Origin of the sequence: Nostoc sp. FACHB-133, assembly GCF_014698055.1 — a bacterium.
Taxonomy (GTDB): domain Bacteria; phylum Cyanobacteriota; class Cyanobacteriia; order Cyanobacteriales; family Nostocaceae; genus Nostoc.
Genome location: NZ_JACJSH010000030.1, coordinates 1 through 57,671, shown reverse-complemented (window position 1 = coordinate 57,671; position 57,671 = coordinate 1). Strand labels below are relative to the sequence as shown.

The following is a 57,671-nucleotide window of genomic DNA, read 5'->3' as shown; positions in this document are numbered from 1 at the left end:
GCTTTGTCTTGTGTGGCAATGTATCCTTGACGATATACACTACCTTCAACTAATCCTCTCCAGCTATCTCCTTTCACTAAAAATTTCCGCTCTATTTCTTTCGCCATTTTAGTTACCTGATTATTTGCTTTTGTCTAGAAACAAGCTGAGTTATTTAAAAAAAATCCATGCGATCGCTCATTTGCACGATGACTATCTTCTAATTCAGCGTCTCCCACTAGTAGTTCGCTTTCGTGACTTGGCGGGGTAAAGGGTAAAGGGGAAGGTGGGGTCCCCTCTGGGGATAAGGGGCGGGGGGAAAGGTTTCAAATCCCTTACCCCTTACCCCTTCCCCTTTCCCCAGCCATCACGCAGCATTTTTGGGTTGGCAGACTACTAGTCAACTGCTGTCAGGATTCAGGTCTGTCAAATTTTTCAACCGCATACTCTGACTGTAATACACCCTTATCTGACTTTAAAATATGTTGGTCAAGCCCTACTAGAGGTGGAGAATAAGTACTCTGCAAGGGTTCAAAGTACGTCAAAATTTAGATAAACGCGATCGCACTTACCGACAATGCAGATTACCCAAAGTCTCCATACAGCAATTCTTGTGACTGACTTAGAACGCTCTGAACAATTTTATGGCAAAGTGTTGGGATTATCCAAAATAGATCGTTCCCTAAAATACGCTGGTGCATGGTATCAAGTCGGTAACTATCAGATTCACCTAATAGTTGCACCTACTGTCCCTACCGAAAACCCCAACGAAAAATGGGGACGCAACCCTCACGTCGCTTTCTCGGTTGCTAACTTGGACGCTGCAAAACAAGAGTTGCTCGATCATAATTATCCCATTCAACCCAGCGCTTCCGGTCGCCCTGCCCTATTCACTCAAGATCCTGATGGAAATATTATTGAGTTAAGTCAGGAGTGAGGGGGAAATCAATTAAAAATTAAAAATTAAAAATTCAAGAACTTCTGCCTTGTCTACGACACGTTGCACGATTTGCCTTCTTTTTCCCAATGACTAATGAAAATAATTGCTTATTCTTACACCAATCCGCTATTAGAATCTTCTCCCGATCAAGCTGATTGGGGATGGGAGGTGGATTGGGTTTATGAAGATTTGGGTAAGCCAGAGTCTTCTGGACAGACTACGCGAGAGTCCTACGGACACGCTACGCGATCGCAATTACAACAATTATTTACCGATTGCGAAACTGAACCAGCAGATTATCTCTTGATTCGGCGACTGGAAGAATTAGGAGATACTGTAGAGGAAATTAGCGATCGCTTACATAAACTCGAAGCGATGGGAGTAGCGATAATTGCTACAGAACAGCCCTATACTTCCGAAAATTACCCTCTGGGTGCTGACTTGCTGAATTTGCTAAATGCAATCCAACGCCAGCAACGTAGTCGTCGCATCCGTCAAGGACACGCCCGTAATCGTCTTGAGGTTGCGCCGCCACCTGGTAAAGTTCCATATGGCTATCGCAGAGGTAAGGGAAAATATACTGTTGATCGCAGTACTTCACCAGTAGTCAAAGATTTTTTTGAACACTTTTTACTCTACGGTTCCCTGCGGGGTTCGGTTCGTTACTTGGCGAAAAAATATGGCAAAAAAATCTCTGTCACAACTGGGCGACGCTGGTTGACTAATCCAGTTTATCGCGGCAATACAGCTTACCAAAATGGTGAAATTATCTCTAATACACATATTCCGATAATTTCTAAAGAAGAAGCAGCCCAAGTTGACCGACTTTTACGCCGTAATAGCCGTTTACCATCCCGAACTGCTAGTGCTAGGCGTTCTTTAGCTGGATTGGTTGTCTGTGCTGAGTGTCAGTCACATTTGACAGTTACTCGTGTCACCCAACGCAACCAAGATAAGGAGTATCTTTATTTACGTTCTACTAGCTGTCCTCAACGCCCCAAGTGTAAGGCTATTCCTTACCAAGAAGTGTTGGAACATACAATTGAAACCGTTTGCCGTGACTTACCCTTAGCTGTCGCGGGGATGAATTTTCCCCAATTGGATGCAGTCAAGAATAATTTAGGGCAAGCGATCGCTCGTCAGCAAGAAATACTTGCTCAGTTACCCGGTTTAATCGAAACTGGAATTTTAGATGTTGAAACAGCAAAGCTAAGGGCTTACAAACTCCGCACAGAAATTTCTGCACTTGAAGCAAAGTTGGCGACTCTTCCCCCAGTTAATTTGCGTTCTGTTGCTCAAGCTGTTTCAATACCCCAATTTTGGTTAGATTTGTCGGAAACAGAGCGACGATTTTACTTTCGAGAATTTATCAGACAAATTAAGATTACTATTCAGAATAAAGAGTTGCAATTACAAGTTATTTTTATTTTTTAATGCCAGTGTTAAAAATAAATAATATAGCCGTAGCAATACCTAAATTATTCACTATTTAACCACGAAGTAATTCTAAAACTTACCAAATTGTGATTAAGAAAACCTTTCTAATATTTAATTCTATTGCTCATTAGTGTGTCTCATTATCTCGTTCTCTGTCTTCGGATGGGAATGCCTAAAATGAGGCTCTGTCTGTTAATTCTCGGCAGAGGCAATGATGAGCATTTCAAGCCTCTGGCTAGAAACGAGGCTATTAGCCTTAGAATAAATTCCAAGGTAAAATGCTAAAGAACCGGAAGATTTAAAAAATGTTGGTAATTACTTAAGTATTCACCCAAAAGTATATGCACTAGGGGTAATACTTTGCGGTAAGCTACTTCTGTACGTTCGCGCAGCGTGTCGCAGTAGCTTGCCCTTACCGAATTATCAGGGTTTTGGCTATTGTTTGCGTAAGTCCTATTATTATTCAAATAAATTAAAACTAATTTATTTAAGTATTCAGCACCTTCTTAAACCACTACAACAAATGTTCCATATATTTCTGAAATTAGCTAGAGAAAAACTAAGCAGATAAAAATTAAACTAAGCATCATGCTCAAAACAAAATAAATACAAGTTAATTTACGGACTAAGTAACAGGTGATAAATAATTTTTTGACTGTATTATTTTTATCATTTTCCGATTTATATGTTATTTCAATAGTTAAGATAAATTTTTCAAAAAATAGCGCTAATTAGATAAAGTTGAGTTAATCTTGGAAACTAGCAATTGTTAAGAATATACGTTGCTACTGGGTGGCAACATTGGAGATTCGCTTTGGTCTCTATGTAATCAAACCAGCAAGTAAAATGATTAACATAGAATATGCAAGAAGGAAGCTTTATTTGGAGTCATCTAGAAAAACAGCATCGCACGGTTGGCAGATGGATTGATTGGGTATGGCTAATAGTATTGCTGTTGGCAGCAGTATTACTGTTTAGCATCAATCTGGGAGGATTGCCCCTGCGAGATTGGGATGAAGGGACTGTGGCACAGGTTGCTCGTGAAATTTGGCACGCTCCAGAAGGTTCAATGCGTTGGCTTTTCCCAACGCTAGGAGGCGAACCATATCATAACAAGCCGCCTCTGATACATTTGCTAATTGCCTGGGCTTATTCTCTAGGAGGCGAAAATGAGTTCACAACTCGTCTACCTGGAGCAATTTTAACAGCGACATCTGTACCTTTACTGTATTGCATTGCTCGAGAGATATTTCGCCAACGTTGGGCTGCTATTTATAGCGCCTTAATTTATCTAACAATGCTACCTGTGGTTCGTCATGGGCGGCTGGCAATGTTGGATGGGGCGATGGTAAGTTTTTTGATGGTGATGATGTTGTGCGTGTTGCGATCGCGCCGAGATTTACGTTATTGCCTTGGCGTTGGTGTCAGTTTTGGGTTAATTTGCCTAACTCAAGGACTGCTAGGTGTATTGCTAGGTGCGATCGCGATCGTATTTCTGTTTTGGGATACGCCACGGCTGCTCACCTGCTACTATCTGTGGATAGCAATCTTCATTGGCATTGTGCCTGTAGCTGGTTGGTATAGTGCCCAACTAATTCATTATGGTTACACTTTCGCCCAAGTTGGGCTTGTAAACCCATCACTCGGTCGAATTGGCTCATTTGGAGAAGGTAATCCTGAACCACCTTGGTACTATGTGATTGAACTTCTCAAATACACATGGCCGTGGTTATTATTCTTACCGCAAACTGTCCGCTTAACCTGGGAAAATCGCAACCTTAGCTGGGCAAAACTAGTAATGGCGTGGAGCGGTGTTTATCTATTGGTAATTTCTTTCATGATTACCAAAGTCCCCTGGTATTTATTCCCGATTTACCCCAGTTTAGCTTTAGCTTTTGGTATCCAATTATCAGAGACAGAAAATTCGCCTTTACTTTCATCCTATCCCCGCGCTTGGGTTGCTGGTTTGGCGATACTTGCTGTAGTTGCTTCTGCTGGTAGCATTTATTTCAGTTGGGGTACAACATCACAAACAGATTTACAACTGATTTTTGCCGCAGTCGCTTTAACCATGACCTTAGCAGCTATTTTGGCAGAACGAGGCGACGGGCAATTTCTGAAGATTTTGTTTTGGGGAAGTTACCTTTCGCTGCTACTGTTAATGAAATCTAACTACTGGGTTTGGGAATTATCTGAAGCCTATCCAGTTAAACCAGTCGCCGCCATGATTGTGCGGGCAAATCCGGCTACGAGGAAGATTTACACATCTTTTGCCTACCATCGTCCCTCGCTGGATTATTATAGCGATCGCACCATTATTCCCGCTTCTGTTGGCGAACTGGAATATTATTGGCACTACAACGGGCAACCCTACTTTCTACTTCATGCATCTGCTTTGAACAATCTCCAACTAGATTCGATGAAGTTAATTGACCAAGCTGAAGGCTGGAAGTTAGTTACGAAAGATATTAATCGTCTTTAAGTTGAGCATTGGACATTGGGTATTGGTTATTAAATTCTTGCTCACACTGTCACTAATATGATCTAAGGAATCATCGCTACCTTAATTACTTGTCGCGCCTTCATCTCACAAAACACCTGTTCTAAATCTTTTAATGGCCTCTGTTGACTAATAAGTAACTCAAAGTGTATTTTGCGACTAGCGATCAGTGCCAACGCTTCCCGCACATACTCTGGTGTATTATGAAACACGCCTTTGATTGTCAGTTCGCTGTAGTGTAGCTGTTCTGTATTAAAGGTAATGCTGGTATCTCGTGGACATCCACCGAATAAGTTAACTGTTGCACCAGGACGGGCGCAGGCGATCGCAGTTTCCCAAACACTTGGTACACCTGTGGCTTCAATTACTACATCTGCGCCCCGTCCTTGGGTGAGTTCTTTCACCACATTGGGAATATCCGGGATTTGATGATAATTAAAAGTCTGGGTTGCACCCAATTTCTGACCAATTTCTAGCCGATGGTGATTACCTCCCCATAGCAACACCTCAGCTTTCCCACTCAACGCCGCCACAAACATCAGCCCAATCGCCCCATCTCCTAAGACGACTACTTGATCTTTGGACTTGATATTAGAACGGGCTACACCATGCAAAACACAAGCTAACGGTTCCGTCATCGCTGCTAATTCCCACGGCAACTCATCGGGAATCTGCAACAAATTATGCTCTACTATAGGTGCAGGAATTTTCAAGTATTCCGCAAAAGTCCCGTTATTCCATGTCAGATTCGGGCATAAAGAATACTCTTGGCGTTGACAAAAAAAGCACTTCATGCAGGGGGCAGAATTATTAGCAACGATGCGATCGCCTACTTGCCAATTTGTAACGCCTGCACCCAAGGCAACAATTCGCCCAGCAGCTTCGTGACCAAATAGCGTCGGCGGTTTTAACATCTTGGCATGACCACCACGCCGCCAAACCTTCAAATCTGTACCACAAGTTGTTGCTACCCCCACTTTAATCACAACTTCGCCAGCCGCCGGTGTGGGGTCAGCAACTTGCTCTAACCGTAAATCTTCTTGCCCATAAAGTAACGCTGCTAACAAAGCTTTAAACCTATCAATTAGCTCCATCCGATTTTACCAGTTGAAGCTAATTTATAGGTCTAAACAAATCAGTATTGATTTCTAGTCAAGTTTTATCTATTTAAAAATTGCAAGAACTAGGTATTTACCACTGGCTGAGGAACAACTCCGGTGTTCCGGGTATCCACATTAGGTAAGCGAATAACAGTTAATAACGGTACTTCTTGTCGGCACGACAGGCAAAACCAATATAGTTCACCATGACGGGCATGACGCAGGAGGGAACCACCGCAACATGGGCAAGTGTTGGCTCTCGTACTCATACCAATGTCCTCCTTAAAAAAATTTGTTGTTTAAACTCAGCAAGAAAAAGCAGTTGATTAAAAATGTATTTTCGTAGCATGAATGCGACCATTCGATTCTATGCGGTCTTTAATAATTTGTCTGTAAATAGCTTCATATCCGTTAACCATTTGGTTAACACTAAAGTTGCTTTCTACATGTTTTCGACAGGTTTGACGATTGAGTTCCAAAGCTAGGGGAATCATTGCCGTCATTTCTGCATAGCTTTTACAGATAAAACCTGTTTTACCGTGGGCAATTACTTCAGGTACTGAGCCGAAATTCATAGCAATTACTGGTGTACCAGTTGCCATTGATTCAGTCATCACTAATCCAAAAGGTTCTTGCCAGTTAATGGGGAAAAGAGTTATAGCAGCATTGCCCAGAAGTTCAGTTTTTTCGGCGTGGTTAATTTCGCCGAGATATTCAATTTGCTGACCATCAATATGGGGGGCAATCTCTTGTTCAAAAAACTTAGAGTCGCCGACATCAACCTTTCCTGCCATCTTCAAGCGCCAACCACTGTGCTTTGCAATAGCGATCGCATGGTGTGGCCCTTTTTCTGGCGAAAAACGGCCTAAAAATGCCAAATATGGAGGTTCTGACGGTTGAGCTACGAAAGGATAATCTGCTAGCTCAATTCCGTTATAAACAGTGCCAACATAATTTAGATCGACTTGACGCTGCGAGTTACTAATGCTTATATATGGTTGCTTCTGGTAGTAGCTAAATGCGTGCCGGGTGTCGTTGGTAAAATTATTGTGCAGGGTATGCACCGTAGAAGTTGCTGTTATGAAACTCGCTAAAGGTAATGCCGAAATCCCTACATGAGAATGGATAAGATCGAATTCCTTAGCACCTTGGTAAACTTGGCTCAGTTCTAGCATTTCGTACACTGCATACTCTTTAACATTCGGGTCTAAGCGCAATGCACGCGGATAAACTGCTTCTAAATGAGCCAAAGTTTGAGAATCGCCAGAGGCAAATAATGTTACCTCATGACCGCGACGAACAAGTTCATCAGTCAAGCGACTCACTACCAGTTCTATTCCTCCATAACTAGGAGGTGGAACCCTTTCCCATAAGGGGGCAACTTGAGCGATTTTCATAAGTTTTTTTGGTTCAGTCGATGAAATTGTCCTCAATATAATGAGTTGCATCATTATTGTATGAGAACAAAGCATTTGTACTTACTATTTTGACATTTAAATTAACCTAACAGGCTACCAAAAGTGCAATACCGATTAACCGTCCCGCAAATTTTCTGTCTACAAATATAAAGGACTATTCGGCAAAAGTCAGCCCTGAGTTACATTTCTAACGTATAACTAATCAATTAGTTGTTGCATCTGTCTTGGGGATCATAATGAAGTAGAATATTTTGTAGCAGAACTTACAAAATTGAATATTTGGTAGCTGACAATACTAAAATATTCAATGGGATCAAATGATTAAAGGTTTGTTTAAACGTAATTGGGAAATGCAAAAAGAATTATAAATATTAAGTAATTGTACAATAATTACACAATTTGTAATTATTAAGTTTCAAAAAATTCTGATAACTAATGAAAATCGCTACTTGGAACGTCAACTCAATTCGCACTCGTCTCGAACAGGTTACTGATTGGTTAACTAACAATCCCGTTGATGTTCTCTGCTTACAAGAAACCAAAGTTGCGGATGCCGAGTTTCCGCGATCGCCTTTTGAGCAGTTGGGCTATAACCTTTATATATCAGGACAAAAATCTTATAACGGCGTAGCCCTGATTAGCCGCCAGCCACTTTTAAACGTAAGTAGCGGGTTTAGGGCGATTTTGCCAGATTTACACCACGAATGGGATGAGCAAAAACGGGTAATAACAGGTGTAATTGATGGTGTTCGGATTGTTAACTTATACGTTCCCAACGGTGCAGCAGTAGGAACTGAAAAATATGAATACAAACTGCGCTGGTTAACAGCGCTACACGAGTATTTGCGATTGCTTTCGCTGTCAGAACCTGCAATTTGTGTGTGCGGTGACTTCAACATCGCCCTAGAAGACAAGGATATTCACGAACAAGTGAGTACAGAAAATCACATTATGGCAACAGAAACCGAGCGTCAAGCCTTGCGCGAGATTCTGCAACTAGGGTTTGCCGATGCTTTTCGCAAATTCACCACAGAAGGCGGAAATTATAGCTGGTGGGATTATCGCGCCGCCGCCTTTCGTCGCAACTTAGGTTGGCGGATTGACCATCACTATCTCACGCCCATCCTCTATGAACGTGCTACAAGTTGTATTATTGATGTCGAACCCAGAAAATTAACCCAACCCAGCGACCATACGCCGGTAATTGTGGAATTTTGAATTGGGAATTGGGAATTGGGAATTGGGAATTGGGAATTGGGAATTGGGAATTGGGAATTGGGAATTGGGAATTGGGAATTGGGAATTGGGAGTGCTGAGTTAAGAGTTAAGAGTTTTGTTTATCTCCTTGTCCCCTTGTCTCCCTCATCTCCCCTGCTCCCTGCTCCCCTGCTCCCTGCACCATTTCCTATCAATTTAAGGGTTTATATATATCCTCAGAACTGGGATTGAGGTAAGGACGCTGCAAATCTATTAGGTGTCGCGCAAAGTGTTGGTCAATAACCTTCATCCTTTCCTCCATTGCATTCTTACCCTTTTGCCAAGCTTCCAACAAAGCATTAGCGACAATTTGGCAACGGTTCATCCCAAAACTTTCTTGTGCGGCAAATTTTTGGGTTGGTTCTTCAGCTAAACCTAAACCTGGGGCTAAAAATTTGGTAAACAAGGGGATTTCGGGCTGGAAATAGGATTGATTTTCTGGATAAATAGCCTGAAGGATTGTGCGGATTGCTGGATAGTCGGGGAGTTCAAAGTAGAGTAGCCCCGAATCATAGCGTCCGTATGCAGAAGGGTTGTGAAGAACCTGAAAGCTAAAGGGAATGGAAGCTGCATTCAATTGCAGTGTCAAGCTTTCCATAAGAGCGATCGCACCAGATGGCGTAAAGTTAAAGTAAATTCGCCCTGCTCCCAAATCAGCATCCGGGTTGCTTTGCCGTTCCTGTCCAACATTACTAACTGCCAAGTAAGAGCCATTTTGCAATCGATTTTTGGGCATCCAGATTGCTACCATGTCACCCACTTTGGTAGATTTTTTGCTGGATTTGAGATGGCAGTCTGGCTCAACATAAAGTGTTAAACCGCCTTTAGTCACAGCCATAGTCCCATCAGGTTCTTTTCGCAACACCTGCCATTGAGGGTCAAAGTAACCTATGCCGTGATTACTGGCGTGTAGATGCTCGTAAAAGTTCCAATCGATTTCTAAGATGGAATTATCTGCTAAATTATGCTTTGATGGGCAATTACTACTATCAGTATTGACTGCTAAAGTACTTTGTAGAGAGCCATTGTAATAGATCCCATAAAGAAAGTTCCGCAGCAGTAGAGTTAGATATTTCTGTTGTAAATCTACAGAATTTTGCTGAAATCTATCGGCTACTTTAGTCGGCAGAGCAAAGGGTTGATAATTGGGATGATAAATACAAAAATTTGGTTCAATCTGAATATTCTTAGCAATATCGAATAGAGAATTTAGCGGTTGATTGATAGAGTAATTTAGCATTAATCCATTTAGAATTCAAACTTTAAAACAGAATTCAGGAGTCAGGAATCAGGAGTCAGAAGTCAGAATTGTTCTGCTCCCTGCTATTAACAACCACGAAGCCGAGTTTTTTCGTAATAAAGACGAAGTAGCTGTGGCTCTTTTACAGGCTGAGGAAGTTTATGAACTGTCCCTACAGGATTAAGGATTTCTGACTCTGATATTCCGAAAATAGTTAGTACACCTTGCTGTGGCATAGTGAGTAAACTTTTAGCCACTTGCAGCATACAAATATCAGCATTATTAAAGGATTTGCGGCAGGTAATCATATCCTGAATTTGATGAATTAGTGCCAGTCCTGCAAACTGGATAACACGCACAATAAAGTCACTGCGGTATTCCAAAATCATTGGGAAAGCATTTAGATAACCCCTAATGAGGGCAATAATTGAAGGTTGCAAACTCTCCAACGGTGTCAAAGCCAGATGTAGAGATTCTTGTAACTCAATGGTGGGATCTACAACGAGGCTATTGAGCCAAATTCGTAAATAGCTGGCTAGTAAAGTCCCTAAATCAAAAGCTGGATCTCCCCAAGAACAAGCTTCCCAATTAATTAGTCTGACTAGGCAATTGTCTAGTTTTTCCCACCTGGAATGAACCAAGATGTTGTTCAATTTCAGGTCGTTGTGAGTCAAGCAGCAGGGATTCCAGTCATACGCCAAATCTGCGATCGCAGATTCCAAACTCTCCGATTGCTGGTAGAGTAGATAAAATTTCAGCGCATCCGTGGGAACCGTCCCAAAAATCTCCGGCCCAATTGACTCTAGCCCTTGCGCCGGATTGTAAAAGCCATAGCGAAACTCTCCTTGGGGAGCAGTTGCCATAAAATCCCGATATTCTCGGCGGTTGTAAGTTGCGCGATGGAGTCCCGCTAAAGTAGTGCCAATCGCAGTGGCAATTTCTTGTGGAAAAATATCATTGTTGTGGTACAATGTCGCAAGTTCCCGATATTCACTTGAGTAGTTGCGGACAAGGATGGAATTTTCTTCGTCAAAATGAACTACCAACGGTGCGATCGGGGAAATATTGCCGAGAACTGGAAACTGTTGGAGCAACTGATGAAATAGCCACTCCTGAAACAATTCATGAGGAGCGCCGTCATTGCTTTTAAGGTTACGCTCTTGTTTAATGAGCAGTTTACGATTATCTGCTAGAGTCACGAGTAAATCGAAACTGTTCTTACTACTTCCTGGCAACTCAGATTTATCTGATGCGTCATCTTCTGAGCTACACAGCCCCGCTTCTTGCAGATACTGGATAACGTTATGAGAAGACAGTGATAATACCATGTATTATTTCCTACTTCATTAAATTACTTAAACTTATCTATGTCGGTATTTGCTTGTACTTAGCAGTTGTCGGTAGATAGTGAATAACAATAAAGATTTGTACAATCTACTAATATCCCATTTTTCCGATAAAAACCTGCCAAAATGGTACAAAATCCTTTATAGTTGCTTTCAAATTCACTCATATATACGGTGACATCTTTACACTTTATCAGCATATTTACTTAGATACATATAGAGCAATTTTTGTGGTAGAGCCTTTTGATGTAGCAGCATCTCCAGCAAAAAACTGATTGGCGGCAGATGTTATTTGACGCTCAGTAGTCATCCTGAAAGCAGCAAAGAATTTCGGTAATCCTTCGCAGCAGGAAGCATGACATTCAAGACTATTATTTTTATTAATCATCCCAAAGCCAAAAAAACCGGAATTTTTAGGCAATTAGTAATTATTTTTTTCTTTAATTTTCAGAATTGATGCCTATAAGCCTTGTTATTACGTCATTTGTCTTACTTACGTATTGTAAATGGCTATAGGCGATCGCAGACAACGGTTACATGAGTGCATCTTATGGAAATGTACTTTTGTCAAGGATGTTGAGCGAATCAGAAACCTCTACAAGTAACTCGTGAGTTAGGCAAAAGACCACTTGCCGCTTATGACCGAGGCTACGGCAACGCCAAATTCGTCCAAGCCACGGAAAAGATTCATTGCTATTAAATGCAAATTAGTCCAAGCTATCAAAACAAAACTCTAACAATGCACAACGACTATTGCGAGATAGTGTTAAATTGCCACCCCATAATTTTGAAAGAGTTTGGATAGATGATAGGTATAAAATAGAAGCCTGATACCGTATTTTTTGGGTTTGTACTCTTGTGACAGTTGTGGTTGGCAAAAGAGCTTAATTTTTTCACTATATCTATCGGTTAACCCCTAATTAAGCTGTTGTGAATTGTTCGATTTCCTAGCAGGTGTAACCATTTGCTCTTTGAGCAGATAATTATATGCGTGCGCTTTCATCACCGGAAATGCAATGATACTGTTGCATAAATACTAGCAAATAGCGAAGAATTCTACAAAAAGCAAAGACAAACTTTTGAAGAACTCTAGGTAGAATACATAAGCCTCACCTTTTTCCTCAAAATCATGGGCAATATTTTTGGTCATTTATTTCGCATTAGTACTTTTGGCGAGTCTCACGGCGGCGGTGTGGGAGTTGTGATTGATGGTTGTCCTCCCCAACTAGAAATTTCGGCAGAAGAAATTCAGGTAGAACTAGATAGAAGGCGACCGGGACAAAGTAAAATTACGACTCCTCGCAAAGAAGCTGATACCTGCGAGATTCTATCAGGAGTCTTTGAAGGCAAAACACTGGGAACGCCTATAACAATTTTGGTACGTAATCAAGATACTCGTCCCCAAGATTACGACGAGATGGCACAGAAGTATCGGCCTTCTCATGCTGATGCAACCTATGATGCAAAATATGGCATTCGCAATTGGCAAGGTGGGGGTAGGTCGTCAGCGCGCGAGACAATCGGGAGAGTAGCAGCCGGTGCGATCGCTAAAAAAATTCTTCGTCAAGTTGCCAATGTCGAAATTATTGCTTACGTTAAGCGTATCCAAGACTTGGAAGGTGTAGTTGATCCAAATACTGTCACCTTAGAGCAAGTAGAAAGCAATATCGTTCGCTGTCCCGATGCTGAATGTGGCGATCGCATGATTGAATTAATTGAGCAAATAGGTAGACAAGGCGATTCTATCGGCGGTGTCGTAGAATGTGTGGCGCGAAATGTGCCGAAAGGTTTGGGCGAACCAGTATTTGATAAATTAGAAGCTGATATCGCTAAGGGTGTCATGTCTCTCCCTGCTAGCAAAGGCTTTGAAATTGGTTCCGGTTTTGCGGGAACGCTACTAACGGGAATTGAGCATAACGACGAATTTTATATCGATCAAAATGGTGAAATCCGTACAGTGACAAACCGTTCTGGCGGTATTCAAGGCGGGATTTCTAACGGCGAAAATATCATTTTGCGAGTTGCATTTAAGCCGACAGCAACAATTAGAAAAGAGCAGAAGACTGTAACTCGTGAGGGCGAAGAAACGCTACTAGCAGCAAAAGGACGACACGATCCTTGTGTATTACCGCGTGCAGTGCCAATGGTTGAGGCAATGGTGGCGTTGGTACTATGTGACCATTTGTTACGGCATTATGGTCAGTGCAAAGTCTTGTAGTCTATATATCGACTTAGGAGAGACGCGATTAATAGCTGAATTAGGAGAGACGCGATTCATCGCGTCTGTACAAGAGTTGGGAATAATTAATCGCCAATTCCCAATTCCCAATTCCCAATTCCCAATTCCCTAATTCCAATCCTGTTCGTCTTTTTTACCACGACTTTTGTAAATACCGCCCAAATCATGAATTTTGCGAGTTTTCTCAAAAAGCTCAATTTCGGTTAAACCCCACTGCTGTAAGACTTTATCTAGGTCTTTTTGGATGTCTCTTGCGCCTGGAAAGCCTTGATAACGCATTCGCAACCTAGCTAATTCTGCTAAGTTATAGTCTGTCGCCTCTTGAGCGAGTAAGATATCAATAAGGGGGCGATCGCGATTATAAAGAGGGTGTTGTTGGTCTTTACCAACCGTTGGTTCAGTCATCGTCAGTCCTGAGTGTTGTTAGCGGATAGTTAGGGTTTAGCCCGTTCTGAGTCCTGAGTTCTAAGTTTAGCCGAGAGCAGAGGAGCAGAAAAGGCAAAAAAAATCATCTTCTCCACGGGAAAACTAATTGTAAAATTGAGAACTCCTTACTTACTCCTAATCTCTAATTCCCAACTCTTAAATTCTCTTAGACGGCTAGTACACCTGATGTCTTACGGCTCTCACCACTGCCACTTAACTTTAAATAAAGTTACATTAGTTCTTAAGAAAATACAAAAAACTTTAGATGAGGGTGAATTTTATCTCACCCAAAGTCCAAGCAGCGAGGGAGCAAGAACCCATTATGTTTGAACACTTCACTTCCGAAGCCATTAGAGTAATTATGCTAGCTCAGGAAGAAGCACGTCGCCTGGGACACAATTTCGTAGGAACTGAACAAATTCTCCTGGGTCTGATGGGAGAAGGAACTGGGGTTGCTGCTAAAGTGCTGGCCGAATTAGGCGTTACCCTCAAAGACGCACGTCGTGAGGTAGAAAAAATTATTGGTAGGGGTTCTGGCTTTGTACCACCAGAAATTCCTTTCACTCCCAAGGTGAAAAGCCTCTTCGAGCAATCTTTTAAAGAAGCTCATAGTCTGGGACAGAATTATATCAACACAGAACACTTACTCTTAGGATTAACTGAGGCTGGTGAAGGTGTCGCCGCCAAAGTCCTGCAAAATCTGGGAGTTGACTTCAAGAGTGTCCGTAGTGCCATAGTTCGCCGTTTGGGTGAAAACGCACCTGCTTTCGCTGGTAGTGGTAGTCAAAAGCGCACCCAACCGCTAACGATGGAAGAATATGGCAGAAATTTGACCAAATTAGCGCAAGAAGGCAGACTCGACCCTGTAGTTGGTCGTGAGAAGGAAATTGAGCGGGCAATTCAAATTCTCGGTCGTCGCACTAAGAATAATCCCGTGTTGATTGGAGAACCAGGAGTTGGTAAAACTGCGATCGCAGAAGGTCTAGCTCAACGAATTATCAACCAAGATGTTCCCGAAACCTTACAGGATAAGCAAGTTATCAGCCTCGATATGGGGTCATTGGTAGCTGGAACTCGCTTCCGTGGCGATTTTGAAGAACGCATCAAAAAAGTTGTGGAAGAAGTTCGCACTGTCGGCAACATCATTCTGGTAATTGACGAAATTCACACCTTAGTTGGCGCTGGTGGTACAGAAGGTGGTTTGGATGCAGCCAATATCCTCAAACCTGCCTTAGCACGCGGTGAACTCCAGTGCATCGGCGCAACAACCCTTGATGAGTATCGCAAGCACATCGAGCGCGATGCCGCCCTAGAGCGTCGTTTCCAACCAATTATGGTTGGTGAACCCTCGGTAGAAGAAACCGTACAAATTCTTTACGGCTTGCGCGGCGCTTATGAACAGCACCACAAAGTCACAATTTTGGATTCGGCACTTGTCGCCGCCGCAGAATTATCAGACCGCTATATTAGCGATCGCTTCTTGCCAGATAAGGCAATAGACTTAATTGACGAAGCTGGTTCTCGCGTTCGTCTGCGGAACTCCCAAAGTTCTCCTAATAAAGAACTCAAGCGTGAACTCGCTGGCGTTACCAAAGAAAAAGAAGCAGCAGTCAGAGTCCAAGATTTTGACAAAGCTGTAACTCTACGCGACCAAGAGTTAAAACTCGCAGAACAACTGCAAGCAACATTTACACCAAACGAGCAACCTGTCAACTGCACCGTCGTTGACGAAGAAGACATTGCTCAAATCGTTGCCTCTTGGACTGGCGTACCAGTCAACAAACTGACTGAATCTGAGTCAGAGTTGCTTCTGCACCTAGAAGACACTCTGCATCAACGCCTCATCGGTCAAGAACAAGCAGTCTCGGCTGTATCTCGCGGTATCCGTCGCGCCCGTGTTGGCTTGAAAAATCCCAATCGTCCCATCGCTAGCTTTATCTTCTCTGGGCCTACCGGAGTCGGTAAAACAGAATTGGCCAAGGCATTAGCTTCCTACTTCTTCGGTGCGGAAGACTCAATGATTCGGCTAGATATGTCCGAATACATGGAAAGTCATACTGTCGCCAAGCTAATTGGTTCGCCTCCTGGTTACGTCGGATACGACGAAGGCGGACAACTTACAGAAGCCGTGCGGCGGAAACCTTACACAGTGTTGCTATTCGACGAAATCGAAAAAGCACACCCCGATGTATTCAATATGCTGCTGCAAATCTTGGATGACGGTCATCTTACCGATGCCAAAGGTCGGAAAGTGGACTTCAAGAACACACTGATCATTTTGACTTCCAACATCGGTTCCAAGGTAATTGAAAAAGGTGGTAGTGGTTTAGGCTTTGACTTCGACACTCAAGCCGACGCTAGTTATAACCGCATCCGCACCTTGGTAAATGAGGAATTGAAAGCTTACTTCCGTCCTGAGTTCCTGAACCGTCTTGATGAAATTATCGTCTTCACCCAGCTTTCTAGGGATGAAGTGAAGCAAATTGCTGAAATTATGCTTCGTGAAGTTTCTAAACGCTTGACAGAAAAGGGAATTATTCTTGAAGTTAGCGATCGCTTCAAAGAACTTGTAGTCCAAGAAGGTTATAACCCCAGCTATGGTGCTAGACCATTACGCCGGGCAATTATGCGCCTTTTAGAAGATTCTCTCGCTGAAGCAATGCTGTCTGGTGAAATTACAGATGGAGATACAGCGCTTATCGATGTTGATGATGACTCTCAGGTGAGAGTACAAAAATTAGAAAAACGAGAATTGCTCTTGGCAAATGTTGGCTAATTTTATACCCGATCGCTTTTTGCTGTAATATTTGAGAAATAATTAGCCTCTCATCTAAGTAGAGGCGATCGCAGGGTCATCTCTGACAAACATAAAGTGAAATGGTATTATTTCTCACCCCTAGTAGATATACTGGGGGCTTTTTTTATGCAATTTTATTCTGGATGTAATACACAGTAGGGCGCACATTTTTGTACTTTATATTCTCCACAAATCAACACATTATTACGATACTGATTCCTCTGGCAACAATTCTGATGCTACTTCACTCTTAACTACATTCTCAGAATCACCAGATTTAGAAAAACCATCTGCTGCATCCTTGATAAAACCAGCTACAGGTACCGCGATTACCAAACCCAAGACTCCACCGACATTGGTTCCTACAAGTAAAGCAATTAATACCCATATTGGTCTAAGCCCAGTAAATCTGCCTAAAAGCCGTGGTGCGATCGCCTGATCGATTAACTGGTCAATAACAACAGCTACCGCAAAAACCTTCACTGCTAGCCAAAAGTCATGTGTGGCTATTATGAAAGTTATTACAACCACGCTGACGACATCGCCAAAGGGAATTAAGCTCAAAAGCCCGACTCCCAAACCAAAAAGTAAAGCAAACTGGACTTGAAAAGCTAAAAACATTAATGTTTCTGAAACTCCCATCAGCAAAGCCAAAGTTCCTTGCCCAATCAAGTAATTTTGAAAGTTTTGCTGAATAGACTGGCTTACTTGTTGGGCAAAATTACCCGGTAACTTCTTAAATATCTCCTCCCAAATTCTTGGGCCATCTAACAAGAGGTAAAAAGTTATTACTACTATGATTAATGCATCAGAAACACTATCAATCGTATCTACAATAATGCTTAAAAGTTTATCCGTAACGAACTCTAACTCATTAGGTAATTGGTCAGTTACTTGTGTTAATAACTGACTTAAATTCACATTTAATTTGTGCTTAAAGAACCAATCATTTAAAATTTGAAGTTTTTCTTCGCTAGAATCAATCCATTGAGGAAGAATTTTCGCCATCTCATTAAATTGCTCTAGCACAATAGGAACTAAAGTGATACCCAGAGCAACGATAATTATCAATGCTAATATAAAAACTAATGATACTGCATAGCCACGTTTCACTCCTTGCTTTTGGAGAATGGCAACAGGATAGTTTAAAACGAATGCAAGCAAAGTGGCTAAGACAAGAATTGTTACGACAGGTTGAAAATTTTTAACAAGCAAAAATGCTAGCCAACCATTGAGAAACACTAGAGGAAATAACAGCGTAAAAATTAACCATCTAAGTAGTTGATTGAGTGGAAAATTCATAATTAATTTAAAACTAAAATTATTCTAGTTACTAGATTTAACTGGTGAAATATACTCAACGGTAAGAAAATGAAAAAAATCTTTCCAATTCCCCATTCTCCATTCTCCATTCCCAATTACTAACTTTCAGCAAAAGCTAAAAATTGCTCCTCATTTATTCGTCCTGCTTGATAGAGAGTATTAGTAATTTCTGAAATAGTTAAAACTGCATGGCTGTGATAACCATTTTGCTGTAACCTATCTTTCACACCTTGTTCATGATCGATAAGTACCACAATATCATTAACATTTAATCCTGCTGATTCTAACTTTCCTGCGCCTTCCATAACACTTTTGCCACTGATAAGAATATCGTCAACTACCACAACTGTTTCACCCGGATGAAAGTGACCCTCAATAACTCTACGCGTTCCGTGGGCCTTTACCTCTTTCCGAGGGAAAATCATTGGACAATGAAGGCGCAAAGCTAAACCAGTCGCGGTAGGCAAAGAACCATAGGGAATACCTGCTAACCTATCAAAATTGAGATTCTTCAAAATATCCTCATAAGCAGTGAGAACTTGATTAAAAACTTGAGGATTAGAAATAATTTTGCGTAAGTCGATGTAATAAGGAAATATTGCTCCTGATGCTTGGACAAAGCTGCCAAACATAATACAGTCAATGTCATAAAGTTGTAAAATCAAATCCTGGTAGGGGTGCTGATTTAGGAAACAAACATCAGGAAACCACACAGAACATGTAGAATTTTCGTGAATAATTTCAGTTTTTAGTTGATTAATTTCTGCACGTAAAGACTCGACTTCCTCAGATAATTGTGTGTTTCCCAACATATCTTGAGGAACAGGAATCAGCAAACCATCACCGTTAGCATTCAACCCTGCTTCTAAAATTTGTCTTAGGTTTCCACCCTTCGCCCAGATGCTACGCGCCATAATAATCCGTTCAGGTGCGATCGCTCGAATCAGTGCTAAAACTTCAGCATTTGTAGTTCCTACTTCCAAACCCAATTGTTCTGGAGTTCCCCAGGTTTTTGATTCTTTTACTACCTGTAAATAAAGGGGTGACTCGTTTGTGGGATATTGCTGTAAAGCTTCTGCACCTGGATTAGAAGTACAGCATAAGATAAATACCGCTTTTTCAGGATAGACCAAAAAAGGTGCTACATGATCTTGTCCTGTATAGGGGCTAAGAGTGATTGCATCCACCTGCCATTCTGTAAACACAGTTTGGGCAAAAATGGTACTAGTATTTAAGTCACTGTGTTTGGCATCTAAAATAACCGGGATGTGCGCTGGAATCGCTGCTAAAGTTTTGTACAGCAGTTCTAAACCGGGAATACCTAACGCTTCGTAGAAGCCAAGTGTCGGTTTATAAGCACAAACGTAATCAGCAGTTTCCGCAATAATGAATTGTAACCACTTTTCCAAACCAGCGATGAGTTCTTCAGATTCATAACGCACAGGCATCATCTCTGGATTTGGATCGAGTCCTACAAACAGTAAGCTTTGATTTTGCAAGATACTACGATTCAATTTATCAAAAAAGTTCATTTTTTTAGTTTAAAAAAATATCATTTGTCAAAACATTGATTCTGTTAATTCAGTACCACCAGCTTTTTGCCCTAATTGATAGTGAATCACTGCAAATAAGATAACCATCGGGACTGAGGCAAAGTGAACAATTCGCAATGCTTGCCAATTGCCAAACAAATCCACAATCCAGGGAAATTGAGAAGGTTTATACATTCCTATCCCTGTAAATAACGCCAGCAGCAAGATCGGAATAATTGCTGTATACGCAATCCGATGCCAAGCATAAATTAGGCGTTTAGAATTGTGACTTTTTTGTAATGCTTTGAAGTCATTTGCACCGACAAACCGATGTCGCCAGCGCCGGGTAATTAAAACGTAAATTCCATACCACAAGAGATTGAGCGAGAATAGCCACATTGCTGCGAAATGCCAGTGTCTACCTCCTGCAAGCCAACCTCCTAACGTAAATATCGGAGGAATGTGCAAACCTGCACGTCCACCAAAAACAGGGTTGGCGTTATAAATTTGTAGTCCACTGGTGAGCATGATAAACAGGCTAATGATGTTACACCAGTGGAAAATTTTGGCTGCGATCGCTTGAGTCGGTCGCTTTCGAGTTTGAGAGGGGGTCAAAGTCATAGATTTTGACTGATAAAATTTGCTGTTTATCTGTCTTAAAAATTGGGCATGGGGCACTGGGAATTGGGCACAGGAAGAATCAACCAAGCATAAGCGTCTGTCTTGAGTAAATAGCCCTGCAAAGTTGGGGGTGGTATTGCTTACCCTTATTTTCTCATTTTATGATTCAGTATTTTGGCAAAGATGTTCGTTACTGTTTTAAATGTCAGTCTAGGCGTGACTAGGTTGTTCCGATACAAAAATACTGGGGCGTGTCATCAATTAAACCAGATAACAGAAGCAGCTAAATAAATCGCACCCAAACATAGTCAGCTTATGTTACAAGTACAGCCTGCTGCTTGAAATCATATTTAAGCGAACGTTTGAATAGCGTAGAAGTTGTATAGTTTGTACTAAAAATTTAAATTTTTAATTAATTCGATGTATTGATGCTAGAAGTAAAATACTTATTTATAAAAACAACAGATCCAAATTTTTGAGAATAAATAGATAAAAATCTGCCTTTAGAAGTATATCTTCAGCTATTATTTCTTTTGAGAGAATAGCTGAAGTAATGTATATACTGATAAATAAACATTTGACTTACATTTAATGATATAAATACTCTTGTGCGATACTTACAACAATTTTAGCGATAAAAACACCAATAAATAAGATAAAAAAATGCCTAGACTCGTAGGACAGCGCTCTAATACTGGAGCTAATATCACCGTTTTCATTATCCTGATCGCCATCTTTGGGGTACTTCTCGAATACTTTGGCATGATTGATATCGTTCCCGGTTTTGGCCGAGAAGGACGATATTTTCAAATAAAAGGTCAGGCAAACAATGAACAAGTAATTGAACAACCAAATTAATAATAATCTGAAGGATAGATAAATGCGTAAAGGTAGTGATGTTATCGATAAAGTGGTCGTTGCCTACGACACAGGTAAGAAAATTGTGCGAATTATAGATTTAATCTTTGATCAGAAACACAATCAACTTTTGGGTTTTTTAGTTGCAGAAAAGGGACTGTTTAGAGACGCAAAAGTGATTCCTTTGGCAGAAGTGCAAGCGATTGGGTTGGATGCGATCGTAGTTAACTCGAAAGAATCTGTTGTTAAGGCACATCGTGTTCCTGTAATTAAAGATATTCTGCACCAAAATATTGTGCTTAAAAAAAAGAGAATTCTGACTACGGAGGGACTTGACCTCGGTGGATTGGTCGATTTGTTCTTCGATGAGCATAGTGGACTGGTGGAAGGATACGAAGTTTCTGGCGGTGTATTTGCCGATGCTTACTCGGGGCGATCGTTCGTTCCTGCTCGTGAAGCCCTGAAAATTGGTTATGATGTTGCCTTTGTACCTCCAGAAACCTCTCAAATGATGGAAGAACAGGTGGGTGGTATCCGAGGAGTTGTTCAAGCAACTGGAGATAGATTACAGGAATCGGCTGAGACTACCAATAGCAGACTGCAAACAGCAGCTCAAACCGTGAATCAGCAGCTGCAAAGCTCGGTAGAGAGTGTGAACCGTGGGCTACAGGAAGCGAGCCAGAATGTAGGTGAACAATTACAAGCTGCAACTGATGCTACTAGCAGCAAACTGCAAGACCTCAATCGAGATGCAACTGCCTCCCTAACAAACAATTTGGTTGATCCTGCCGAGCAAAAGGTATATGTGATTGGCAAGCATGTTGAGCGGAATGTGCTGACTCCAGACGGCAATGTACTGCTACTACAGGGGCATGAAGTGACGCTAGTCGATGCAGAAGCGGCCGATCGCATGAACATTCTGGATGAACTTTATCGAGCTACGGGTGGTAGCCTGACTATCAATATCAGCCGCAATTTGCAAGCAGCAACAGAATCTACTAGCAATCGAATTGGGAGCCTAACTCACAGTAGCGCCGCTAATCTACGTCACTCGGTTGATTCGCTGGTAGGACATGTGGCGATCCAGCAGGCAAGAGGGCGTAGAGTCGTACAAACGGTGCGTGCCAACGATGGCTTAATTATTGCGGCATCTGGGCAAATTGTGACGGAATCCCTTCTGGATCGGGCCCATACTTACGGTAAAGAAGCAGAATTGCTGAACGCTGTCGGTCTGACTCTGGCAACCGCAGTCGGTTCTACCGCAAGTGACAGATGGTTAGAAAACAAAGTTCAACTGCGCGACGGGGCAAGTATTGCTCAAGAGAATCTCAACACTTTTTGGCAAGCCTTGAAAGCGAAGGCAGAAAACTTACAAGGACGCGGTACACGGGCAATGAAGAAGCAACGGATTGAACAAGCTCTAGGTCGTCCAGTTACCCGTGTCATTCTTGACCCAGAAGACAACGTGATTCTGAATGTAGGTGAATTGATTACACATCGCGCTGTTAGTCAAGCTGAAGAAAGTGGAGTTCTGAATATCTTACTGAGTTCGGTCTATACCAAGGAGCCAGAAATCTCTGATAAAGAGTTACGTGCTTCAGAATATGGAATGGCAGCCTTGGCGCATCATGGTAATGGGATAAAATGAGCAACCGATTCTGTTGCAATACGGTTCGGTTAAGACAAGAGACGGCGATTTATCGCGTCTTTGTGATCTAGAATTTTCATCAAAAAACCTGAACCTAACCGTATTGGGCGTGTTGGCAACGCTCGTATTCATGAATTTATTATTACCTAAAAGCTGGCGTGTTTTCTAATAGCAGCATAGTGTTTTGCTGTTGTATTCATTTCAATTATCAACTCTGTACCTTGACCTAATTTAGAATTACACTTAATTTTACCTTGATGTTTTTCAACGATAATTTCTCGACTAATTGATAGTCCCAGTCCCTTACCTTTACCTACTGGCTTGGTGGTAAAAAATGGTTCAAACATCTGTCTTTGGATGTGGGGAAGTATGCCTTGACCATTGTCAGAAATGCGAATTATAATTTTGTGTTTTTTTCCTATTTGTTTGTTATTTGGCCAAATATCATTACTATTGACTAATGACAAATGACTTCTAACAATTTCTGTATGAATAAATATTTTGGGAGTAAAGGAATAATCATATTTCATCCTTTCTTCTAAGGCATCAATGGCATTAGTTAAGATGTTCATGAATACCTGATTTAAATCGCCGGGGTAGCACTCGACTAAGGGCAGTTCCCCAAACTCTTTAATTACTTCAATCCCGGCTCTGTCAGGCTTTTCTTTGAGCCGATGCTGTAAAATTCTCAGAACACTATCAAGTCCTTCGTGCAGGTTAACCTTTTTCATTTGGCCTTCGTCAGAGGTTGAAAAATTCCGCAAGGCAAAAACAATTTCTTTAACGCGCTCTGAGCCAGCTCGCATTGACCACAGTAATTTTAAAAAGTCTGTCTTCACGAAACTAAGGTCGAGGCATTGCAGATGTAAGGCTATAACTGGGGTAGGTTTGGGATAGTAATGTTGGTAAAGTTCAATGATTCTGATTAAATCTTCAGCGTATTGACTTGCAGGATGGAGATTGCCGTAGATGAAGCTAACAGGGTTGTTAATTTCGTTAGCCATATCCGCCACCAGTTGACCGAGGTTAGCCATTTTCTGGTTCTGCAATAACTGCCTTTGGGTATATTTGAGTTCTTCGAGGGTAATTTCTAGCTGCTGTGATTTTTCTCTAACTTGGTCTTCAGTAGATTGGTGTTGGGCAATTTCTCTTTGGAGTTGTTCAAGTAGTTGGTATTGTTGAGTAGCGATCGCTTTATCCTGACTAATATCCTTGTGTGTCCCGGCCATTCGCACTGGTTTACCGGATTCATCCCACTGAAATACTTTGCCACAAGCCAAAATCCATTTCCATTCGCCGGATTTAGTCAACATTCGCAATTCAACTTCAAACACAGGTGTGCATCCTTGGAGATAATCGTGCAACACCTGGCGAATTCTCGGTAAATCTTGTGGATGTACAAGTCGTTCAAAGGATTTATGCTCATGAGCGATTTCGTCTAATCCATACCCCAAAATGCCCTTCCACTGGGGATCGTAATAGGTTTTATTGGTTATGAGATTCCAATCCCACAACCCCAAGCCACTGGCGATTAATGCCATTTGTAAGGCGGCTTGTGAGCATTGACAAGGATCTAAATCTTCTGGAGATAAGTCTTTTGATTCCGGGAAACTCTGCGAATCTTGTACTGAAAGTGGAGCTTCCGGTTTATGGGTAGCGGGTTCTTCGATATGCATAGCTGCTGGTACGGTGAGGAAGATATCCTGTAGCTCTCTCTCTACGCTGTCTTAGCACCCTGACGATCCATTTATGGATAAATCGTCTACTTGGTTGATTAGGCTGTAATTTCGGTTAGAAATATATCAGCCCATATCATCAATTTGGATGGAATTTAGAAAAAGGTAAACGGACGAATGTAACCTCTGTTGCGATCGCCGTGGCCATTTTTTAGAAAAAATAGCTACATTGTGTGCATCTACATTCTAAGATATGTCTAAAAAAAGTAGTTCAAATCAAATATAATCACTTAAAAACTCGAAAAATTTTGTAAAAAAAATTCTATGATTGAGTCACGTCAAATGTTTCAGGATACAAAAATATTGTCAAGCCTTGTTTGTAGCTTTTTTGGGAAAGGGCTGGCTGCTATTCATACAAGGTAGACTACATTGAGTTCCAAAACATAATGGTGTGATAAAATTCATGCTGAATTGGAGCCGATGAGTAATGACTATAGATGAAGTAGTATTGCTACTAAAAGCCAGTCAAGCAACGGGTTTAACAACGCTCCAAGAGATTATATTGCGTTCTTCATGGGAAGGAAAAACTTACACGAATATTGCCTGTGAAGCTCACTACGGCGAGGAACGTGTGAGGAAAATTGCTGCTCATTTATGGCAAGTAATGAGTGATTTTTGTAAAGAACCGATAAATAAATCTAACTTCCGCCAGACTGTAGAAAATCACCGTCTTAGCAAAGCAGATCAGCAATTAATTAAGGAATTTAACAAAGCAGCTACGGCTATATCTTTAGAATTTCCTAGTGGTCCAGTATCCGTTAATTCCAGATTCTACATACCTCGCCCGCCAATTGAGGAAATTGCCTACGCAGAAATGGCTAAACCTGGAAGTCTCATCTGCATCCAAGCACCCAAGAAGATGGGGAAAAGCTCTCTGATTTTGCAGTTGCTTGCACGCGCTAATGATCAAGGCTTTCGCACCGTGACGTTAGATTTTCAGCAAGCAGATAAAGTAATATTTACTAGTTTGGATAAATTTTTGCGCTGGCTCTGTGCTAATCTCAGCCGAGAGTTAGAGTTAGAACCAAAACTCAATGATTATTGGGATGAAGATATGGGTAGCAAAGTAAGTTGCTCTATCTATTTCCAACATTATTTACTGTCTGCGCTAGAAACTCCCCTTGTGTTGGTATTGAATGAGGTGGATTGGGTATTTGAATATGAGGAAATTGCTGGAGAATTGTTACCGTTAGTGCGATCGTGGTATGAACGAGCCAAAGGGGTAGAAATTTGGCAAAAACTGCGTCTAGTTCTGGTTTATTCAACGGAAATTCTTGTTCCCTTAAAACTGACTCAATCACCATTTAATATTGGTTTGCCAATTAAGTTAGCTCCCTTCACAAAAGAGCAGGTGCAGGATTTAGCACTACGTCACGGCTTGGATTGGACAAATGGTAAAGTCGAGAGTTTGATGGCACTTGTGGGAGGATATCCTTATTTGGTGCGATTAGCTTTTTATCACCTGGTGGGTAAAGGGGGACTAGAACGGGATTTAGAAAAGCTATTGCAAGAAGCACCCACAGAAGCAGGAATTTATCACGAGTATTTAAAGCAATATGTGTTAGCGCTACGTGATGAATTAGCATTGCAAGATGCTTTTTATGAAGTAATTAACGCGACAAATTATGTGAAAGTAGAGCCAATATTGGCATATAAATTACAAAGTATGGGGCTAATTAATTTAGATGGCGATCGCAGTACTCCTGCCTGTGAATTATATCGTTTATATTTCCGACGATATTTGAAGACAAGCGAGCATTTCAATAACGGCTGTTTTAACTGTGAGTTTAGGCATGGCTAGCGTTATTTCTGCGAGAGTAACTTTAGGAGTGCAAACCTACAGTAACTCTGTGATGGAAAATAGCCGTTGTCGGTCTATTTTCTGAAGCTTGATTTTTTCGGCGTAGAAGGCTTGATAATAAGATTGATAACGCTCTGGTTCAGCTTCTGGATCGGTTTGTTGCCATAGTTCCAAAAAGTGGCGATAGCGTTTTTCCAGCATCACCAAGTCCATGCAAGCGATCGCAGCTTGAACTACTTGCGGAGTTCGAAGTATTTCTTTTTGGTTTTTTTCATTTACATGGAATAAATGGGAAATTAACCCCATCTCGCTGCTAAATTCTAAAAAATGATCTTGCAAGCGGGAAATTAAATCTGGTTGAGACGCAAGATTTCTCGTCTCTCCATCACCGGATGAGATTTCTAAAATCTGTTGCCATAAAAATCGGTGGTGGGAAAGGCTAAATTGCAAATCTCGCTCCTCTAGTTCGGCAATAATCGCTTGACGTTGTTCAGGACAATGCAAGTAAATTCGCAGTAATAAGGCTTCTGCGTGTTCTAAAAGACTGCGTTCTGTAGGAAGTGGGGATTGAGAAACTTTACTACTTCCCCATGCTTGCTTCGCTGATACAGGTTTAGTGTATGCAGCTGCAGGCGGAGCAATTTGAGTTAACAGATTTTCGACTCGCAGAGGTATAAGTCTGGTATCTCCCAAACTGAGTATTTCTGCACAGTAGGAAACGTAATAATTTCGTGTATCACTGTTAGCTATATTTTTAAGTAATTTGACTAATTGCTGAGTTACTTGCTGAAAATCAGTAGCCTGTTTCAAGTCTCGGTTTTGAATAATTTGCTGAATCTGCCAATCTAACCAAAGTGGCGCATTTTTTAGCAGTTCTCCATAATCTTCTGGAGTGTGGCTATGCAAATATTCATCAGCATCTTTACCATCGGCTAAATTCAGAATTTTTAGCTGAACTTCGCCTTTGTATGCTAGTTCGGCAATTTCACCGATCGCACGTTCGGCGGCATTGGTTCCGGCTTTATCAGCATCAAAGTTGAGTACTAATTGTTTCGATTCGGTATACCGTAAAATTAACCGCACTTGTTCTAAGCTTAAGGCTGTACCAAGGGAAGCAACGGCGTTATTAATCCCAGCAGCGTGAAGAGCGATCGCATCAAAATATCCCTCTACCACCACCGCTTGATCGAGTTGAGAAATCCCACCCTTGGCTTGATCGAGGGCAAATAATGTTTTACCTTTGCTAAAAAGTTCCGTTTCTGGTGAATTCAGATATTTCGGTTGTTCATCCGTGAGAGTTCTCCCACCAAAGGCAATGACGCGCCCTTGAACATCGCGGATAGGAATCATTAAGCGATCGCGAAATACATCATAATAACCGCCTCCTTCCTTGCGCGGCTTAATCAATCCCGCTTTTTCTAGGATCTGCGCTGGGTAATGTTTATCTTCCACTAGATAACGATAAAGAGTTTCCCAACCTGCGGGGGCATAACCTAAACCAAATTGCTGTATAGTTTCTTCTTTGAGTTGGCGGTTAGATTGCAAATATTGAAGTGCCTTTTGCCCTTGGGATTGTCTCAGGGCGTGTTGATAAAATTGGGCGGACATTGCCAGAACTTCATACAACTGCTCACGCAAAGATAGCTGACGCTGCAATTCTTGACGTTGTTCGGGTTCGAGGGTTTGTACAGGTACTTGGTAACGCCGTGCTAAATCCAGCACTACATCGGCAAAAGAGCGCTTTCCCAACTCCATGACAAACTTGATGGCATTTCCTCCAGCTTGACAGCCGAAGCAATAGTACATTTGCTTAGTCTGGCTGACGGTGAAACTAGGAGATTTCTCGTCATGGAAAGGGCACAAACCGACAAAATCCTTTCCGCGTTTGCGTAAAACTACGTATTCCGAGACGACATCTACAATATCGGCCCGTAGTTTAACTTCCTCAATTGTATCTGGGTGCAAGCGGGGGATTTGCATTCTAGTCTATTTGTTAAGTCATGAGTTGGTAGTTAACACTGCGGTGGGTTTACCAACTGATAGCTATTATATTCTTGTTGCTAGACCAAGAATGATCTATACAATTGCTTACATTTAATTTTATCAGAGGAAATACTTAAAATGGGACGTATTTTTATATCAGCCGCTCATGGAGGCAGAGAAGCTGGAGGGATCGATTTAGGTGCGATCGCAGGTGGTACAACTGAAGCTAAAGAAATGATTCTGCTGCGGGATTTGATTGTCACCGAACTGAGGGCGCGGAATTTGGAAATTTTGGCAGTTCCCGATGACTTGAGTGCCGCCCAAACCATCACCTGGATCAATTCTCGCGGCCGCCGGGGTGATATTGCCTTAGAGATTAAATCTGATGCAGCTAACAGCCCTTCTGTGCGTGGGGCTAGCGTCTTTTATATTGCGAATAATAGCGATCGTAAAAGCAATGGTGAACAATTGCTAGTGGGTTTATTGCGCCGCGTCCCCCAATTACCAAATCGGGGAGTCAAGCCAGATACAGATAGTGGATTAGGTAGTTTAGCATTCTGTCGCCAGACAACACTTCCAGCTTTGGCAATGCAAGTAGGCTTTCTCAGCAATCCAGATGATCGGGCTTTGCTGCAAACTCGTCGCCGCGATTTTGCTTTAGGAATTGCTGATGGATTGGCAACTTGGAGCCGTGCGATCGATCCTACTCCTGGCACTCCAGCCGAAGCAAATTATCCACCAATTAATATTAATATTAATGGACAAAATTACTCAGAGCAAGGAGTATTAGTTAATGGCAATGCTTACATCCCCATTGATTTAGTAGATCTGCTGCGAATTGATCTTTCCAAAGCAGCTAATGTTAATCGAATTACCTATCGCAAAATAGTTTATATTAAAGCAATAGAACTCCGAGATTTCAATGTTGCGGTTAATTGGGACGCTGCAACCCGGACTGTCAGCTTGCGATCCAATTTGATAGTTTGCCCTGGTCAATTGGAACGAGTGATGTCAAATGGTAATACTTCAGAAATACAGTTACAATTATTCCTCAGAAACAATAACGAAAGTGCTTTGGCAAAGTTTCCAGATATTCCCAAACTTTATCGGGAAGAAGCAGGGATAGAGGGAGTAAACTATGATATTGCCTTTTGCCAAATGTGTGTAGAAACTGGATTTTTACGCTTTGGCGGAGATATAAAACCTGAGCAAAATAACTTTGCAGGTTTAGGTGCGATCGGTGGAGGTTCAGAAGCTGCATCTTTTCCAAGTGCCAGAATAGGAGTGAGGGCACACGTCCAACATTTGAAAGCTTATGCCAGTTTAGAACCTTTGGTACAAGAAGTAGTAGATCCAAGGTTTCGCTTTGTCACACGTGGGATTGCGACATTAATCGATCAGCTATCAGGGCGGTGGTCAGCAGATTTAGATTATGGTGCAAGGATTTCAGCAATGCTTAAACGATTATATGAATCAGCAGGACTTCTTTGAGTGTTGATTAACTTGTTATAGCAATTTTTTTAGAGCCTTGCAACAAGTAATGATATTCAAAAAAGTTCCGTTTAATTATCGAACAGAATTCAGGATTCAGGACGGGCTAAACGCCCCGCTATCGCTAACAGAATTCAGTTGGTTATTCTGTATGACTGGCGGATGAATAACCGGGTTGAAGACCACCAAATGTACAATTTGGTGGTCTTTAATCAGTCGGGGATTCAGACCCACGACTGATTGATTTTGACTCCTGAATTCTGACTTCTGAATTCTTCTTCAAGTAAAGCGGAAATATTTTGGATGTCAGCAAAGTATATACGTAATAATTATATTTAGGGTAACTATGGAGAAAAATTCCTGTATAATTCCTAAATATAGATATTATCTATAAAAATTATGTATATCCTGACATTAAAGCTCAATTGTGCGAGCAATTATTGAAACAAGTTATTTATGAGTTTTTCCAGTACTAATCGGCAAAGCATCTTATTTCTGGCTGCAAATCCTCAAGACACTACCCGTCTACGGCTCGATCAAGAGTTGCGGGATATTGGAGAAGGACTGCAACGCGCTCAAAAGCGTGACCAATTTCAGCTAGAGCAACGGTTGGCAGTTCGTCCTCGTGATATTCAACGGGCGATGCTCGATATCAGTCCGCAGATTGTCCATTTTTCAGGACATGGGGCGGGGGAACAAGGGCTAGTCTTTGAAGATGAAATTGGTAACGCAAAGCTTGTGAACGGGGAAGCGTTGGCAGGACTGTTTGCACTGTTTGCTGACCAAATTCACTGTGTTGTCCTCAATGGCTGTTATTCAGAAGTGCAAGCGAAAGCGATCGCTAATCATGTTGACTATGTAATTGGCATGAACCAAGCAATTGGTGATAAAGCAGCCATCGAGTTTGCAGTCGGGTTTTATGACGCGATCGGGGCAGGTCGTTCCATTGAGTTTGCCTATAAACTAGGGTGTGCCGCAATTCTGATGGCAGGCATTGCAGAACACTTGACCCCAGTGCTGCTCAAAAAATCCCCATCTTCTGATGTCACCGTTCAACCCACCTTGAATACTGTTGTTAAACCTTCAGTTGAGCAATTAGACAATATGCCCATCGATGTCTTTATCTCCTACTCCCATAGAGATGACGAGTTGCTGGAAGAATTTGTGACTCATCTGGCTAACCTCAAACGCCAGGGTAAGATTACTGCTTGGTACGATCGCGCCATCGAAGCGGGAGAAGAATGGGAAGCTCAAATTAAAGGGCAATTGGAATCTGCTCGGATCATTTTGCTGCTGATCAGTCCCCCCTTTATGGGATCAGATTATTGCTATGACATAGAAATGCAAAGGGCAATCGCCCGGCACAATCAAGGCACAGCAAAGGTAATTCCGATTATTCTCAGACCTTGTGATTGGAAAGATTCGCCATTCAGTAAACTCCAAGTTCTACCAAAAGATGCTAAACCCGTAACTCAGTGGAGCGATCGCGATACCGCGTTTCTAAATGTAGTAGAAGGGATTCGCAAAGCGGTTAATTCCCTGTAAAATATTCAAAAAAGTAGATTTTTCATCAAAATGGAGTGTGTTTGCCGCGCGATCGCAGAGTTATAATCACTCCTTGGCAAAGTTCAGAATGTTCCTACCCTGATTTGTTTCTCTTCTAAATCTCAATACCATCTGGCTATCCAACTATTGCAATTTTTAAGACAAGTATGGATGCTAAAAACCAAGCAATATCAGCAGATATTTCAGACATTAACTAAGGAGAATATATGCCTTCGCTTAAGCGTTTAGAGGCAAAACGTGAAGACCTAGAAGAGGAATATGGAGAAGTTCGCAAAAAGTTGAAATGGTTCAAGAAAGAAAGAATCACCAAAACTGATTCGGAAGCTAAATATGAGTTGGAACAACGAATTGAGGAGTACGAATCAAGATTACAAAAAATAGATGAAGAACTCGAAGAGTTAGAAGAACAGATTAATCAACCGAAACGAGCGGAAAACTCTGATCTAGAAAAAAGCCCAACTTTCGATTTCTTATATAAATCACTATTAAAGTTAGGATACTGGGAACAGCACAATCTCTTTGAAGAAATTGCTGGAAAATACTCTCATGGTGTGTTTTTGATCCAAGGTTGTTCCAAAGACTATGGTCAAAGATGGTTACTCAATCGACTAGCTTCGATTATCCCGAATATTTTGGAAGGTAAAAAAATTTTTATTGACTTAAATAGAACTTCATCAAGGACAGATATTTTAGCGATTTGGGATGAATTTGCAGGTTGGGTTACTTTACCTGAAAAGAGTTCACCTTCTCAAATTACTGAAAAAATTTGTGAACTATGGAAATCACAGAATGTTTTAATTGTGTTTAACAATGCTGATGAAACGATTAAAGAAAATTTGTGTGATTTACTTAACAATTTTTGGGTATCACTTACTCAAAAAGTATTAGAAGATAATAATCAACAAAATGCCTTCAAACTACTCATCTTCCTCATAGACTATCAAGGTGTAATATCTCAGTGGAATGTCGGTTTTGTCGAGAAGTATGATTCAGATTGGCAACCAAATTACCCTCTGGGATTGCCTACAATCCATCCATTTTCAGATAAGGATTTAAGAGATTGGTTAAATTTTCAGAGTGATTTCTTACCTCCAGCTATCTCTGCTAATAAGACAGAAACCGTTAGAGTGCTTTTAGAAAAGCAAGGGGTTCCAATGCCAACTTTACGAAAAATTTGCGAGCTTTGTGGTTGTAATTTGTTTGAGCAGGAGGGCAAATGGTTACGCCTCTAAATTCTAATCGCCTTGAATATACTGGCATTAAACAGCCGAACCCAGGAGATAGTTACAACGGTAAACTCATCTATCCTTACCTACCCAGCCAAAAATTAGTGGATGTTGTGAATCTAGCGATTTACTTAGGTCGTCCATTATTACTCAAAGGAGAACCTGGATGTGGCAAGACTCAACTAGCTCTTGCAGTTGCTTATGAGTTAGGACTAGATTTTGAGGCTTGGTATGTAAAATCTACTAGTCGAGCTAAAGATGGTTTGTATATTTATGATACCGTTGGCCGGCTACGAGATGCTCAATTAGCCGCATCTGGTTCTTTAACCATAGAAGAAAAGAAACGCTTTGACGAGCCAAAATCTTATATTCGTTTTGGCCCATTAGGTAGAGCTTTTACTAATTCCAAGCGGACAGTAGTTTTAATCGATGAGATTGACAAAGCCGATATCGATTTTCCCAATGATTTATTGTTAGAACTCGACGAGCAACTGATTCAGATTGAAGAGATCCGAGAAAATGGGAAAGAAAAGGAGATTAAGGCAGTCAATTCACCGATCGTTTTGATTACTAGTAACGATGAGAAAGATTTACCTGATGCCTTTTTGCGGCGGTGTTTATTCTATTACGTCCATTTTCCCAGCTATGAACAAATTGTGCAAATTGTCAAATGTCGATTTCCTGATATTGCAGATGAACTGACAGATACAGCTGTTTCCCGTTTTATGAAATTACGGGAATCTATGGAGGGTGAAACAGGTAAATTCAGTAAGAATGTGAGTACGAGTGAATTACTCGATTGGATTAAGGCGCTAAAGCGAGATTCCTTACAAGAAGTATTAAATAAGTTGTCGGGGGAAGCTCAACTGCCTTACTTAGAAGTATTACTCAAAAGTTGGGATGCTCACATTAATTATTTGAGGTTAACTAGCGATCGTGAATGAGCCAGCATTATTAGAACTATTCACCTGTTTAAGGAAAGCAGGTTTTCCCTTGGGGTTGGCAGAATATCATCTGCTGCTGGAATCTATTAATGCAGGTTTTGGTACTCGCGATCGCACTGAACTAGCCCAACTATGCTGTGCTATTTGGGTAAAATCCCAGCGAGAAGAGCAAATTTTTCACGATTATTTCAACCAAATCATTCCAGAGCGCCTGGAAGCAGACTTTTTTGAAAGTAAAACAGAGGATATTAGCTCAAAAACGAATCAACAGGAACAACCGACTTTCAAGAGACGTAAAACGGCTCGAATCCGGCGTTTGATAATTTTAGGGCTGGCGACTTGTGTTGTGGCGATCGGCAGCGCGTTTCTCCTCAAAAAGGAATCACAGGTTAATACTTTAAGCTTCAGCGGCACTAATTTTATTTTTCCTTCCTTTACCGTAAATATAGGTGAAAAGGCAGCACAGATCAAAATTACCCGCACTGGTAGCAGGTATGGAGCAGTCAGTGCAGAATTGAATGTTGGAAAGAACTGTCGCCCAAACGAACCTAAAGATACTTCCCTGGTTAGTGATACTCCCCAAGTTGTTCAATTTAAAGATGGTGAATTAGGAGAAAAAACTCTCCTAATTCCCATTTCCAATGCTGGGAAGACTGATTTTTTCCAGAAGCAAATTACCTTATGCTTGATTGACCCTCAAGGTAAAGTTCAGCTTGGTTATCCCAACCAAGCGATTTTAGTTATTCAAAATAAAGATTATTTGAATAATCTATTATATTATTCTGAATATCTTAACTTACTATTAATTATTTTTACCTGTATTATTCTGCTGCTTGTTGCTTGGAAGATGTGGAAAATTCAACATACAGTCTCTTTTGCAGATGATGCGATCATTCCTGAAACTTACACCAACTTACCCAAAACAATGCTGTCTCCTGAAGTCATGCGGACAACGGCTGACGAGATTCAAGTTGCTAAAGCAATCAGGCGATCATCAGACAACCAACTTAGCGAATTCCCCCTCATCGTTAACGATTTGCCTGTCACTCATCGACAAATGAAGCAAGGGTGGCGTTATCTGCGTCAGTTTAGTCGTGAGGGGCCACCCATCGAGCTAGATATGGAAGCCACTATTCAACAGGTTGCCCAGTACGGAGTTTTATTAAATCCTGTGTTAGTTCCGCGACGTACCAACCGCATAGAACTTCTGCTGTTAATCGATGGAGATGGTTCGATGGTTCCGTTTCACCACCTTTCCCAAGAGTTGGCAGATACAGCATTACGTGGAGGGCGTTTCAGCCGAGTTCGGGTTTACTATTTTCACAACTGTCCAGATGAATATTTGTACCGCGATCGCTATCATTTAGAGGCAGAATCAATTGATGATTGTTTGTCAAACTTGCCTAAAGCTAGAACAGTTTGCTTGATTTTCAGCGATGCTGGCGCTGCTCGTGGTGGATTTAATTCTAGGCGACGGCGGTTGACAAAATTTTTTTTAAAAGAGTTACGGCAGTATGTACGTTATATTACTTGGCTCAATCCGGTTCCTCGCGATCGCTGGGAAACTACAACCGCCCATGACATTGCGGCTTTAGTTCCCATGTTTGAGGTAAATCGTCAGGAATTTTACAAGGCGATCAACGTTTTACGAGGACGGCATCAACCTTTGGGGGAGGTAAGCTAAGATGACGAATCCTAGTGTTTTGTTGCCGGAAACGCGCTCTCAGGAAATTGAGCAGGCGATCGCATCATTCCAGAAACGATTTACCAAAGCCCATATATATCTAGCCTATCATGCTGCCTTGCCCATCGCTCTCACGCCCCATTTGACCTACTGTCTCTGGGCAAATTTTCCGATGGATATCGCAAAGCAAGACTTGAAAGTGCCGTGGATCGCAGTAGCCGACTTGCTACTTTCTCCACTCTGTAAAGAAGTAGGACATGAACTATATGAGATGGATGCAGATTTACGCAATTATTTACTAGAGCAAATGATTCATCATCCTAGCTTCGGTCAGAAGCGTGTTGAGGAATTAGCCCATTTTTTACTATCCTACGTACAGCAAGAATTAAATGATTCTAAATCCTCTATACAAACTCTGGCTCAAGCTCAACGTTGGACGGCACTTGCGTATGTTTATCCAGAAGCTGTCGCCCATGATTTGGCTACGACACTTGCCGAATTAACCCTCAGCGAAAAAACAGAATGGCTTCGATTGACATCATTAACAGAAGCGATCGCAACTCCTTTGCATCAAGCTCATTTTGAATCCCTGCTAGCGTATCTTCAGGGGATGCGCGAACTGGCTCGTGGCAATCATATCCAAGCAGAATCAACCCTAAAATCTTTGCCAGCCCATAATAATCAAATTGTCGTCGCCGGAGTTACTTTACCCATTCCTGAGTTCCAAGACTCTAATTGGCATATCAACCTGATTGCATCCAAAGCTACCTCACTAAAGGCATTTAAATTTGAGACAGCTAAACTAATTCGTCAACCCCGGTTTATGCAATTGGGTTCACGCTGGGTAATCGAGCGACATGAACAACAAGCAACCCTGTTTTATGAGCAATTAGAGGGACAAGTTAACCTAGAAATGGTGCGTATACCAGAAGGCAACTACTGGATGGGAACCGTAAATAATGAGGGAGACTACCGGGAACGCCCTCAACATCGAGTCACCATTACCTCCTTCTTTTTAAGCCGTTTTCCTGTGACACAAGCCCAGTGGCGGGCAATTGCCAAGACTACCAAAGTCAGGATTGAACTGAATTCTAACCCCTTCGACTTTAAAGGTGATAATTTACCTGTGGAACACATTACTTGGTTTGAAGCGATCGAGTTTTGTGAGCGTTTGCAATTACAGACTGGAAAACCTTATCGTTTACCCAGCGAAGCCGAGTGGGAATATGCTTGTCGTGCAGGGACAAAAACCCCATTTTACTTTGGCGAAACAATTTCTCCTCAACTTGCCAGTTATGACGCAAGCAAACGATATCGTTCTGGTCCCAAAGGGCGATCGAGCAAACAAACTAGTGAAGTAGGTTCTCATAACGCAGCGAATGCTTTCGGGCTAGATGAGATGCATGGCAATGTCTGGGAATGGTGTGCCGATCACTGGTATGACGACTACACGAATGCACCAGCAGATAGAAGTGTCCGAATTACTAACAACCGGGCTTCACCTAGAGTTATCCGAGGTGGTTCTTGGAGCCATGAACCTACTATATGTCGTTCGGCCTATCGTAACGGAATTCCTCCTGACAATAAAGTGCTGACAATTGGCTTCCGAGTAGCAGTATTTTTGCAAAAAGCGAATCTCAAATGAGCTTGTAATGATGAGGCATATAGCAATCCTAAATAATTCGTGAACACAAAGATACCCGACTTCTCTAAAAAGTCGGGTATCTGAGGCTGACGATTTTCACACATCAAATAGGATTGCTATATTTATTGCTTTTCGTTACAAAAAGCTTCACAAGAATTTCTCAAGCAGTACCCTGACGGGTACTATTAACGCTGAACAGAATGTGGTAAATACTAGATTTATATCTAAAAATGAGGTAATCAAATATAACCTATGAGTATCCTTTCTGAACTTCAAAGCAAAAAACTTGGATTGCTTGAATTAATATCATTAGGCTTCAACTTATATATTAAAAAAAATCGGCTCTTTCTTGGTTTGTTTTTAATATACCTGCCTTTTTCTATTATTTTAACCGTATTATCATACTATTTATTACTTTATGGTTATATTTTATACCTATGGGTTTTAATTTCAATTTTTTATATCTTTGTATATTCAATTTATAGTGCTACTCTTTGTATCCTTACAGAAAGTTGTGTTCTTCAGGAAAATATTCAACCTAAAGCTGTAGTAAAATGGGTATTGTCGCACATCTTACCCCTGATTGGTTTAGAGATAAGATTTTTTATTACTTCCTATTTACTTTTTCTATTGCTATTCGTTCCAGGCATTATTTACTTTATAAACAATGACTTCTCCTTTCACGCTTTTATTCTCCGAGGTCAAAGAGGTAAGGCAGCATTTCTATACAGTAGAACATTAGTTAAAGGAAATTGGTGGAAGGCGTTTTTCTTTGCATTATTAACTTATCTAATCAGTGGGGGCTTGCAGGCAATTTTTTACAAAATTTTCAATATTACTGTTGCAAACTCTTCAATATTAATTACTGTTATATCCACTGCATTAATACAATTAATTCTTCTGGGATTTGGAATTTGTAAAGTTTTGTTCTTTCTTAACTTAGAGTTTCAAAAACAATAACAAAAGAAAATTTTTTTATTTGTACGTCATAGAAAATTTTTTTATTTGTACGTCATAATTTAAGTATGGCTGAGTCATCTGTTCTAACTATTTTATTTTTAGCAGCAAATCCAGTAGGAAGCTCTCAATCACGTTTAGAGCAGGAAGCGCGAGATATTAGTGATGGGTTATTAAGAGCAAGACATCGCGATCGCTTCAATTTTGAGCAACGATGGGCGGTACGTCCTAGAGATATTCAACTGGCTCTGCTAGAATGCAATCCTCAGATTGTTCATTTTGCTGGACATCGCAAACAGGACAATATATTAGAACAAAAAGGAACCATAACTCAAGAGCTTGTTACTGCTACAGAAACAGAAATTGAGCCAGAAGAAGGATTAGTATTTGAAGATGATACCGGACATATTCATCTTATTCCTGCCAATGCCTTAGCAGATTTATTTAAGTTATTTTCAGATCGGGTGAACTGTGTTCTCTTGAACGGTTGTTACACCGAGGTTCAAGCAAAGGTAATTGCCCAACATATTCCTTACGTAATTGGAATGAAGCAATCAATTACCGATAAAGCGGCTCTAGATTTTGCTCTAGGATTTTATGATGCGCTAGGATCTGGTAGGTCAATGGAGTTTGCTTATCATCTGGGCTGTTCAGCAATTCAAATGGCAGGACTGTCTGAACATTTGACCCCTATTCTCTATAAAAAAACAGAATCAGATTCTATTTCTGTGCAAAATGATTCTTCCAGACTAAATGCTGTTCTACTTGATGGTACAACTCAAAACGTGTCTTCAAAACGACATATTCAAGAAAAGCGCGAAGACTTAGAAGAAGAATATGAAAATATTCGTAAAAAGTTGAAATTCTTGAAGAAAGAATGGAATATTAAAACTGATTCGGAAGCTAAATATGAATTGACACAACGAATTGAACAGTATGAAGAACAGTTGCAAAATATTGAGGAATTGCTTGATAGCTATGAGTCAGGAACCTGAAATAATCGTCAATGAAGATATGAAACCTGAATATGATTTTTCAGGTGGTGTCCGTGGCAAATATTACGAAGCGTATATGCAATCGAGTAATGTTGTAGTTATTAATCCAGACGTGGCAGAAATATTTCGAGATTCGGCTTCTGTTAATGAGGCGTTGCGATTGCTTGTAAAAATTGCGAAGGCAACGGCAGCATAACCAAAACTTACCCAAACAATAGCCGAAACCTTAATTTTTAGGTAGGGGCAATTCATGAATTGCCCCTACCTAAAGCGCAGCCTCATACATCTCGCTGATATTCTTCTAACAATTGCGGAATGTAATCATACCCATCTACACCGATAACCGCAATTATTTTAGGGCGATGTTGCTGCAAGAACTTTTGGAAAGCTTCGACCCCAATTTGACCCTGCAAAATTGTTAGTAAACCTGCTGCTTGCCGCCACTCATTAGAAGCAATTTGCTCCAAAAGATACATTCCTAAACAGCCTGTGTAAACGGTTTTTTCAGAATTTTGGAGATGATAATAAGCTTCTGCCAAATAAGCTAAGTTCCGCCCTTGGAGATATAAATCGCCGGAAACTTGGGCTGTTTTAAAGCCATCCTCCAAATATTTAATTGCAGTTTGGTGTTCTCCAATTACTAGATAAGCGATTCCTAAGCTACTGACACATAAAGCTTTACTTTGAATATCGCCTAATTTTTCTGATAGTTTTAAACCTTGTTCTAAATAGTTAATTGCAGCTTGGTATGTTTCAGGTTCTAGATTCTCCAGTTCTTGAGCCTGCATGACTTCGCTGTAACCTAAGTTTACTAGCGCGTTGGCTTCTCCTGTTCTATCGCCTGCTTGCCGACTAAATATTAATGCTCGTTGACTGTAGTTAATTGCTTCAGCATAATTTTGCTGTTGCACGTAGGTGCGGCTGAGGTGGTTGAGATTGGCTATTTCACAGGCGCGATCGCCTGCATTCCTGGCTATCTCTAACGCCTGCTGATGAAAATCAATTGAGCGCTGGTATTGCCCCAAAGCACGCTGAGAATAACCTAAAAGGGTCAAAATCCGCGCCTTTTCTTGGGTTCCCTCACCTCGTCGCAATGGTTCATCCAAATAATCGAGGGCATCTCGCAAATAAGTGCCAGTAAAAGAGGCAAATATCCCGCCGTAAAAAGGAAAATATGGACGCTGGGCAAAGGTTCGCAAAATTTGGAGCATGATTTGAGAACACGCATCCGCGTATACTGTCCCAATGCTCCCAAAGCCACTTGCTAATTGACTCCAAATCACTGCAAAGGTCAAAAAAGTGGAAATGGACAACTTTGGCCCGGCTTTAACATCGTAAGCTTGTTGGTCAAACCAGTTAATTAGCCCCCGTTGCAAGAACTGTAAAATTAATTCCATTTCCACCCAATCTCTCAGGGTGATTCCCCGTTGTCGCTGGGCAAACTCAATTGCCGATTCTTCCATCGCTAAGGTACGAAGTAGTGCTTTGGGTAACTCACTATTGAGTTGTTTAGCCCAACTTGCCCAAGGGCCACGTTCTCCCGGTACGCCACCAAATCCTAAAGCTTCTTTTTGCTCGTACATCCAACTGAGCAAGTTGTCTTGCAATCGTTGCCAAGAAGCTAATCCACGGGTAATACCTTCGGAAAATTGTTCTAAATCAGCATCTGCCTGGGCAAATTGCTGTAATCCTTTTGATAATTGCTGTAGCTGTTGCAAATTTAGCGGATACTTCTGATTTGGGTCAGTAATCCGTAAAAATGTCGCTAGTCGCTCGTCAGAGGGGGCTGTGGTAATTTCTGTAACTGCTGAAGCGATCGCTTCTGTGGCTTTGTTTTGCTCTTGCCAACGTTGCCATTGACTTTGAATGGTCTTAATGGCTCTCAAACTGCGAGTAGCTTTGGCTTTCTTGAGTTCGTCTTTTTCACTATCTACTTGGCTTTGGAGAGCATTCAGGCGATCGCTCAAAGCTAACTCAAATACCTCCCCTGTACCGGAAGTAATGCCTTTAAGCAGCATTTGGTACACCATATCAACAGAGCTAATTTTGCCCTTGAGGGTGGTTTCAACAATTTCATCGATTAAGGCAATATAGCGATCGCGCAATGGCAGAGAATCTGACACTTTAGCTACTAAGAAACGTCACGTCAATTCTAATTCTATAGGACTTATGCATTGACAAGAAATACCAAATATGGATTAAGGTTAAAAACCATATCTTTCGTAAGGACATAGCATTGCTCATACGTGTCAACTTAACGTGTAACCCTGGCAATGATGGTAATCCTAAACAACCAACTATCTCGATTTACCAATTAATTCAAGGTGAGTATCAGGTTAAGCAATTTAGGGGAAGCGATCGCATTCAATCGCCAGCCTTCCCAGAGTTTAGTTTAACTACTGAACAGATTTTTCGGGCTGGATAAGTCGCGTAAAAAACGGCTAAAGAAGTAAAAGAACCATCAAAGACTCGTCCACGAGTGTCAAAGACTCGTCCGCGAGTATCAAAGACTCGTCCACGAGTATCAAAAACTCGTCCACGAGTATCAAAGACTCATCCACGAGTATCAAAGACTCGTCCACGAGTATCAAAGACTCATCCACGAGTATCAAAGACTCGTCCGCGAGTATCAAAGACTCGTCCACGAGTATTAAAGACTCATCCACGAGTGTCAAAGACTCATTAACGGAGTTCCGAACCTCATTAATGAGTATCAAAGACTCGTTGACAAGCCAATCTGAACTATTGGCAATGATAAATTCTTTTTATATTCAGTAAAAATTATTAGTACCCGTGTAGTATTACACAAAATAGTAAATTGCTTTGATATCTTGCAGTATTCTTAATTAGCACCTATCTCCGCCTGGAACTCGAATTTCCTTTCTCATAGTCAATAGTCCATTCAATGTGGACTAAAACCCAAGTCTGGAAAGAATTTAGCCCTCTTAAGAAGACTTTTGCTATCAGCCAGAGGTTTCTAACCTGTGGCGGTTGTTGGGATTAGTGCAAAATATTAGTGGTTGCGAAATTGTCCAGCGAATCAGGGGCATTACATATAATTTTCGTTAACAGGTGAACCTCAGTATGGCAAACATGCCTCAACGTTTCCTTGAAAAAATCCGAGAAGCGAAAGAGAAACAGCTTAAAGAATTAGATTTAAGCAATGATTGGGGTACTGATGACAAGGAAAAATTATTAACAGAGATTCCTGCTGAGGTTTTTGAACTGGAATGGTTGGAGGTTTTAAATTTAAGCCGCAACCGATTAACGACACTGCCAGAAGCGATCGCCCGCCTGCAACAACTCACTTACCTGAATTTAAGGCTCAACCGATTAACGACACTGCCAGAAGCGATCGCCCACCTGCAACAACTCACTTACCTGGATTTAGCCGGCAACCAATTAACGACGCTGCCAGAAGCGATCGCCCGCCTGCAACAACTCACTGAGCTGTATTTAAACAGCAACGAATTAACGATGCTGCCAGAAGCGATCACCCGCCTGCAACAACTCACTTCCCTGAATTTATACGACAACGAATTAACGACGCTGCCAGAAGCGATCACCCGCCTGCAACAACTCACTGACCTGGATTTAGGCGACAACAAATTAACGACGCTGCCAGAAGCGATCGCCCGCCTGCAACAACTCACTCACCTGGATTTAAGCGGCAACGAATTAACGACGCTGCCAGAAGCGATCACCCGCCTGCAACAACTCACTTCCCTGAATTTAGGCGGCAACCGATTAACGACACTGCCAGAAGCGATCGCCCGCCTGCAACAACTCACTTCCCTGAATTTAGGCGGCAACCGATTAACGACACTGCCAGAAGCGATCGCCCGCCTGCAACAACTCACTTCCCTGAATTTAGGCGGCAACCGATTAACGACACTGCCAGAAGCGATCGCCCGCCTGCAACAACTCACTCACCTGGATTTAAGCGGCAACGAATTAACGACGCTGCCAGAAGCGATCGCCCGCCTGCAACAACTCACTTCCCTGAATTTAGGCGGCAACCGATTAACGACACTGCCAGAAGCGATCACCCGCCTGCAACAACTCACTGAGCTGAAATTAACGGGCAACCCCATCGAAAAGCCACCACCAGAAATTGTTGAACAAGGTATTGAGGCAATTAGGGATTATTTTCGGCAACTGCAAGCAGAAGGCACAGATTATCTGTGTGAAGCAAAGTTACTAATTATCGGCGAAGGTGGAGCAGGGAAGACAACACTGGCGAAGAAAATTGAAGACCAAAATTATCAACTCCGAGAGGAAGACTCTACGAAAGGAATTGAGGTGATTAGGTGGGATTTCCCAATGAAAGATGGGCGAGAATTTCGAGTTAACATCTGGGATTTTGGTGGGCAAGAGATTTACCATGCTACTCACCAGTTTTTCCTTACTAAGCGTTCTCTCTACGTTTTAGTAGCAGATACCCGCAAGGAAGACACAGATTTTTATTACTGGTTGAATGTAGTAGAACTGTTGAGCGATAACAGTCCACTGTTAATCATCAAAAATCAGAAGCAAGACCGCCGCCCAGAAATCAATGAACGTGAGTTACGGGGGCAGTTTACTAATTTGAAGGAGACTTTACCAACAAACCTTGCTACCAACAGGGGTTTAGAACAAGTTTTAGAACAAATCAAGCATTACGTTAAAAGTCTGCCCCATATTGGCAGTCCCCTCCCAAAAACCTGGGTTAGAGTCCGGGAAGCTTTGGAGAGTGACAAACGCAATTACATCGGCTTGGATGAATACCTGAACATCTGCCAAAAAAATGGGTTCACCCAAAGAAATGACAAGTTGCAGTTGAGCAGCTATCTGCACGATTTGGGAGTATGCTTGCACTTCCAGGAAGACCCACTTTTGAACAAGACCGTTATCCTCAAACCCAAGTGGGGAACTGATGCAGTCTACAAAGTGCTGGATAATGAAAAGGTGATTAGCAATCTAGGCAGTTTCACCCGGTCTGACTTGGCAAACATCTGGTGTGAAGACGAATACGCCACGATGCATGATGAACTATTGCGGCTGATGATCAACTTCAAGCTGTGCTACGAAATTCCTAGAAGCCAAGGAAAGTATATTGCCCCACAACTGCTATCCGCTAATCAACCCCTCTATGCCTGGAATCAAACTGACAACCTGATTCTGCGTTACGAATATGACTTCATGCCCAAGGGCATCATCACCCAGTTTATCGTCGCTATGAATGAGTTGAGGAATAAACAACAATATGTCTGGAAAAGCGGCGTTGTTCTCAGTAAAGACCAGACGAAGGCAGAGGTGATTGAATATTATGGCAAGCGGGAGATTAAGATTCGAGTTTCGGGTCGTCATAAAAGAGATTTGATGACCATAGTTACACATGAACTCGATAAAATTCATGACTCGTACAAGCGACTAAAGTACAACAAGTTAATTCCCTGTAATTGTGACACCTGCAAAGATAACCAAGAGCCACACTTTTACCCTTTTGAGATATTGCGACAGTTTGTAGCTGATAAGCAAGAACACATTCAATGTCAAAAAAGCTATCAGATGATTGATGTCTTGGGATTAATTGATGATGTAATGGACAAACAACAATTTATTCAGCAAGAAGAAACCAGACGCAGCGGAGATACTTTTTATATAAACGCTGAAAAAGTTCAAATTCAAAAAGGGAATAATCCTATGTCTAATCAATCTCCGCAAGAAGAAAAGCCAAAGTCAGAAGATGTTAAACTTCCATTTGCTTTTCGCAATGGAATGTTCTATTTATTTGTATTTGTAGTTGTATTTTGTCTAATTGCATTTTTTGGTGGTTCGCTACCATTCCATTATCTAGCTTTAGCAATTATTGGTACAGCAATATTTATTGTCTTAATCGGCGTTCTGCAACTTCGTCAAGATGACCGCCTTTCTGAGAAATCTTTTGTAGATTTAACAAAAATAGTACTGGAAGATTTGCCTGTAATTAGCAATATTATTAAGCATTTTCAAGGAAACAAATAAAAGTCCGGCGAATAGAATTCGCGGCTATAGAAACATAGACGCTTTGCGGCTTCCCGCAGGGTAGTCCGCCTGCGCGGACTAAGAAACAATTGAGGGTTTGAAACCCACGGAGGTGGGTTTTGTCTGTGTAGACGCGGTTTCTAACCGCCCTTTTCACTGTTATTCTCCTTTTTCCTGAAGGAGCGATCGCCAATCTTCAATCGCCTTCTCCGTCCACAGCCAATTTTTAGCTAATTTATCAACCTGGAAATTTACTGAATCAGAGTTGAGAACCATTTGCCGCAACTTGATCGCTTCATTAAGATACTGTGTCTGCTTACCACTAGATTGACTAAGTGCAGATTTATACAGTCCAAGAGCTAAACCAGCATAAGAAGTTAAAGCATCTTCAGGAACTGCTGTCTTTGAATCTGTATTTTGTTCTTTGAGAGCTAAATTCAAAGCCTTGAACCAAGAGTCATTGGCTCGATTTAGATTGCCTTCTGCGTAGTAGGCAAATCCTAAAGCGTTATTATACAAAAGCGATTCTGGTTTAGCTTTTGCAGCAGTTTCCCAGTAACGGCGGGCATCATCGACGCTATAGTTATTGTCTCCAGTCCCGATAGACTGCCAAGCTAATCTTCCCTTATAAAAGTTGACAGATGGATCGTCAACTTGCTTATTTGGAATAAGTTTAAGGGCAGTTTCTGCCGCAGCCAGTGCCCCACGATTGAGTAATTCTTCTACAGCCAACAACCCACCTTGTAAATCTCCCTGGCTCAATTTTTGCGTAGCGCTAGTGGTGACAATTCCAGTGCTTGCTGTTTCTAAATCGATATTTTGCTGTTTTTGGATAGGTAAAGACTCGGTGGAAATTGCTGGGATGTTTGGCAAAGTTGCCATCTGGGATCGATTTTGCCACCACCAATTTAAACCGATCGCAGCTACTAAGGCACTGATTCCCACAATACCCACAATTGGCCACAACTTGCGGCGTTGAGTACGATGTCTTGGTGCGGGTGATTGCGATGCCTGGGTTGGGCTCTGCCTACGCGAAAACTCAGAATTTTGCTGATTTCCTTGAAATTTACCAGTAATTGCAGGGGGCGGTGCCGGGATTTCTCCCCATAAATCTCCTTCATCTTCTAGAGAAGTCATCTCTTCTGAAATCTGGCTTTGCTGAAAATTATTTTCTAGAATTTGTTGATCTGGTTCAGTTGTAGCTTTTTGGTTATCTAGCTGACGAAACAAATCCGAAACGATCGCAGAATCTTCTTCATAACTTGGGTCATCATACTCAATTTCATCAACGAGATCGCCCCAAGTATCCTCACCGAGCCAGTCTAACCCAGAAGAGTCACGCGCCAAACCAGCAGGAATCATTTCTTCCATTCCCAAAGGCATATCGCTATCATCTGCGTTGGCGTAGCCCGTCGTAGACATCGCAGAGTACATCGTGGAAGTTATTCCTAGAGGTGAATTATACTGATCCCGCAAGTCTGGACTTTCGGATACCTCAATTTCTTCACTGAGAAAACCGTCAGATTCTGGCTGGAGATATAAAATCGGTAATGCCCAGTACATCTGGTGAGAACCATAAGCAGAAATTAATCCTTGGCGTACCCGACTAACGCACAAATCTACTGGATATCCCTGACTCAAGTTGCGGTAAAACAATTGTGTGAGTGTCAAGGCCACTTCATCAGGAATGCGTTCTGACATAGCCAAAACGCTTCTAATTCCGCGCTTCACGAGACTTTCTGCCAGATTACGTTCACCCGTATCTCCAGAAAGATCAGATGCAGCTGTGTACGCCCCCAAGCAGGAATTAAACACTGCCATTTGAATATTATTGTTGACGAGCAGACCTGCTAGATCGTCTCCACTCAAGATTTCCGTTAAGCCAGTTCTGCGACTAACAAGATAAATTTCTCCGCCATTGCCGCCTAAGTTACTATGACCAGAATAGTGGAGAACTTGGTATCTGCCTTGTTCTAGGGCTTGCGTCAGTTCTTCCCGTCCTGGTTGGTCTAATACAGTGAGTTCAATTTCTGGGAAACGATTGTTACCTTCAGCAAGTCGTGATGTTTGACGGTGAAGTTCCGCTTGCAGTTTAATCGCTTCCTGTTTCTGTAAATCAAGACGGGCTTGATCTGAGGGAGAAGCAATTACCATCAATACTTTCACACTACCTTGTTCTCGTGTTGTGAAACTATTGCGCGATCGCAAAGGAGAACCCCCCAAAATGCCACTTTGGAAGCGAGAAAAAGCCACATAAGGCCCAGTAGCCAGAGGGCGATCGCCTGCGTGCATTACTTCCCAAGGTAGACGAGCTAACCTAGTGTCCTTTAGCCCCAAGCGTAAGCGTAGTACTTGTTGGTGATTCTGGGCAATACCTTGGGCAGTAATCCAACTATCTCTGAGAGTGCCTTGAAATAAGGCGTTATAAAATTGTTGACCCAATGCCACCAAGTTAACAGAGTTTCTGGCGATATTACTTTCGTGCCCACCAGAGGTAAATGGATCTCCCTGCAATACCGACTTCAATGGGTCATTCATCAAATGCCCAGCAGCTATTAACCAATCAGCTACAGGCCAAGTCACCAATTCTTCTGCCAATGGTACCCCAGGCGCGACTTGTTCCGTCCGCACCAAGTAGTCATTTTGCCCTACTGGGGTTACGGAAATGTGAAATTCCTGGGTCACAACTTCTCCTGTCCGCCTCCTAAATCTGGTTTGAAACACGAAAGTTTCAAGTCGATTTGCTCCCTCTGATAACTTAGATGCATCCCACCCCTGAATGTTTCTGATTCGGTGTTGTTTTGCTTTTTCTGCCTTTACAACTTTATCCGGATCGGATTACTTGGATCTAGAACACTTAATTGGTAGATGCACCTTGATCTTCAACTCCCCTAGTTGGCTAACACCTACTAGGGGTTTTTTTCAATTTTGGCAAACAACAGCAACTTTTAACGCAGATATTCTTTACCAAAAAATAGTGCTTAATCCTAGAATACTTGATTACTAGATAGATGTCCCTTGATTTTTAACTCCCCTAATTCAGTGAATATCTACTAGAGTTTCGTTGACACGCCTTTCTAATAAATTTATCCGGAGCATGGTGGTTAAACCTAGAACACTTAATTGGTAGATGCACCCTGATAACTAGCTCCCCTGGTTGGCTAACACCCACTGGGGGTTTTTTTATGAAGGAATTTAGCAGCAATCATTTCTGACGCATCAAATTTTTAAGGCAATGCACTGGTTATTTAATTGGTAGATTCACCCTGATAACTAGCTCCCTTAGTTCGCTAACACCCATTGAGGATTTTCTCTGGTGAGCGTCAATTTATCCGGTAGATTGCTCTTTAAGAATCTCTTTTAATCCTCATGTAGGCTAGAATCTCCTGAATTCGCGCCAGTAGCCCTATGAGTATCATTTACAGGTAAACGAGATTTTGAAAGACTTTAGCTTCACTTGACACCAATATCTGATAACTAACTCCTCTGGTTGGTTAACAACTTTGAGGTTTTTTTTCTGGTGAGCAAACAACAATAACTTCAACCTCTGCTATTTTATCCGGTAGCTACCCATTTACTTTAGAAAAGATAGATCAATAGATGCACCCTGATAACTCACTCCCCTGGTTGGCTAACACCCACTGGGGGTTTTTTTCTAGTGACGTAGGCGTAGCCCTTCCTAGACATGGCCGTCAACCCTGATTTTTGCCATTTTCCCCGGAAGATACTCGCTGCCCCTAAAAAACATTAATGGTAGATGCACCCTGATAATTAACTCCCCTAGTAGACTAACATCATCTGGGGGTTTTTATTTTAAAAAATAACTTACCTTTGTCCAAATTATCCGGAGTATGGTGTTTAACCTGAGAACACTTAATTGGTAGATGCACCCTGATAACTAACTCCCCTAGTAGACTAACATCATCTGGGGGTTTTTATTTTAAAAAATAACTAGCCTTTATCCAAATTTATCCGGAGTATGGTGTTAAACCTAAGAACACTTAATTGGTAGATGCACCCTGATAACTAACTCCCCTAGTAGACTAACATCATCTGGGGGTTTTTTATTTTAAAAAATAATTAGCCTTTGTCCAAATTTATCCGGAGTATGGTGTTAAACCTAAGAACACTTAATTGGTAGATGCACCCTGATAACTAACTCCCCTGATTGGCTAACGCTCATCGGGGGTTTTTTATTTTAAAAAATAACTAGCCTTTATCCAAATTTATCCGGAGTATGGTGTTAAACCTAAGAACATTTAATTGGTAGATGCACCCTGATAACTAACTCCCCTGATTGGCTAATGCTTATCGGGGGTTTTTTGTGTAGACACGTAGCGGCTTGTCTTAGACATCGCCCTAGCATTTTCTGTTGATGTAACTAGAATGCACCACTACTCTTGTTGTTACTGCTCCTAGGATAGAGCATAAATTGCTCACTCAATTCCTGAATCCCTTTCTTTTTATTGTGAGCTAGAGATGCCACATCAAAATGATTGCTATGATATTTAATCATATTCTTAATTTTTTTTCTATATTTTGGCGTTTAATTATTTGTCTGCCAGCAATCACTGCTTTCAGCTTCCGAATCAGAGCTTCCTTGGTAACTACATATGTATATTTCTTGTTTGTATGTTCAGTCTGAGAATGCAGTCCTGAAGACTCTGCCTCCCAAAAAACATATAAGTAAGGACGCAAGAAAAGATACTGGATAAGGGTTTTAGCTTTAAGTTGACACTAATAACCAGCTATATGGTAATATTTCATGGCATTATGCTAAAAAACTTTGCTTAAAATCAAAGAGTCGCCAACCCATGAGTTTAGCTGTAATTAAGTTCTCTTCAGAAGAGTGCGGCATCTGCCATAAAATGTCTTTTTACGACAAAAAGGTGGCTGAAGAACTGGGTTTAGAATTTATTGATGTGAAAATGCAGGATACGACTGCTTATCGCAAGTATCGCAAGATTTTATTAACTCAGTATCCCGATAAATCAGAAATGGGATGGCCTACTTACATCCTCTGCAATTCTCCAGAAGGGGAATTTCAGATTGTGGGTGAATTAAAAGGAGGTCATCCCAAAGGGGAATTTAGAAGCCGTCTGCAAGAGGTTCTGGATTCTACAGGTAATCAGAACTAAATTACTTCAAAAGATTTGACCTCTAGGACAGGGCCAATCATGGCAATAGTCATGATATCTTCACGCACCTGTCCTTTTACTTTTGCTTTTTGTCCGGCTTTGAGTAAGCTTTTGTCAGCCCCTTTAAGGATTTCGTAAGTAACGCCTTCTTCTGTAACCAACGCCCATGCGCCTGTGCCTATATCACGGCGTTCGATTGTACCTGTAAGTGTAATGCTCATAAACAGTGCTGAGTTGTGAGTGCTGTTAGCGGATAGCTAAGGTTTAGCCCGTGCTGAGTGGGGGAAGTAGGGAATTAGGAGTTAGGGTTAGGAGTTATAAAAATTGATTCCCCATTCCCCATTCCCCATTCCCCATTCCCCATTTATGCGATTTTTTCTTCGTTTTTCAATGCTAAACGAACCAGTCCATAGCAGATTAGGGCATTAGCGATGAGGAAAAGGCGTGATATGTTGCCACTTCCCAAACCCCAAACAGCTGGATCTAAAAACGCACTTACTGTCAAGCAGGCTGCTATACCTAATGTTGAACCAATGGCAAACCATTTCCAACTAGGATTTCCCAGCAGCAATGCCATTAACAAAATCGGAATCAGTACACTGGCAAATAGGGGATTCAACGCATCAGTTCCCTGGAGGGTATTACCTAGTTCGGGAATTGAACTGCCCAAAACCCGGAAAGGCCATTGGGGAAGATCAAAAATATAGATTCCCTTGAGGAAGAATAACCCGGAACTGCCAGCGATTAGTCCACTAGATAAAGACCAACTCCAAGTGAAGGGGAAGTAAACCCGTAAAAACCAAGCCAGTAGATAAGAGCCAACTACCATTAAAATCTTGGGTAATAGGGCCACAGCACCACCATCAATCCAAAAGCCAGGGTTAAGATAGCCGTTATCGCGTAACCACCGAAAGAAGTCTGGAAAACTGATTTGTCCTCCAAAAGCTAGTCTGACTGCTGCTTCTGCATTGAGTTGTCCAGCGCCATAATAGTTCAAACCATCATCTTGGATAACTCGCGCTGACTGCTTGAGGACTTTTAAAACTTCATCTGGTTCTTTGATACCAGCAGCTTTAATTAATGCTGCAACGCCTGCAACGTGGGGAGAAGCCATGCTTGTACCCTGGAAGCCAAGAAATACCCCTTCGCCATTTTCATCGATAGTTTCTTGGAGAATCTTACCAGCTTCACTACCACCAGGAGCCGAGATATCTACCCCAGCACCAAAGTTAGAATAAGGCGCTCTTTCGCCATCTGGGCCAATTGCCGAAACGCCGATTACATAAGGATATCGGGCTGGATAGCTTGCACCATTGGTATTTTCATTCCCAGCTGCGGCAATGATAACTACACCTTTTCTATGGGCATACTCGATCGCTTCTTTCATCAACTTGCTTTCACCGCCACCACCCAAGCTCATATTAATCACATCTGCGCCTTTATCAGCAGCAAATTTAATCGCTTCGGCAATATCGGCAACTGTACCGCCGCCATAAGAACTGAGTACCTTAAGTGGCATCAGACTAGCTTCATAAGCAATTCCAGCTACACCATATTTGTTATTTGTGGCTTGAGCAATAGTTCCGGCAACATGGGTACCGTGGCCGTTATCGTCTTTGGCTTCTTCTCGGTCGTTAACAAAATCATAGCCTTTGACAAATTTTGTCTCATATAAGTCGCGCACCTTAGTAATCCCGGTGTCAATTACCGCAACTGTAATGCCACTGCCTTTGGTTTGACTCCATGCGCCTTCAATACCGATTTTGTGCAAGTTCCACTGCTTGCTGTAATATTGATCATTGGGGCCAGTTAATGATGGGCTTGTCTCATCATCATTTTCTTGAGGTCTCAAAAATTCTCCTAACCAAGCTTTTTCACCTGGTTGGGGAATCTTTGTATAGATGTAATTTGGCTCAATGAATTCTGTAGCTTGGGCAAACTGAGATTTTTTCAGTTCTTGGAGTCGCTGGCGATCGCCTTTGACAATATATACATGATCTTTTTCTGAAAACTTGTTGTCTAATTGGGGTGTAACGTTGTATTGTTTGGCGATCGCTTGGAGATTCTGTTGCACCACATCTGATGGAATATCTTCCCGAAAATCAAGCAAAATCGTCTCAAACTCTCCTTTAACTGCCATTCCCTGGAAATTCAGGAAACCAAATATGGCAGCTCCCAGCCCAATGACAAACAAGCACAATAATATAAGTTTTCTCATATTAACTCATCACCGCTTTTTGCCAGTTTGCTCACTACCATAACTTATCTCCATCCTTTGTTGGTGGATTTTGCACTTTTAGTTACAAGTCTCACTTCATTACTCAGGACTTTTTGAAACGATGGAACGTGGTCTTTTGTGGTTGCCGCTATTAGTAATGTTTTTCTGGTTGGCTTGGCAAGGCTCGAAAGAGTATCAAAAAGTTGAAGCCTATCGCGGTTGGGCAGAACAATTTGAACGTGCTAAGTACGATATTTATGCTGTATTAGGTCAAAAAGACAATAATCTCACTTGGGGAAAACCCACACCTCAAGGGCCTATTAAACTAGAAACATTCTCTTTGCTTGATATTAAGCAAATTAACTTTCTAGTAGATGATAAATCAGTAGATGTGGATAATATACCGCAGAAAGGTCGTTCTATAGAGCTAGAATTTCTCTTTTCCGAATCTAATAAATCGGTGCGTGTTCCATTTACCGAAATCCCTTTGGCGGCGGAATGGGGAAAGTTTTTGCAAGGGCTATTACAAGACTTGCAAACAGAACCAAAGAACTAGTTATATTGAAGCTACAAGTTCTCGATTATACTACTGTTCCTGTACATAAAATTAGATTGGGTAAACGACATAGCTGCAATTCTGAAATACTCACAAAGGTGATTTTTTGAATTATTAATTCTTACTCTAAATTGTCCAATAAAAAATATGCTTCTGGGTAGATGAAAAGTAAGTCAAGGGGTAGCATAAAATACTAAGGCATAGATGATTAAACCGTGAGGAATACGGAAGTTTACTACGCTAGATAGATGCGGTTAGAGAACACTAAATGTTAAAGGTTAACCGCTTGCGGCTGCAAGATATATTCAAAATCCCAAGAAATACACTTGTGGCAAAAGCCGCAAGTGTAATACCCATCTTGGTTGGCAGCTTGGTGCTAATTGGCTGGTGGCTTGGAATTGAAATTCTCAAGCGCGGCTTCCCTGGTAGTCCCGCCACGATGAAAGTCAATACAGCGTTGTGTTTTGTGCTGTCTGGTTTATCATTGTGGCTGTTTTTAAAGGCAGGGAATCAGGGGAAAAGAACAATTCAAAACTACCCTGACTCTTCGACCTTTCGACTTCTCTACTTCCCTACTCTGGTAATTTCCAGGGTCTGTGCAATAGCTGTCACCACAATTGCTGCACTTACACTTTGTGAATATCTGTTCGGCTGGAATCTAGGTATTGATGAGGTGCTGTTCCTGGATTCGCCAACTAGTATGACGACATTGTATCCGGGGCGAATGGGGGTGAACACAGCATTCAACTTTATGCTGGTCAGCATTTCCCTACAGATTCTGATTAATCCAAAAAACCACCGTAGTTATTGGTTTGCTCAGATTATCGCTCTGATCGCTACTTTAATTTCCTTTCAGGCGCTCATGGGCTATGCCTACAAAGTGAAAGTTCTTTACGGACTTGCCCCTCATACAACATCGATGGCTTTACATACAGCGGTGTTGTTCATTTTACTAAGTATAGGTATTCTGTGGGCGCGGGCAGAACAGGGGTTAATGAGGGTAGTTACAAGTGATACTTATGGTGGCTTACTGGCACGTCGTTTGTTGGTTGCCGCGATCGCAGTACCTTTTATATTAGGATGGGTAATTGTTGAAGGTCAACGTGCAGGACAATACGATCCGGCTTTTGCGGTATCGGTGTTTGCGATCGTCCTGATTGTGATTTTTACTATTTTGATTTGGCAAAGTGCCAGGGTTATTGAACGCCTTAGCCATCAACGCGATCTTGCTCAAAAAGCACTGAGAACCTACCAGGATAAACTAGGAAGTTTCGTAGATTCTAACGTTATTGGTATTCTGTTTGGCGATGTGTATGGCGGTATCCAGGAGGCAAACGACGAATTTCTCAGGATGATTGGTTACACCCAGCAGGATTTGTCAGAGGGTAGATTAAGTTGGAGCAATATCACACCACCAGAGTATATATACTTGGATCTGCGAGGTGTCGCCGAAGCACAAGGAAACACTAACGCTACTTGTACGCCCTACGAGAAAGAATATATTCGCAAGGATGGTAGCCGCATCCCAGTTTTAGTTGGTTACGTGTTGTTAGGAGAAAAACGGGAAGAGTCAGTAGCATTTATCCTCGACTTGAGCGAACGTAAACTTGCAGAAGCAGAGCAACAAAAATTAGTATCGCTGGTAGAAAATAGCTCTGACTTTATCGGCATCGCCAGCCTTGAAGGTCAATTACTCTATATAAATGATGCAGGTCAAAAACTGGTAGGACTTGCTAACCTTGAAGATGTGAGGCAAAAAGTAGTATTAGATTACTTCATGCCCAAAGACAAAACCTATTTTCAAAAATATATACTACCGACTGTACTATCAGAAGGTCGTTGGCAGGGAGAATTCTGCTTTCGGCATCTCCAAACAGGTCAACCAATACCAGTTGATTACAATATCTTCACTGTTACAGACAACAACACAGGTCAGCCAATTGCCTTAGCAACTGTGACTCGTAACATTAGCGAACAAAAAAAGGCTAAAGAAAAAATCTTACAACTAAACAAGGATCTACAGCGCCGCATTACTGAGTTACAAACTTTGTTGGAGGTAATTCCCATTGGAATTGGCATTGCCGAAGATCCACTATGCCAAAATATCAAGGTAAACCCTGCTTTTGCCAAGCAGTTGGGGATATCGTCAAATACAAATGCCTCTCTCAATGTTCCTAGTAACGAAAAACCGACAAATTTTAAAATCTACCGTGAAGGAAGGGAACTCTCAGCAGAGGAACTGCCAATGCAATACTCTGCTGCTCATGGTGTCGAAGTTGTGGATTGTGAACTTGAGGTAGTCCATGAAAATGGAAAAATTGTCAACCTGTTGGAGTATGTTGCACCTCTGTTTGATGAAGAGGGTAAAACTAGAGGAAGCGTTGGTGCATTTTTAGATATTACGGAGCGCAAACAGGCAGAAGAAATACTTCTAAATCAGCAAAAATGGCTTGAGGATGTGTTAAATCTGATGCCAAGACCCTTGCTGTTTATCGAACCAGGAACGGCGCGGGTAACTTTTGCAAATCGCTCTGCTAATGAATTAGCTGGGGGCGAATTTCCTAAAGGTGTACCAGCAGCAGATTATCACACAGTTTACCACTATACAGATGCGGCAGGCGATCGCATTCCCAATGAACAAATGCCAGGAGTGCGGGTTGCCCTTGGCGAACGTCTCAATGGATTAGAAGTAGATTGGCACACTCCCTCTGGTGTGCGCTCTCTACTGATATTTGCTGATACCTTGCCAGCAATGCACGGTCATTCGGCTACCTGTATCTTGGTGTTCCAAGAGATTAGCAACCTCAAACAGGCAGAAAAAGCACTCTCGTTAGGTTACAAAAGACTAAAGCTACTATTTGACACAGCCAACGATTTACTCTCAAGCCAAGAACCATTACTACTAATCGATAGCGTCTACCGAAAACTAAAAGAGCAAATTGGAATAGAAGTTTATTTGAACTATTTGGTTGAGGAGAACTCTCAAGTAATGCGGTTAGGGTCTTACAGTGGTATTTCCCAAGAACTGGCCAAGGAAATCGAGTCGTTGGCTTATGGTGAAACGGTTTGCGGTACTGTAGCCCAAAAGCGTTGTGCAATAGCTCTAGAGAATATACAGCAATCAACTGACCCAAAAACAGAATTGCTTCGTTCTTTAGGTATTACTGCTTATTATAGTTATCCGTTGATTGCCCAAGGACGGTTGTTAGGTACTCTTTCTTTTGGCAGCCGGACTCGGTTAAGCTTTACCGAGAATCAAAAGGGGATGATGCAAGCAGTATGCGACCAAATAGCGATCGCAATGGAACGCGCTAGTTTAATTGCTTCTTTGCAACAACAAACTGAGCAGTTGCAAGAGGCGAACCGTATGAAAGATGAATTTCTGGGGATATTGTCTCACGAATTGCGATCGCCCCTCAATGCAATTTTGGGCTGGGCGCAACTCCTGCAACGAAGCAAGCTGAGTGAAAGCCAAATAGCTAAGGCTACGGAGACAATTGAGCGCAATGCTAAGGCGCAAACCCAGCTAATCGAAGACTTACTCGATATATCGCGGATGATTAGAGGCAAGTTGCGCCTCAATGTCCGTACTTGTAATTTGGTTCCGATGATTGAGTCAAGCTTAGAGACTGTTAGCCTAGCCGCTCAATCCAAGGAAATCGATTTAAGATTTTCCATCATTCCCTCAAAAGAAACGCGAAATGCGCCACCGGGGATACTCCCCGTGGTAACAATCGCGCCAAATTCAGATTTGGGATTAGAAATCAATCACGAAAATCTAGAATCAAGAGAAGCGGAATTCCAAAGCAATCAACGTTCAAAGGACAGCAGCGAAAATTCCCAATTCCTAGTTTCCGGTGATTTTGAGCGTTTGCAGCAAATTATCTGGAATCTGTTATCTAATGCCATCAAATTTACACCCACAGGTGGACAGGTAGAGTTGCAATTGTCAGTGGTAACTGGCGAAGAAAAACAACATATAACAGAGAAATATGCCCAAATTCAGGTGATTGACACAGGTATTGGTATTAGCCCTGATTTTCTTCCCTACGTCTTTGATCGCTTTCGTCAAGCTGATAGTTCTAACACTAGAACTTATGGTGGATTAGGGCTAGGATTAGCGATCGTGCGTCATTTAGTAGAACTACATGGTGGTACTGTTCATGTAGATAGTCCGGGTAAAGAGCAAGGATCAACGTTTACAGTCAAGCTGCCACTTTTGAAAAGTCATCTATTCACAGTCTCGCAGCCTCTGCCCCTCCCCTCTTCACCTCTTCACTTCGTCTCCCTCCTTGGTGTGCGGGTAGTGGTTGTAGATGACCAAACCGATAGCCGTGAATTTATTACCACAGTTCTCGAACAGTGCCAAGCCGAAGTTAAATCAGTGGCATCAGTTCAAGAAGCATTGCAGGTAATTACAGAATGGAAACCAGATGTTTTAGTCAGTGACATTGGTATGCCCAATGAGAATGGTTACTCTTTGATCCGCAAACTGCGATCGCGATCACCAGAACAAGGGGGAAATATTCCCGCAGCAGCATTGACTGCTTATGCGAGGGCAGAGGATCGGATGCGAGCTATACAAGAAGGTTATCAGCTACATTTACCCAAACCTATTGAAGCGGCTGAGTTGGCTACAGTAGTCGCTAGCCTTGTTGGACGGACTTAGACAGAATTGGGCATTGGGAAAAATTCTTGCTAACTCCTGCATACCCTTTTTTGCAATTAGGACTTACGCATTAAGTACGAAATGTAAGGACAATTCAGCAAGCCCTATTTATAGCTTTATCTTTTTTTACTCACAATACCCAGAAAGCAAAACAAGAAGGATACATATAAATCAATACGGTTCAGTTAAGGGCTATTGGCAAAAATTTTGGGTTTTTGAGACGCGAGAAATCGCCGTCTCTACAAGTGTTTTGATGTGTATTGACATATAAAGAAGAAAGCGCCCTCCCAATTCGGGAGAGCGCTTTCTTATTTAGCTAATTGAGTTAATGCTTGAGAATTAACCGTTGATAGCAGGAGCAGAAAGAGCAACAGGAGCAGATTCAGCAGATGCCA

Annotated in this window: 39 protein-coding genes and 1 pseudogene (1 of these 40 running past the window's edge); 23 read left to right on the top strand and 17 right to left on the bottom strand. The window is 41.7% G+C overall.

Annotated elements, in window-relative coordinates:
- Nucleotides 1-107 carry the 5' end (the start) of a CYTH domain-containing protein gene (locus H6G86_RS22745; protein WP_174712249.1) on the bottom strand. It extends 358 nt beyond the left edge of the window, so only the first 107 of its 465 coding nucleotides appear in the window; the start codon lies at nt 105-107; the stop codon falls past the left edge of the window.
- A gap of 449 nt (nt 108-556) precedes the next feature.
- Here H6G86_RS22745 and H6G86_RS22740 point away from each other — a divergent pair, with 449 nt between their 5' ends.
- The 3 genes from H6G86_RS22740 (at nt 557) to H6G86_RS22730 (ending at nt 4,838) form a co-directional block, all read left to right on the top strand.
- Nucleotides 557-916 carry a VOC family protein gene (locus H6G86_RS22740; protein ID WP_190936212.1) on the top strand — a complete coding sequence of 120 codons (360 nt, stop codon included), beginning with the start codon at nt 557-559 and terminating at the stop codon, nt 914-916.
- A gap of 96 nt (nt 917-1,012) precedes the next feature.
- Nucleotides 1,013-2,353, top strand: a complete 1,341-nt coding sequence (locus tag H6G86_RS22735; RefSeq protein WP_190936211.1) for a recombinase family protein — start codon at nt 1,013-1,015, stop codon at nt 2,351-2,353.
- An 865-nt stretch (nt 2,354-3,218) separates the two neighbouring features.
- The gene (locus H6G86_RS22730; RefSeq protein ID WP_190936210.1) at nt 3,219-4,838 is read left to right on the top strand and encodes an ArnT family glycosyltransferase; all 1,620 of its coding nucleotides are present in this window, start codon (nt 3,219-3,221) and stop codon (nt 4,836-4,838) included.
- A 62-nt stretch (nt 4,839-4,900) separates the two neighbouring features.
- Here H6G86_RS22730 and H6G86_RS22725 read toward each other — a convergent pair whose 3' ends face one another.
- From H6G86_RS22725 to H6G86_RS22715, 3 genes are all read right to left on the bottom strand, one after another.
- Complete coding sequence (locus tag H6G86_RS22725; protein ID WP_190936239.1) at nt 4,901-5,923, bottom strand: zinc-dependent alcohol dehydrogenase; 1,023 nt, start codon at nt 5,921-5,923, stop codon at nt 4,901-4,903.
- A gap of 116 nt (nt 5,924-6,039) precedes the next feature.
- Nucleotides 6,040-6,225: a hypothetical protein gene (locus tag H6G86_RS22720; RefSeq protein ID WP_083782393.1), complete on the bottom strand. Its 186-nt coding sequence runs from the start codon at nt 6,223-6,225 to the stop codon at nt 6,040-6,042.
- A 57-nt stretch (nt 6,226-6,282) separates the two neighbouring features.
- Nucleotides 6,283-7,353: a glycosyltransferase family 4 protein gene (locus H6G86_RS22715; RefSeq protein ID WP_190936209.1), complete on the bottom strand. Its 1,071-nt coding sequence runs from the start codon at nt 7,351-7,353 to the stop codon at nt 6,283-6,285.
- Nucleotides 7,354-7,809: 456 nt separating this feature from the next.
- On the opposite strand from H6G86_RS22715, the gene xth reads away from it, so the two are divergent.
- The gene (gene xth / locus H6G86_RS22710) at nt 7,810-8,592 is read left to right on the top strand and encodes an exodeoxyribonuclease III (RefSeq protein WP_190936208.1); all 783 of its coding nucleotides are present in this window, start codon (nt 7,810-7,812) and stop codon (nt 8,590-8,592) included.
- Nucleotides 8,593-8,782: 190 nt separating this feature from the next.
- Here the strand turns inward: xth and H6G86_RS22705 are convergent, their stop codons facing one another.
- The 3 genes from H6G86_RS22705 to H6G86_RS22695 all read right to left on the bottom strand — a co-directional run bounded on the left by H6G86_RS22705 (nt 8,783) and on the right by H6G86_RS22695 (nt 11,638).
- Nucleotides 8,783-9,871, bottom strand: a complete 1,089-nt coding sequence (locus H6G86_RS22705; RefSeq protein WP_190936207.1) for a T3SS effector HopA1 family protein — start codon at nt 9,869-9,871, stop codon at nt 8,783-8,785.
- Nucleotides 9,872-9,957: 86 nt separating this feature from the next.
- The gene (locus tag H6G86_RS22700) at nt 9,958-11,199 is read right to left on the bottom strand and encodes a phosphotransferase family protein (protein ID WP_190936206.1); all 1,242 of its coding nucleotides are present in this window, start codon (nt 11,197-11,199) and stop codon (nt 9,958-9,960) included.
- 220 nt (nt 11,200-11,419) lie between these two features.
- Complete coding sequence (locus tag H6G86_RS22695) at nt 11,420-11,638, bottom strand: hypothetical protein (protein WP_190936205.1); 219 nt, start codon at nt 11,636-11,638, stop codon at nt 11,420-11,422.
- 708 nt (nt 11,639-12,346) lie between these two features.
- Here H6G86_RS22695 and aroC point away from each other — a divergent pair.
- Entirely contained in the window at nt 12,347-13,435 is a 1,089-nt protein-coding gene (aroC, locus tag H6G86_RS22690) for a chorismate synthase (RefSeq protein WP_190936204.1), read from the top strand.
- 129 nt (nt 13,436-13,564) lie between these two features.
- Here aroC and H6G86_RS22685 read toward each other — a convergent pair whose 3' ends face one another.
- Nucleotides 13,565-13,861, bottom strand: coding sequence for a DUF3288 family protein (locus H6G86_RS22685; protein WP_012409942.1), 297 nt, complete (start codon nt 13,859-13,861; stop codon nt 13,565-13,567).
- A gap of 343 nt (nt 13,862-14,204) precedes the next feature.
- On the opposite strand from H6G86_RS22685, the gene H6G86_RS22680 reads away from it, so the two are divergent.
- Nucleotides 14,205-16,658: an ATP-dependent Clp protease ATP-binding subunit gene (locus tag H6G86_RS22680; protein ID WP_190936203.1), complete on the top strand. Its 2,454-nt coding sequence runs from the start codon at nt 14,205-14,207 to the stop codon at nt 16,656-16,658.
- A gap of 225 nt (nt 16,659-16,883) precedes the next feature.
- Here the strand turns inward: H6G86_RS22680 and H6G86_RS22675 are convergent, their stop codons facing one another.
- The 3 genes from H6G86_RS22675 to H6G86_RS22665 all read right to left on the bottom strand — a co-directional run bounded on the left by H6G86_RS22675 (nt 16,884) and on the right by H6G86_RS22665 (nt 20,155).
- Nucleotides 16,884-17,981, bottom strand: a complete 1,098-nt coding sequence (locus tag H6G86_RS22675) for an AI-2E family transporter (protein ID WP_190936202.1) — start codon at nt 17,979-17,981, stop codon at nt 16,884-16,886.
- A gap of 119 nt (nt 17,982-18,100) precedes the next feature.
- Nucleotides 18,101-19,534, bottom strand: coding sequence for a bifunctional orotidine-5'-phosphate decarboxylase/orotate phosphoribosyltransferase (locus H6G86_RS22670; protein ID WP_190936201.1), 1,434 nt, complete (start codon nt 19,532-19,534; stop codon nt 18,101-18,103).
- Nucleotides 19,535-19,561: 27 nt separating this feature from the next.
- Nucleotides 19,562-20,155 carry a cytochrome b/b6 domain-containing protein gene (locus H6G86_RS22665; RefSeq protein WP_190936200.1) on the bottom strand — a complete coding sequence of 198 codons (594 nt, stop codon included), beginning with the start codon at nt 20,153-20,155 and terminating at the stop codon, nt 19,562-19,564.
- A gap of 663 nt (nt 20,156-20,818) precedes the next feature.
- On the opposite strand from H6G86_RS22665, the gene H6G86_RS22660 reads away from it, so the two are divergent.
- A complete protein-coding gene (locus tag H6G86_RS22660; protein ID WP_190936199.1) occupies nt 20,819-21,013 on the top strand; it encodes a hypothetical protein in 195 nt (64 codons plus the stop codon).
- Nucleotides 21,014-21,035: 22 nt separating this feature from the next.
- Complete coding sequence (locus H6G86_RS22655; RefSeq protein ID WP_190936198.1) at nt 21,036-22,661, top strand: PRC-barrel domain-containing protein; 1,626 nt, start codon at nt 21,036-21,038, stop codon at nt 22,659-22,661.
- A 146-nt stretch (nt 22,662-22,807) separates the two neighbouring features.
- On the opposite strand, the gene H6G86_RS22650 is transcribed toward H6G86_RS22655, so the two are convergent.
- A complete protein-coding gene (locus H6G86_RS22650) occupies nt 22,808-24,337 on the bottom strand; it encodes a PAS domain-containing sensor histidine kinase (RefSeq protein ID WP_190936197.1) in 1,530 nt (509 codons plus the stop codon).
- Nucleotides 24,338-24,824: 487 nt separating this feature from the next.
- Here H6G86_RS22650 and H6G86_RS22645 point away from each other — a divergent pair, with 487 nt between their 5' ends.
- Nucleotides 24,825-26,198: an AAA-like domain-containing protein gene (locus H6G86_RS22645; RefSeq protein WP_190936196.1), complete on the top strand. Its 1,374-nt coding sequence runs from the start codon at nt 24,825-24,827 to the stop codon at nt 26,196-26,198.
- Between the two features lie 36 nt (nt 26,199-26,234).
- Here H6G86_RS22645 and dnaG read toward each other — a convergent pair whose 3' ends face one another.
- The gene (gene dnaG / locus H6G86_RS22640; RefSeq protein ID WP_190936195.1) at nt 26,235-28,178 is read right to left on the bottom strand and encodes a DNA primase; all 1,944 of its coding nucleotides are present in this window, start codon (nt 28,176-28,178) and stop codon (nt 26,235-26,237) included.
- 141 nt (nt 28,179-28,319) lie between these two features.
- Between dnaG and tftA the strand changes: the two genes are divergently transcribed.
- The 9 genes from tftA (at nt 28,320) to H6G86_RS22595 (ending at nt 38,885) form a co-directional block, all read left to right on the top strand.
- Nucleotides 28,320-29,672, top strand: coding sequence for a hormogonium tapered terminus morphoprotein TftA (gene tftA, locus H6G86_RS22635; protein ID WP_190936194.1), 1,353 nt, complete (start codon nt 28,320-28,322; stop codon nt 29,670-29,672).
- Between the two features lie 456 nt (nt 29,673-30,128).
- The gene (locus H6G86_RS22630) at nt 30,129-31,217 is read left to right on the top strand and encodes a TIR domain-containing protein (RefSeq protein ID WP_190936193.1); all 1,089 of its coding nucleotides are present in this window, start codon (nt 30,129-30,131) and stop codon (nt 31,215-31,217) included.
- Nucleotides 31,218-31,516: 299 nt separating this feature from the next.
- Nucleotides 31,517-32,470, top strand: a complete 954-nt coding sequence (locus H6G86_RS22625; protein ID WP_190936192.1) for a hypothetical protein — start codon at nt 31,517-31,519, stop codon at nt 32,468-32,470.
- Nucleotides 32,455-33,408, top strand: a complete 954-nt coding sequence (locus tag H6G86_RS22620) for an AAA family ATPase (protein ID WP_190936191.1) — start codon at nt 32,455-32,457, stop codon at nt 33,406-33,408. The genes H6G86_RS22625 and H6G86_RS22620 overlap by 16 nt, the downstream gene beginning before the upstream one ends.
- Nucleotides 33,401-35,092, top strand: coding sequence for a hypothetical protein (locus H6G86_RS22615; RefSeq protein WP_190936190.1), 1,692 nt, complete (start codon nt 33,401-33,403; stop codon nt 35,090-35,092). Before H6G86_RS22620 ends, H6G86_RS22615 begins: the two co-directional genes overlap by 8 nt.
- A 1-nt stretch (nt 35,093) precedes the next feature.
- Nucleotides 35,094-36,737 carry a formylglycine-generating enzyme family protein gene (locus tag H6G86_RS22610; protein ID WP_190936189.1) on the top strand — a complete coding sequence of 548 codons (1,644 nt, stop codon included), beginning with the start codon at nt 35,094-35,096 and terminating at the stop codon, nt 36,735-36,737.
- A 252-nt stretch (nt 36,738-36,989) separates the two neighbouring features.
- Nucleotides 36,990-37,697: a hypothetical protein gene (locus tag H6G86_RS22605; protein WP_190936188.1), complete on the top strand. Its 708-nt coding sequence runs from the start codon at nt 36,990-36,992 to the stop codon at nt 37,695-37,697.
- 65 nt (nt 37,698-37,762) lie between these two features.
- Nucleotides 37,763-38,689, top strand: a complete 927-nt coding sequence (locus tag H6G86_RS22600) for a hypothetical protein (RefSeq protein ID WP_190936187.1) — start codon at nt 37,763-37,765, stop codon at nt 38,687-38,689.
- The gene (locus tag H6G86_RS22595; protein WP_190936186.1) at nt 38,673-38,885 is read left to right on the top strand and encodes a hypothetical protein; all 213 of its coding nucleotides are present in this window, start codon (nt 38,673-38,675) and stop codon (nt 38,883-38,885) included. Before H6G86_RS22600 ends, H6G86_RS22595 begins: the two co-directional genes overlap by 17 nt.
- 82 nt (nt 38,886-38,967) lie before the next feature.
- On the opposite strand, the gene H6G86_RS22590 is transcribed toward H6G86_RS22595, so the two are convergent.
- Nucleotides 38,968-40,812: a tetratricopeptide repeat protein gene (locus H6G86_RS22590; RefSeq protein ID WP_190936185.1), complete on the bottom strand. Its 1,845-nt coding sequence runs from the start codon at nt 40,810-40,812 to the stop codon at nt 38,968-38,970.
- Between the two features lie 155 nt (nt 40,813-40,967).
- On the opposite strand from H6G86_RS22590, the pseudogene H6G86_RS22585 reads away from it, so the two are divergent.
- Nucleotides 40,968-41,114, top strand: a pseudogene (locus H6G86_RS22585) (Uma2 family endonuclease); the annotation flags it as partial.
- Between the two features lie 659 nt (nt 41,115-41,773).
- Nucleotides 41,774-44,695 (top strand): COR domain-containing protein, encoded by a 2,922-nt coding sequence (locus H6G86_RS22575; RefSeq protein WP_190936184.1) that lies wholly within the window; start codon nt 41,774-41,776, stop codon nt 44,693-44,695.
- A 159-nt stretch (nt 44,696-44,854) separates the two neighbouring features.
- Here H6G86_RS22575 and hetF read toward each other — a convergent pair whose 3' ends face one another.
- Nucleotides 44,855-47,380, bottom strand: coding sequence for a cell division protein HetF (hetF, locus tag H6G86_RS22570; protein ID WP_190936183.1), 2,526 nt, complete (start codon nt 47,378-47,380; stop codon nt 44,855-44,857).
- Between the two features lie 2,129 nt (nt 47,381-49,509).
- On the opposite strand from hetF, the gene H6G86_RS22565 reads away from it, so the two are divergent.
- Nucleotides 49,510-49,833: a thioredoxin family protein gene (locus H6G86_RS22565; protein WP_190936182.1), complete on the top strand. Its 324-nt coding sequence runs from the start codon at nt 49,510-49,512 to the stop codon at nt 49,831-49,833.
- Here the strand turns inward: H6G86_RS22565 and H6G86_RS22560 are convergent.
- Nucleotides 49,830-50,054, bottom strand: a complete 225-nt coding sequence (locus H6G86_RS22560) for a hypothetical protein (protein WP_114082657.1) — start codon at nt 50,052-50,054, stop codon at nt 49,830-49,832. The two genes, H6G86_RS22565 and H6G86_RS22560, sit on opposite strands and share 4 nt — an antisense overlap.
- A 143-nt stretch (nt 50,055-50,197) precedes the next feature.
- A complete protein-coding gene (locus tag H6G86_RS22555) occupies nt 50,198-52,051 on the bottom strand; it encodes a S8 family peptidase (RefSeq protein WP_190936181.1) in 1,854 nt (617 codons plus the stop codon).
- A gap of 121 nt (nt 52,052-52,172) precedes the next feature.
- Between H6G86_RS22555 and H6G86_RS22550 the strand changes: the two genes are divergently transcribed.
- Together H6G86_RS22550 and H6G86_RS22545 are read left to right on the top strand one after the other, a co-directional pair.
- A complete protein-coding gene (locus H6G86_RS22550) occupies nt 52,173-52,607 on the top strand; it encodes a hypothetical protein (RefSeq protein ID WP_190936180.1) in 435 nt (144 codons plus the stop codon).
- Between the two features lie 268 nt (nt 52,608-52,875).
- Nucleotides 52,876-57,276, top strand: coding sequence for a PAS domain S-box protein (locus H6G86_RS22545; RefSeq protein ID WP_190936179.1), 4,401 nt, complete (start codon nt 52,876-52,878; stop codon nt 57,274-57,276).
- The last annotated feature ends 395 nt before the right edge of the window (nt 57,277-57,671 follow it).

Bases quoted from the DNA above. Each gene is read 5' to 3' on its own strand.
- H6G86_RS22675 (WP_190936202.1), bottom strand. From the start codon at position 17,981: ATGAATTTTCCACTCAATCAACTACTTAGATGGTTAATTTTTACGCTG.
- H6G86_RS22605 (WP_190936188.1), top strand. From the start codon at position 36,990: ATGAGTATCCTTTCTGAACTTCAAAGCAAAAAACTTGGATTGCTTGAA.
- H6G86_RS22680 (WP_190936203.1), top strand. From the start codon at position 14,205: ATGTTTGAACACTTCACTTCCGAAGCCATTAGAGTAATTATGCTAGCT.
- aroC (WP_190936204.1), top strand. From the start codon at position 12,347: ATGGGCAATATTTTTGGTCATTTATTTCGCATTAGTACTTTTGGCGAG.
- H6G86_RS22705 (WP_190936207.1), bottom strand. From the start codon at position 9,871: ATGCTAAATTACTCTATCAATCAACCGCTAAATTCTCTATTCGATATT.
- H6G86_RS22700 (WP_190936206.1), bottom strand. From the start codon at position 11,199: ATGGTATTATCACTGTCTTCTCATAACGTTATCCAGTATCTGCAAGAA.
- H6G86_RS22720 (WP_083782393.1), bottom strand. From the start codon at position 6,225: ATGAGTACGAGAGCCAACACTTGCCCATGTTGCGGTGGTTCCCTCCTG.
- H6G86_RS22650 (WP_190936197.1), bottom strand. From the start codon at position 24,337: ATGCATATCGAAGAACCCGCTACCCATAAACCGGAAGCTCCACTTTCA.
- dnaG (WP_190936195.1), bottom strand. From the start codon at position 28,178: ATGCAAATCCCCCGCTTGCACCCAGATACAATTGAGGAAGTTAAACTA.
- H6G86_RS22660 (WP_190936199.1), top strand. From the start codon at position 20,819: ATGCCTAGACTCGTAGGACAGCGCTCTAATACTGGAGCTAATATCACC.
- H6G86_RS22565 (WP_190936182.1), top strand. From the start codon at position 49,510: ATGAGTTTAGCTGTAATTAAGTTCTCTTCAGAAGAGTGCGGCATCTGC.
- H6G86_RS22740 (WP_190936212.1), top strand. From the start codon at position 557: ATGCAGATTACCCAAAGTCTCCATACAGCAATTCTTGTGACTGACTTA.
- H6G86_RS22645 (WP_190936196.1), top strand. From the start codon at position 24,825: ATGACTATAGATGAAGTAGTATTGCTACTAAAAGCCAGTCAAGCAACG.
- H6G86_RS22560 (WP_114082657.1), bottom strand. From the start codon at position 50,054: ATGAGCATTACACTTACAGGTACAATCGAACGCCGTGATATAGGCACA.
- H6G86_RS22665 (WP_190936200.1), bottom strand. From the start codon at position 20,155: ATGACTTTGACCCCCTCTCAAACTCGAAAGCGACCGACTCAAGCGATC.
- H6G86_RS22595 (WP_190936186.1), top strand. From the start codon at position 38,673: ATGAGTCAGGAACCTGAAATAATCGTCAATGAAGATATGAAACCTGAA.
- H6G86_RS22715 (WP_190936209.1), bottom strand. From the start codon at position 7,353: ATGAAAATCGCTCAAGTTGCCCCCTTATGGGAAAGGGTTCCACCTCCT.
- xth (WP_190936208.1), top strand. From the start codon at position 7,810: ATGAAAATCGCTACTTGGAACGTCAACTCAATTCGCACTCGTCTCGAA.
- H6G86_RS22610 (WP_190936189.1), top strand. From the start codon at position 35,094: ATGACGAATCCTAGTGTTTTGTTGCCGGAAACGCGCTCTCAGGAAATT.
- H6G86_RS22685 (WP_012409942.1), bottom strand. From the start codon at position 13,861: ATGACTGAACCAACGGTTGGTAAAGACCAACAACACCCTCTTTATAAT.
- tftA (WP_190936194.1), top strand. From the start codon at position 28,320: ATGGGACGTATTTTTATATCAGCCGCTCATGGAGGCAGAGAAGCTGGA.
- H6G86_RS22730 (WP_190936210.1), top strand. From the start codon at position 3,219: ATGCAAGAAGGAAGCTTTATTTGGAGTCATCTAGAAAAACAGCATCGC.
- H6G86_RS22670 (WP_190936201.1), bottom strand. From the start codon at position 19,534: ATGAACTTTTTTGATAAATTGAATCGTAGTATCTTGCAAAATCAAAGC.
- H6G86_RS22550 (WP_190936180.1), top strand. From the start codon at position 52,173: ATGGAACGTGGTCTTTTGTGGTTGCCGCTATTAGTAATGTTTTTCTGG.
- H6G86_RS22630 (WP_190936193.1), top strand. From the start codon at position 30,129: ATGAGTTTTTCCAGTACTAATCGGCAAAGCATCTTATTTCTGGCTGCA.
- H6G86_RS22735 (WP_190936211.1), top strand. From the start codon at position 1,013: ATGAAAATAATTGCTTATTCTTACACCAATCCGCTATTAGAATCTTCT.
- H6G86_RS22575 (WP_190936184.1), top strand. From the start codon at position 41,774: ATGGCAAACATGCCTCAACGTTTCCTTGAAAAAATCCGAGAAGCGAAA.
- H6G86_RS22555 (WP_190936181.1), bottom strand. From the start codon at position 52,051: ATGAGAAAACTTATATTATTGTGCTTGTTTGTCATTGGGCTGGGAGCT.
- H6G86_RS22620 (WP_190936191.1), top strand. From the start codon at position 32,455: ATGGTTACGCCTCTAAATTCTAATCGCCTTGAATATACTGGCATTAAA.
- H6G86_RS22545 (WP_190936179.1), top strand. From the start codon at position 52,876: ATGTTAAAGGTTAACCGCTTGCGGCTGCAAGATATATTCAAAATCCCA.
- H6G86_RS22655 (WP_190936198.1), top strand. From the start codon at position 21,036: ATGCGTAAAGGTAGTGATGTTATCGATAAAGTGGTCGTTGCCTACGAC.
- H6G86_RS22600 (WP_190936187.1), top strand. From the start codon at position 37,763: ATGGCTGAGTCATCTGTTCTAACTATTTTATTTTTAGCAGCAAATCCA.